Genomic DNA, 57,671 nt, shown 5'->3' on the forward strand with positions numbered 1-57,671 from the left:
GCGCGTTGCAGCTCCTGGAAGCGCGCCTTCTCCGCAGCCTTCAGCCGCGCCGCCTCGTCGGCATCGAAACCGGATGGGATGTTCACGTCCATCTCGACCTGGAACAGCATGGCTCAGGCCCTTTCCGCAACGACGTGGAGGAGCGGCGCGGTGCGGTCGCGCCGGTGGAAGGCGATGCGATCCTCGTCGAGCGCGATGCCGAGTCCGGGGCCGGTCGGCACCGCGAGGTGGAAGTCGACGTAGCGCAGCGGCTCGGCGAGGATGTCCTGCGTCAGCAGCAGCGGCCCGAACAGTTCGGTGCCCCAGGCCAGCGACGGCAGGGTCGCGCACAGATGCGCCGAGGCGACCGTGCCGACCCCGCCCTCCAGCATCGTCCCGCCATACAGGCCGACGCCCGCCGCCTGCGCGATCGTCGCCACCGCATGCGCCGGCAGCAGCCCGCCCGATTGCGCGATCTTCACCGCGAACACCCGCGCCGCGCCGCGCGCCGCGATCGCGAAGGCATCGGCGGGGCCGTGCAGCGCCTCGTCGGCCATCAGCGGGATGACGTGCTTGGCCGAGAGCCGCGCCATCGCGGCATGATCGTGGCGCGCCACCGGCTGCTCGACCAGATCGCAGCCCGCATCCTCGAGCAGCCGCATGCCGAGATCGGCCTGCGCCTCGTCCCAATTCTGGTTGACGTCGACGCGTACGCTGCCGCGGTCGCCGACCGCGCGCTTGATCGCGGCGACGTGCGCGACATCGGCGCGCACGTCGCGCTTGCCGATCTTGAGCTTGAAGATGTTGTGGCGGCGCTCGGCGAGGACGCGTTCGGCCTCCTCGATATCGCGCGCGGTATCGCCGCTCGCCAGCGTCCAGGCGACCGGCAAACGCTCGCGGACGCGGCCGCCGCCGATCAGCTCCGACACCGGCACGCCCAGCCGCTTGCCCGCCATGTCGAGCAGCGCCGTCTCGACCGCGCATTTGGCGATATGGTTGCCGGACACGTGTTTCGCGATCCTCGCCATCGCGGCACCGACGCGGCGCGCGTCGCAAGTCTTGAGGACCGGCGCGATATAGGTGTCGATCGCCAGCCTGATCCCCTCGGGGCTTTCCGCGCCATAGCTCAGGCCGCCGATCGTCGTGCCCTCGCCCACCCCCTCGACGCCGTCGGCGTCGCGCAGCCGCACGAGGACGATCGACTGATGATGCATCGTCGCCATCGCCAGCACGTGCGGGCGGATCGTCGGGATATCGACGATGAAGGTATCGATCTCGCTGATCGCAACCATGGCCTGCGGCATCCTCAATCCCGTGTTCTCTGCAAGGAACCTAGGATTTGGAGGCTGGTCTAGCAAAGACCGTTATGGTCTAAGCGCGATACTCCGGAGGTATGAATGATGGACCTGCGTCAGCTCCGCTATTTCGTCGCGGTCGCCGCCGAGCGCAATTTCAACCGTGCGGCGGAGCGGCTGCACATGGCGCAACCGCCGCTCAGCCGCTCGATCCAGCAGCTTGAGGCGGATATCGGCGCCGCCTTGATCGACCGCAGCGCGCGGCCGCTGGCGCTGACCCCGATGGGGCAGATCTTCCACGATCAGGCGCTGCAGATCCTGCGCCGCGTCGACGACATGCGCGCGATGATGACCGCCGCGATCGCCACCGAGACGCGGCGCTTCACGATCGGCTTCGTCGCCTCGACTATCTATGCCCGGCTGCCCGGCCTGATCCGCGAATTCCGCGCCGAGATGCCCGATGTCGAACTGACCTTGGTGGAAAGCACGACGCTCGACCAGATCGCCGCGCTCAAGGAGGGGCGGATCGACATCGGCTTCGGCCGCATCCGCTTCGACGATCCGGCGGTACGCCGCACCGTGCTGCGCCGCGAACCGCTGGTCGCCGCGGTGCCGCTGGCGAGCGCGCTCGGCCGCGATGGCGCGCCGGTCTCGCTTGCCGCGCTCGCGCGCGAGAAGCTGATCCTCTACCCCAGCGCCCCGCGGCCGAGCTATGCCGATCAGGTACTGTCGCTGTTCCACGACGCCGGCCTCACGCCGGATGCGGTGCTGGAGGTGCGCGAATTGCAGATCGCGATCGGCCTCGTCGCCGCCGAGGAGGGGGTCGCGGTGATCCCGGAATCGGTCCGGCGCGCGCGCACCGACGACGTCCGCTACCTCGACCTCGCCGAACCGGCGACCTCGCCGATCATCATGAGCCACCGCGTCGGCGACTTTTCGCCCGAGATCGTCGCCTTCCTGCGCCTCACCGCGCGCAAATATGCCGACTGGGGCTATCCCGTTCCCGAAGCGCTGCTCGCCGAACCGTTCCGCTAAAGCGGATCGGCGTGCACGTCCGGTGGAAGCGATGATGGTCGAGGGAGATCGAACGCGCGCCTCCGCGCGAACCCTCCTCTCCCCGCATCCAGATCGTTGCCGCCCTGATAATCGGATGCAGCCGCGGCCGGGATGATCGGGACGCCCGCCGCTATTGCCGCGCCAGCGTCTGCAGCCAGAGCATGACGATCAGTCCCGACGCCGGCACCAGCAACACCATCGGATGCCCGCGCTGCTCGCCATAGAGCAGCCACGCCAGCAGCGACGTCGCCAGCCAAGGCAGCAGGCCGACATACCAGCCCGACCCGCCATAGCAGGAGAGGCCCCACACGATCGCGACGGCGAGCGACGCGACGAGGTACAGCAACAGGGGTCGCGACATCGGCCAGGTCCTGAGTCTCGTTGCGATGCATCATGCCGCGGTGCCGGCGCGGGTGGAAGACCGATCGTGGTGCCGCGCAAGGCCTTCCTCGCCGCCACGCGCGGCGCCGCTATCGACCGGTCACCGGCATTCGACCGTCAGATGCGCCACCGCCCCGACCGGCGCGAGGCGATGGCGGATCGTCTCGCAGGTCACGCCCGGCACCGCGACGACGCTGACGATCGCCGCATGCGCATCGGGGCCGACCCGCCAGACGTGGAGGTCGGCGATCCGCGCGTCGCCGGGCACCTCGACCAGCGCGCGCACCGTACCCGCGACCGGTGCCGCGCTGCGGTCGAGCAACACCGCCGCGGTGTCGCGCAGCAGCGTCCACGACCAGCGCGCGATCACCAGCGCGCCGACGATCCCCATCGCCGGGTCCATCCAGCCCCAGCCGAGATAGCGCCCCGCCAGCAATGCCGCGATCGCCAGCACCGAGGTCAGCGCATCGGCGAGGACATGGACATAGGCGGAGCGCAGATTGTTGTCCCCGCCATGCGCGTGGGGATGCGGATGCGCGTGATCGTCATGATGATGCCCGTGCGCCTCATGGCCGTGATGATGCCCGCCGCCGAGCAGCAGGGCGCTGACGATGTTCACCACCAGCCCGAGCGTCGCGATCGCCGCCGCTTCGCCGAAGGCGACGGTGACCGGCTCGAACAATCGCAGCGCGGATCCGATGCCGATGGCGGCCGCGATCAGCCCGAGCACCATCGCCGAGGCGAAGCCGGCGAGATCGCCGACCTTGCCCGTGCCGAAACTATACGCGGGATCATGCGCATGCCGCCGCGCATAGCCATAAGCGGCGGCCGCCACCGCGAGCGCACCGGCATGCGTCGCCATATGGAAGCCGTCGGCGAGCAGCGCCATCGATCCGGTCGCATAGCCCGCGCCGACCTCCCCCACCATCATCACCGCGGTCAGCGCGACGACCCAGCGCGTTCGCCGCGCATGCGCGTCATGCGCCGTCCCGAGGAACAGATGGTCGTGCGACGGAAGCGCAGATGCGAAGGCCATGGCGATACCCCTATTTGCCGTAGCGGCGGATGACGGTGAGCAGTTCGTCCGCGCCGCGGGCACGGTCGGCATCGGACAGGCCGGGCCGCGCGACGTGCGTGGCGAGATGATCGGCGATGATCTCGTCCATCAGCCCGTTGACCGCGCCGCGCACCGCCGCGACGCGGTGCAGGACGGTGTCGCAATCGGCATCGCCGACGAGTTCGCGCTCGATCGCGGCGACTTGCCCGGCGATCTTGCGGACCCGAACGATCAGGTCCGGGGCGGCTTTGGCAGTGTGGCTCATACCCTACCCCCCTACCCTAGGGTGACTGTCGTTGCAAGTTCACCCCGTCGCCAGCTCAGGACGGGAGCCGCGGCCCGCCGTCGCCGTCGCGGCGACGTCACTCCAGCCCGACCGGGCAGGACGGGAGAATATGAAAGAGCATCATGTCAACAGGTTATGACATATTGTATCACGTTCAGCTTGTAGAAAGGTTTGCACGTGCCGAATAGGGCCGTGTCCAGCCGCGCATATCCCCATCGGTCCCGACCCGGCATGCTGCTCGCGCTGCTGATCTTGTGGTCGTTCGTCTTCGACGGGACGGTGCTCCAGGCGCACCAGCATCCGCTGGCGCGGGCTGCTGTGCCCGGCGCACCGGCCGGGCCATCCGTCATCGCCGATCTCGACGAGGACTGCCCGCTTTGCGCCGCCGCGGCGTCGATCGAACCGTTGCTGCCGACCGGCCCGGTCGATCCCATCCGCCCGCCGGGCGACGTCGCCGCGGCGGTCGCGATCGCCGGCACCTATCCTGCGCACACGTCGCGCGGCCATATCTGGCGCAGTCGCGCGCCCCCGGGAACCGTCACCGCCCCCTGACGGCGCGAAAACCGCCCGTGGTGCCCGGCATCGCGGCGGTCCGCGTCTTACGCGACATTTCCGGAGTCCAACATGCGTTTCATCCTGCTTGCCGGTGCGGCCGTCGCCGCGCTCGTTCCCGCCTGCGCGTCCGCCGCTACGGACACGCCCACGACGCCCGCCCCCGCCGCACAGACCGATACCGGGCGCGACATCATCGTCACCGCCTCCCCCATCCAACACGACCGCGACGACACGCCGGCGATCTCCGCCAAGGTCGACGCCGCCGACATCCTGCATCAGGGCGGGGCGAGCATCGCTGATGCGCTCGCCCGCATCCCCGGCATCGCCGCGACCGGCTTCGCCAGCGGCGCGAGCCGGCCGATCATCCGCGGCATGGACGCCACCCGCGTCCGCATCCTCGAAGACGGCACCAGCGCCTCCGACGTCTCCGACATCGGTCCCGACCACGGCATCCCGATCGATCCGCTCGCCGCGCGCAGCATCGAGGTGGTCCGCGGCGCCGGCACGCTGCGCTACGGCAGCCAGGCGATCGGCGGCGTCGTCAACGTGCTCAACAACCGCATCCCCACCGCATTGTCGAAGACGCCGCTGTCGGGCGAAGTGGAGGGCACGTACGGCACCGTCTCCGATCTCTACCAAGGCGCGGCGCTGGTCGATGCGACGCTCGGCAATCTCGCGCTCCACGCCGACGGCTTCGGCCGTCACACCGGCGATTACGACACGCCGCTCGGCACCCAGCAGAATTCCTTCTTCAAGGGCTATGGCGGCGCACTCGGCGGCTCGTATTTCTTCGGCGGCGATGCGGGCAGCCGGATCGGCGCGGCCGTCTCGCATTATGCTTCGCAATACGGCATCCCCAGCGACACCACCCATATCGACATGCGCCAGACCAAGGTGATGACGCGCTCGTCCTTCGCGCTGGGGTCGGGGCTGTTGCAGCGGCTCGATATCGACGGCAGCTATGCCGATTACACGCATGACGAGAAGGAGCCCGACGGCACGATCGACACGACCTTCCACAACAAGGAATATAACGGTCGCGCCGAGCTGCTGCTCGACCGGATCGGCTTCATCGACAATTCGGCGCTCGGCGTCGAATATCAGCATCGCGCCTTCTCCGCGGTGGGCGAGGACAGCAGCTATCTGTTCCCCGCGACGATGGAGAGCATCGCGGGCTATCTGTTCACCGACACGCGCATCGCCGATCGCCTGCACCTCGAAGCGAGCGGCCGCGTCGAGCACGTCCGGCTCGCCGGAACGCCGCGGTCCGACGTCTATGCCACGCCCGATTTCACGCCGATCAGCGGGGCGCTCGGCGCGCTCTATACGGTGACGCCGGCGATCAAGCTGGGTGCGACCTTCTCCAGCACCGGCCGTGCGCCGGCGCTGACCGAGCTGTTCGCCCGCGGCGGGCACGACGGCCCCAATACGTTCGAGACGGGCGACCCCCGTTTGCGCATCGAGCGCGCCAATTCGCTCGAAGGGACGTTGCGCGTCCGGTCGGGCGGGTTCCGCTTCGACGGCAGCGTCTACAGCAGCTGGTTCCGCAACTATATCTACGGCGACCTCACCGGCCGCGTCTGCGACGACGACGGCACCTGCGCGGTCGATGGCGACGGCGATCTGCGTGAGCTGAACTATCGCCAGCAGGACGCGCATTTCCGCGGCGTCGAGGGCGAGGCGAGCTACGATCTGGTGCACACTGCCAGCGGCGTCTACCGGTTCAACCTGCTCGCCGATTATACCCGCGCGACGCTCGACGACGGCAGCAACGTGCCGCGTATCCCGCCCTATCGGGTCGGCGGGGGGCTCAACTGGCGGGGCGATCGGCTCGATGCCGGGTTCAACCTGATCTACGCCGGGCGGCAGGACAAGGCCGGGGCGTTCGACACGCCGACGCCGAGCTATGTGTCGCTCGACGGGCAGCTCGCCGTCCGGCCGTTCACCGCCTATCCCCACGTCGAACTCGCGCTGGTCGGCCAGAACCTCACCAACGACGTCCAGCGGCTCGCCACCGCGCTCAACAAGGACAGCGTCGTGATGCCGGGGCGCAGGCTGATGGTGACGCTCAAGATCGCCAGTTAGACGGTCTTACGGCCCCCCGCGCGCGATGGCGGTGCGCGCGGGGCCGCCGGTTCATCGCCGCTCAGCGGCTGCGCGCTCGCCCGGTTGCGATCGCTTCGTCAGGCCGCCCCGCCGCTGGCATCGACGCGATCGACCAGATCGCGAAGCCCCGCCTCGTCGAGACCGAGCGACATCAGCGCGAGCGTCCCGCGCAGTTCCTCGGGATCGATGTTGCGGGTGATGAACACCATTCGCGTCCGCCGGTCGGCGGAGGGCCAGTGGTCGAGCTCGACCGGCGGGTGGAAGATATGCTGCACGCCATGGACGACGACCGGCGCGTCATGGCCGGCGAGATGGACGATGCCCTTGACGCGCAACAGATCGGCACCGCGGAACATGGTGAGCAGGCCGAGCCAGCGATCGAAGGCGAGCGGGTCCAGCGGCTGGTCGAACGTCAGGCAGGTGGCGCGGATACCATCGCCGTGCCGGTTCACGTCGTGATGATCGTGGCCGTGATGATGACCGCCAACATAGGCTTCGTCGGCGAGCCAGCGGCGTACATCCGCGCTCTTGCTCGCCGGGTCCCATAATCCGACGTCGAAGAGCGACGCGGGATCGACCATCCCGTCGCGCACCCCGATCACCGGCGCAGCGGGGTTGAGCGTGGCGAGCCGCGCGCGCAACGCCGCCTGCGTCGCATCCTCGGCCAGATCGGTCTTGGTGAGCAGCAACCGGTCGGCGACCGCCACCTGTTTGACCGCCTCGCCATGCGTGTCCAGAGTCGCCATCCCCGCCGCGGCATCGACCGTCGCGATCACCGCGTCGAGCCGGTACAGCGGTTCGAGCCCCGCATCGGCGACCAGCGTGTGCAGGATCGGCGCGGGGTCGGCGAGCCCGGTCGTCTCGATCACCACGCGGTCGAACCAGCATCGCCCGTCGCGCGCGAACCGCCAGGGCGCATCGCGCAACGTCCGCGCCAGATCGCCGCGGATCGTGCAGCACAGGCAACCGCCCATCAACTCGACCACCAGATCCTCGCTGGATCGCGCGACCAGCTCGTGATCCAGTCCGACCGCCCCGAATTCGTTGATGACGACCAGCGCCCGCGCCATCCCCGGTGACCGCACCAGCCGATTGAGCAGCGTCGTCTTGCCGCTGCCGAGAAAGCCGGTCAGCACCGATACCGGGATGCGGTCGGCCAGCGTGCGCGCCGCGTTCATGCCGATCCCCCCGCCGGTCTGCCCCGCCTGTCTGCGCAGTGATCGTTGGGGACTGGACATAGGACGAGGGCTCCGCATATGTTATGTTGTATCATGTCGCATGGGATGATGATCATGGCAATATCCTCCGGTTCCCCCCGCTCCGTTCCCGATCGCCGCCTGCCGGTGACGGTGCTCTCCGGCTTCCTCGGTGCTGGCAAGACGACGCTGCTCAACCATATCCTCGCCAATCGCGAGGGCCGCCGCGTCGCGGTGATCGTCAACGACATGTCGGAGGTGAACATCGACGCCGATCTCGTCCGCGGCGGCGAGGCGGCGCTGTCGCGCTCGGAAGAAGCCTTGGTCGAGATGACCAACGGCTGCATCTGCTGCACCTTGCGCGACGATCTGCTTGCCGAGGTGCGCGCGCTCGCCGAGGCAGGTCGGTTCGACTATCTGGTGATCGAGAGCACCGGCATTTCCGAGCCCCTGCCCGTCGCCACCACCTTCTCGTTCCGCGACGAGCACGGCGTCTCGCTCGGCGACGTCGCGCGGCTCGACACGATGGTGACGGTGGTCGATGCGCTCAACCTGCTCGCCGATTATTCGAGCCGGGACTTCCTCGCCGACCGCGGCGAGAGCCTTGGCGAGGACGATACGCGCAGCCTCGTCGGCCTGCTGGTCGAGCAGATCGAGTTCGCCGATGTCGTCGTCGTCAACAAGGCGTCGTCGGTCTCGCCCGAGCAGCTCGCGACGGTCGGGAAGCTGGTCGCCAGCCTCAACGCCGATGCGGTGATCGTGCGGTGCGATCATGGCCGCGTCGATCTCGATCTGGTGCTCGCCACCGGGCTGTTCGACGAGGAGAAAGCGGCACGCCATCCGCTCTGGGCGAAGGAGCTGTACGGCTATGCGCACCACCGGCCCGAGACCGAGGAATATGGCATCGAAAGCTTCGTCTATCGCGCCCGCGCGCCGTTCGATCCGGCGAAATTCCATGCCTTCCTGACGGGCGGCGGGCTCGACCATGTCGTGCGCGCCAAGGGCCATTTCTGGCTGGCAACGCGCCCCGACTGGGTCGGCGAGCTGGCGGTGGCGGGCAGCCAGACGATGACCTCGCGCATGGGCCGCTGGTGGGCGTCGATCCCCAAGCATCAATGGCCCGACGACGGCCGGTTCGAGGAGTTCGTCGCGAAACATTGGGACCCGGTCTGGGGCGACCGGCGGCAGGAACTGGTGTTCATCGGCATCGGCATGGACGAGGCGAGGATCCGCCGCGCGCTCGACGCCAGCCTCGTCGCGACGCGCGCCTTCACGCCCGGCCTGTGGCGGACCTTGCGCGATCCCTTCCCCGCCTGGGGCGAGCGGCAGCTCGAAGCCGCCGAATGAGCCTCGCCGCCATCGATCGCGAGGTGGCGGTCGGCACGACGGCGGACGGTCTCGCGGCCATCGCGCATCCTGCCACCGCGCTGGCGATCTGGCAGCGTCCGCTGCCGCCCGGCCTGCGGGCGGCGCTGGCGCGGCTCGATCTCGATACGGTCGACGATATCGCGCTGGATGCTATCGACGCGCCGCTCGACGATACCCTGCGCGCGGCGGGCTATCCCGATGCGATCGTCGCGCCGCTCGCGGCCGATATGGCCGCCTTGCTCGATCGCCACGCCGCGCTGACCGGCCGCGACCGGCCGGCGCTGCGGCTCGAAGTGGTCGATACCGACGCCTGCCGCCGCTTCCACGCCGATTACGTCACGCTCCGGCTGCTGTGCACCTATGTCGGCCCGGGCACGCAGTGGCATCGCGTCGCGACACCCGACGCGATCGAACAGGTGCCGACCGGCGCAGTCGCGCTGTTCAAGGGACGGCTGCTGCTCGATCCGCCGACGCTGCTCCACCGCTCGCCGCCGATCATGGCGGCGGGCGGCCGCCGGCTGATGCTCGTCATCGATCCGCCACGTGACGCGTCACCCGTAGGCGGCTGAACAGGACTTCGGCGCAATAGTCTTCTCTCCCGCTTTCACCAGGCAGACGAATGTACGGGAGATGAAAAGCTCATGCAGCTCCACCGCGGTCGCCTGACCGATGGTGACGTGGGTGACCCCATGCTGTGACGCGTCGCTTTCCATTGCCCACGCTGCCCCCTCGATGCGCCTCAAGACCAAGCGCGTTTTCGCGCCCTGCGCCGATCAAGCCGCCGTTGAAGCGGCTGCGACGGCATATGCGTCGCCCCACGCTTTCAGCGCCAGGATCACGGGCTCGAGCGTCCGTCCCCGCGGCGTCAGGCTGTATTCCACCTTTGGCGGCACCTGCGCATAGATGTGGCGGTCGACCAAACCATCGGCCTCCAGTTCGCGGAGCTGGTTGGTCAGCATCCGCTGCGTGCAGGTCTGCAACAGCCGCCGCAGCTGGTTGAACCGTACCGGTCCGTCGAGCAGATGGTAGAGGATCACGCCCTTCCACTTGCCGCCGATCACCTGCAACGTCCCCTCGACCGGACAGCCCGGCCCGCAGTCGAGGCTGGTATGACGGACACGGCTCATGACGGTATCCTTTCCGACACTATGGGCGGTTTATGTGCGTTCTTGCGGGCCGGCGCACAATGGCCGATCTCGCGGTCGATCGCAGGCACAGGAGATCGATCATGAAGGCCGTCGGATATCGCATAGCGGGCAGCATCGAACGCGACGACGCGCTTGTCGACATCGAACCGCCGATGCCGGTCGCGCGCGGCCATGACCTGCTCGTCGCGGTGAAGGCGGTGTCGGTCAACCCGGTCGACACCAAGATCCGCAAGGGTGTCGCGCCGGACGACGGCGAATGGAAACAGCTCGGCTGGGACGCTGCCGGCGTCGTCGCCGCGGTCGGCGACGCGGTCGACGGCTTCGCGGTCGGCGATGCGGTCTATTATGCCGGCGCCCTCGATCGGCCGGGGACCAACGCCGAATATCATCTGGTCGACGCGCGGATCGTCGCGCACAAGCCCGCCACGCTCGACTTCGCCGATGCCGCTGCCTTGCCGCTGACCGCGATCACCGCGTGGGAGGCGCTGTTCGACCGGTTGGCGGTACGGACCCCCGTCGCGGGTGCCGCACCGGCATTGCTGATCGTCGGCGGCGCGGGCGGGGTAGGATCGATCGCGATCCAGATCGCGCGTGCGGCCACCGACCTCACCGTCATCGCCACCGCCTCGCGCCCCGAAACCGCCGACTGGTGCCGGTCGCTCGGCGCGCATCATGTCGTCGATCACCGCAATCCGCTCGACGCGGAAATCGCCGCGCTGGCCCTCGACGCGCCGCCCGCCTTCGTGTTTTCGACGACGCACACGGATGCGCATCTGCCCGCGCTCGCCGAGCTGATCGCGCCACAGGGTCGCCTCGCGCTGATCGACGATCCGGCGGTGCTCGACATCACTCCGTTCAAGCGCAAGAGCGTGTCGGTCCATTGGGAATTCATGTTCACCCGCTCGCTGTTCGCGACCGCCGACATCGCGGCGCAGGGTGCGTTGCTTGCAGAGGTGGCACGGCTGGTCGATGCCGGCGCGATCCGCACGACGCGCACGCAGACGCTCGGCCCGATCGATGCCGCCACGCTCAAGCGGGCGCATGCGCTGATCGAGAGCGATGCCACGCGCGGCAAGATCGTCCTCGAAGGCTTCGGCGGCTGACATGGCCGCGTCGGCGCTGGACGTCGTGCGGGCCTGGTATCGCAGCGGCGATCCCGCGTTGCTCGCGCCGGAGATCGACTGGCGGGTGCTGGACAGCTTTCCGGCGGGGGGCAACTATCGTGGCCGGGACGCGGTCCTCGACCGCTTCTTCCCTGCGGTACTGGCCCGCTTCGCCGCCTATGAAACGATGCCCGAGAGCTTCCATGTCGCTGGCGGGACGATCGTCGCCACGGGGCGCTACCGGGTCCGCGGCCTGACGGGGGTCGCGGCGGAGGCCGACTTCGCACACATCTGGACGGTGAAAGAGGGCTCGATCGTCGCGTTCCGCCAGATTGCGGACACAGTCGCGATCGGGGCGGCGATCGGGGCCGCTATCAGCTAGGCCCGCGCGTCAGTCCGCGCCCCCCGCCGCGATCGACGCCGTCTCCGGCAGCCCGGCGGCCAGCGCGTCGATCGCGATCCGGACACGCAGCGGCAGATGCGGCGTCTGAGGCCACAGCACATGGCTCTCGAAGACATGCACCGGCAGGTGCGGCAGCACCATTGCCAGCCGCCCGGCAGCGACGTCGTCGCGGATCAGCCAGCACGGCAGCCAGGCGAGGCCGTGCCCCGCCACCGCCGCGTCGCGGATCGTGCCGAGATCGTCGAACCGCATCCGGCTCGGCGGCACGATCTCTTCCGGTGCAGCGCCGGCGCGCGGAAACAGCCACGATCGCACCCGCCCGGGCCGCCCGTACAGCACGGCGCGATGGTGCGGCAGGTCGGCGAGCGTCGCCGGCATCCCCGCCGCGGCGAGATAGGCGGGCGCCGCGCATATCCCCATCCGCTGGCGCGCGACCCGCCGCGCGGCGAGACCCGGCCAGTCCTGCAACGGCCCGTTACGCACCACCAGATCGAAGCCGTCCTCCACCACGTCGACCAGCCGGTCGTTGAAATTGAGGTCGATCGCCAGCTTCGGGTGGGTATCGAGCAATCCGATCAGGATCGGCGCGACGCGCATCCGCCCGAACAGCACCGGCACCGAAACGCGCAGATGCCCCACGACCTCGCGCCGCCCCGACTCCAGTTGCGCCGTCGCGGCATGGACCTCGTCGAGCGCGCGGCGGCAATGTTCGAAGAAGGCCTGCCCGTCGTCGGTCAGCACGAGCGTGCGCGTGGTCCGGTGGAACAGCCGCACGCCAAGCCGCCGTTCGAGCCGCGCGACCGTACGCCCCACCGCCGACCGCGTCAGGTTGAGCTTCGCCGCCGCCGCCGCAAAGCCGCCCGCCTCCACCGCCGCGACAAAGACCGGCAGATCGGCAAACATATCGCCGCGGTTCATTGTCGCCTCCTGCGCACCCATCGGGGTCCGATCTATCGCCACCGCTGCGCCTCGATCAACGGTATTCGTCGGACATCACCATTGGAAAGGAACTACGATGGCAAGGATGAAGCGCTGGACGATCGCCGGTTTCGGCCGCGACATGCTCCGGCTGGAGGATGCGCCGGTGCCCGAGCCGCGCGCCGGCCAATTGCTCGTGAAGGTCGCCGCGGTCTCGCTCAACTATCGCGACAAACTGGTGATCCAGGATGGCATGGGCGGGATGTCGCTCCCGTTCCCGTTCGTGCCTGGCTCCGATCTCGCCGGCACCGTGGTCGCGGCAGGTGACGGTGCAGGACGGTTCGCCGTCGGCGATCGCGTGATCTCGACCTTCTTTCCCGGCTGGATCGATGGCCCTCATCCGGGCGACGCATCGGCGCCTCCCTATAGCGCGTTGGGCGGCCTTCATCAGGGCGTGCTCGCCGAATATGTCGCATTGCCCGAAGACTGGCTGACGGCGGCACCGCACACGCTGGACCTCGCCGCGGCGAGCACCCTGCCCTGCGCCGGCCTCACCGCCTGGACCGCGCTGGCCGAACTGGGCAAAGTGCGCGCGGGCACGAGCGTGCTGGTACAAGGAACGGGCGGCGTCGCGCTATTCGGTCTGCAGATCGCCAAGGCGCATGGCGCCGAGGTCTTCGTCACCTCGGCCGGCGCGGCGAAACGCGAGCGGGCGATCGCGCTGGGCGCCGATCACGCGATCGATCGCGATGGCTGGGTCGAGACGGTCCAGCGCCTCACCGCGGATCGCGGTATCGATCATATTCTCGAAATCGTCGGCGGCGCGCATCTCGGCCGGTCGCTGGAGGCGGTCGCGATGCACGGGCGGGTGTCGCTGATCGGCGTGATCGACGGCTACGACCTGTCCGCCGCGGCGCACCACCTGATGCTCAAACAGGCGGTGGTGCAGGGCATCCGCGTCGGGCATCGCCGCGCGTTGGAAGATCTGGTCCGCGCGGTCGACGTCGACCGCATCGCACCGGTGATCGAACGGCGCTACGCCTTCGACGCCCTCCCCGCGGCGCTCGACCATCTCGATCGCGGGGCGTTCGGCAAGATCGTCGTCACGCTGGAGTGAGCGCCGCCAGCGCCGGCGCGGCAAGCAACAAGCTGGCGATGACCGCACCATAGCCGGCGATCGCCGCCGAACCATCGGTCGGGCCGCCGTGAGAGGTCATCCCTCGCCGACGCGGCGCCGGGATTGCGCGACGGGAGAGTCCGCGCGCACGGCCAGCATCGCCGCGCGCGCGAGCGCTGTCACCACGAGGGATTCGCCGAAGCGCAGCCCCTCGCCGCGCAGCTGCGGCAGCGAGCGGACCGGGTCGGGCACCATATCCACCGCGGCGCGGACCAGCAGCCGTTGCAGGCCACGCGCCCAGCGCGGCAGGATCGCCGCGCCGTTCATGATCGCGAGGAACTCTCCGAGGATTTCCGAGGGTTCGAGCCGCGGCGCGGTTTCCGCGAGCAAACGGTCCCATTTGGCCCGCGACCGCGGCGCGCCGGTCGCGCCATAGAGCCGCGCGGCGACCTGTCCCTCGGCGAAGGCGGCGTCCTGCTCGACCGGGGTCAGGGGCCGGGCGAAGCGGTGATAGGCCTGGGTGAAGCCGAAGGTCGCGGTCGCCTGGACCCAGTCGAGCAGGCGCGGGTCGTTGGCGCGATAGGGGGTTCCGTCGGGAGTGGTGCCGCGCACCCGGTCGTGGATCCCGACGACATGGGCGATCACTTCCGTCGCGCGCGACCGCGCACCATAAACGGTGATCATCGCGGTGAAGCCGGTGCGGCGCAGCCGCGTGCCCGGATCGGTGCGGAAGCTGCTGTGGTCCCATACCCCCGAGCGTACCGAGGGTTCCGCCATCTCGAGCAGCACCGCCGCCACCCCGCCGATGAACATCGTCACCGGATTGGCGAACACCCGCCATGTCACGCCGTCGGCCGGCACCAGCGCCGGCTCTCCCGGCGGCGTGGTGAAATCGAAGTCCAGCCCGGCGGGAGGCTTCAGCATGTCCTGCATCATGCTCATCGCCGCGCCGCCTTGCCGGCATGCGGCGAACCGCACCGCTTGCAGCGATCGGACCAAGGCTCGATAACGACACGCAACGAACCGGCAGACATGGTTCGATCTCCATATATGACTATCGACTGGTCATAAATAAGGTAAGTGATGGACGAGGCAATAGCCCCGAAACGCCGCGATGCGCGCCAGATGCGGTCTCGCGTCGCGATGCACCGTGCGCTGTTCGCGCTGCTGGCGGAGGGGCCGTTCGATCGGATCACCGGGGCGATGGTCGCCGATCGCGCGGGGATCGGCTATTCCACCTTCTTCCGCCATTATCCGGATGTCCGCGCGTTGCTGGTCGATGCCGCCCGCGCGCTGACCGACGATTTCGCGCAGGCGCTCCTGCCCGCCCTGCTGCGGCAGGATGGCCCCGGTGCGGCACGCAGCTTCATCGATGCCGTCGATGCACGGCGGGCGCAGATCGGCATGCTGATCGGGATCGGCGACGTGCTCCGACGCGAATTGCGGCGGCAGATCGTCGATCGGTTCGCCGCCTTGCCGGATACGGGAGCGACCTGGCTGCCACGCCGGCTGGCGATACGGATCGCGGTGGCATCGACCGTCGAACTGCTCGACTGGTGGCTGAACGAGGATCCGGAGCACGACGCGGCCGACATCGCCGAGCTGTTGAGCACAGCGATCCTCCACCCGCTGATGACGAAACCGTGACGCCGCGCGAAGACTTAACGATCACGCGCAAGCGCATTCGGGATGCTCGGCGTCACCTCATCAGGCGGCCCCGGTTCCGAACGTTGAGCCGGCGCGTCTGGAAGGTGGCGCCACCGACGTTGATCGCCACACGCGCCGCGCGTATCGCACGCGGATGACCCGCAATCGACCTTGGCGAAAAGCCCTGATCGCCCTGTTCGTCGCGGTCGTCGCCTTCACCGGCTATCACGCGGTTCGGACGATCAGCGACGCAATCTACTGGAATGCGCATCGCGACGAGCCGATCGAGCGGTGGATGACGATAGGCTATGTCGCGCATTCCTATCATGTGCCACCGCACGTCCTGCACCAGGCGTTGAACCTGCCGCCGATGCCGGACCATCGTCCGCTCGGCCGGATCGCGCGCGACAGCGGGCGTTCGATGGACCAGATCGAGGCGAAACTGACGTATGCGATCGTCCACGCGCGGCCGCCCTACCCGCCACCCGGACCGCCGCCGCGACCCTCCATGCCGTCCGCTTCACCGACGCCGTCGCCCGCGCGATGACCGAGCAGTTGCTTGAACTGCTGACGACCTACGGTCTGCCGGCATTGTTCGGGGTGATGATCCTCGCCGCGGCCGGCATGCCGTTTCCAAGCTCGCTGACGTTGGTCGCGATGGGGTCGTTCGTCGCACAGGGGGAGCTGGCATTCTGGCCGGTGATCGCCGCGGGCGCCGCCGGCGCGGTCGTCGGCGACCAGATCGGCTATGCCTTCGGGCGATATGGCGGCCGACCGTTGCTCGCGGCGGTCACGAAGCGGATCGGCGGGGCCGACAAGGTCGAGCAGGCCGAAGCCTATTCGCGCAAATGGGCGGGTTGGGGCATCTTCTTCAGCCGGTGGCTGATCGGGCCATTGGGACCGTGGATCAACGTCACCAGCGGACTGACCGAATACCCCTGGATCCGGTTCATCGTGCTCGACGTCGCGGGCGAGGTCCTGTGGCTTGTGATCTACGTCTCGCTGGGCCGCGCCTTCAGCGACCAGGTTCAGACGATCGCGAGCCTGCTCGGCAATCTGACCTGGGTGATCGTCGGCTTGCTGGTCGCCGGCCTGCTCGGCTGGAAATTGTTCGGCCGGCCGGCCAGCAGCCCAGACGACGCGATGTGAGAGCGAGGCGTCGCCGTGGTGATCGGCGACGCCTCGTTTCCCGTTGCGGATCGCGTCCTTAGAAGTTGAAGCTCGCACCTGCACTGAAATTCCGGCCGACGAGACCTGCGTAATGCCAGCTGCTGAGATAATTCGGATTGCTGGTATAAGCACCCGATGCAAGCGGCGCGCGGGCATCGGTCAGGTTCTGCACGTTGAAGAAGAACCGGAACTGATCGTTCACCTGCACGCCGGCGTTCAGATCGACGTAAATGAACGGACGAACGTAGCATTGATTGTTTTTGTCGCCATCCGACGGCACGGGTGCCAGCGTGTTCTTGCACGAGAGTTCGATAACGCCGCCGACGGGCGCGATCTCGTCGGCCGCGACCTGCTTGATCCGGCCCACATAATAGGTCGTCGCGGTGAGCGAGAACTTGCCCGCTTCCAGCGCGTTCTGCCAGTTGCCGCGGATGCGCGGCGTCCCGCCGCCCGACGAAAGCTCGTACGGTCCAAGCGTGCCAGCATACTTTTCCACCACACCTGCCGGAGTAACCAGATCGAGGCAAAGCACGCGGGTGACGTCGAGGCGGCTGATCAGTCGCACGCCCTCGGAAATCGGAACAGTCGCACTCGCCTGCACGTCGATGCCCGAACTCACTTCGTAATTGGCGTTGACGTACGGTACGTCGAACACCAGCAGATGGGGCAACGCATTCGGGTTGACGGGATCGGGTGCATCGATAACGTTACACTTGTAGCCTTCACCGACCGCAGCGAGCGCGGCGCATCCCGCTGTTGCGTTGGCTTGGCCGTAATAAGCCTCGACAGCCTCGCCCCGCAGCGGCCCGCTGACGATGAGGTTCGACTTCTTGATGTTATAATAATCGACGGTCAGGCTAAACCAGCGTGCAGGCTTGAGGATCGTGCCGAGCGTGATGCTGCGCGAGACTTCCGGCAATATGTCGGGGTTGCCCGCTGCGCCGCCACCGAGCTGATAGGTGCTGGTATACGCCAGATTGCCCGGATGCGCATCGACGAAGCTCTGAGGCGGCGTGAACGACGAGAAGCCGGCATAGCTGCTGGCGGGGTTGTTCTCCGCAAAGGTCGGCGCGCGGAAGCCCTGAGAATATGTGGCCCGAAGCGCGATCTGCTCGATCGGGGTGAACTTGACGCCGACCTTCGGTGAGAAATGACTGTAACCCTGCGAGTAATGATCGTAGCGCCCCGACACGTTTAGATCGAGTTCGTTCGCGAACGGCGCATCGATCTCGAAGAAGCCAGCCGTGACGGTTTGATGGCCCTGCGCCGAAGACGTGTTCAGCCCATAATAGCTCAGGTCGGCGTTCTGATTGCGGTTCATCAACGTCTCGCGACGTATCTGGAAGCCGGCGCCGATGTTGAGGTCGCCGCCGGGCAGCGCCGTCACGGCCTTGATAATGGAGCCGCCGATCGTCGCGACCGTCGAACTGGACGGCGTCGTGCGGTCGGGTGAGATCTGATTGCGTACCGCCGCGCTGTTGCGTTCAGGATTGACGAAATTATAGGCGCCCGTGTTGATCGCGTTCAACAAACCCTGGATGTTGATGGATCCGCGCTGCGTGAGACTGAAATCGTCGCGGGCATAGACGCCGTTGAGCCGGAACCGGAAGCCGGCGCCGAGATTGCCTGAAATGCCCGCAGTGGCTCGAAACACGTCGACGTAGCGGTCGGTGTTGGCAGGGATGTCGCCGAACAGATAATAGATACGTGCGGCACCTGCGCTTGGATTTCCAGCAAAAGCGGCGGCATAGGGATTGTTCGGGTTCAGCCGTTTGTCGGCCGCAGTGGCGCAGTTCACCCCCGCGGAGCAGACGTAGACCGGCAATACAATGCCCGGATTTTTTGACGAGAGCGCGGCGGACCCGCCGAACGGCTGGTTCTGGAGGATCGACGAAGGCCCACCCGTGATGCTGACGTCGGAATGGGAGTAGCTGGCGGTAGCGAACCCCTCCAGATTGTCGTTCAGCCGCGCCGTGAGGTGGGCGGTCGTCGAGTAACGCTGCTGACGGGGCTGGATTATATTATATTCGTCGGCGAGGTTATGGGCACAGCCGGTGCCCTGTTCCTTGTCCGTGTTCACCGTGAAGCTGCCATAAGGACAGGCGTTCGCGTTGAGCAATTGGTACTGGTTGGGGAAAGGTGACGCACCGATCTGCCCCGCCAGCGGGTTGTTGGTGTCGCTCTGAGTCACACGTGTGACGACCGCTTGCGTGTTCGCCGTGGTGAGCGAGTCATCGTTGCGGTTACGGTCCTTCAGCCCGCTGGGCCGAAGGTCGAGCGTGTTGAACGGATAGCCGCGCGAGTGATTGGTGATGTACCCGTCGTAGGTGTATTCGCCGTTCAGATAGACGTTGAAGCCCTGCTCCTCGTAATCGCCATAACCGGCGGTCAGCGTCGCCCGATAGTGTGAGCCGTCGGCGCGTTCGGTCGCGCCACCTTGCACCGATCCCTCGACGCCCTTGAAATGCTTCTTGCTGATCAGATTGACCACGCCGCCGATCGCGTCCGCGCCGTAGGTGGAGGATGCGCCGTCCTTCAACACCTCGATACGGTCGACGATGCTGAACGGGATCGAGTTCAGATCGACATAGGCATTGTGGCCATCGTCGTTGAGCGGGAAGTTCGCCGAACGCAGCCCGTCGATCAGCACCACGGTCGACGAGACACCGAGGCCGCGCAGCGACACGGCGGCACCGCCCGCCGAAAAGCCGTTGCGGAAGCCGGTCGAGATCGAGCCGGCGCTGTCCGCGGATACCGAGCGGATCGCGTCCTGCGCGGTCGTGATGTTCGCGCGCTCGAGCGTCTCCGAGGTCAGGACGGTCACCGGCGAGATCGACGTCGCATTCGAATCGCGGAACAGCGTGCCGGTGACGACGATCGCCGTACCCTGACCCGGATCGGACTGCGCTGCGCTCCCGGTCGCAGCGGGCTTATCCTGCGCATCCTGCGCCGCGGGCTGATCGGCGGCGGCGTCGGCAGCTTGGATCGGCGTCGCGTTTTGCGCATATGCGGGCGCGGCAATCGCCGTCAGGAGGGCCGCAGCCGATACCCCATGTCGCAGGGTAGAAATTGCAGAATTCACGGAAGTCACCAAGCCACCCCTTTAACGCAACAGCGAAGGTGCGCGCTGACGCGCGCCGCCTCCGCTTTCCCGACCTCCATTTTAGAAGCGAAAGACCGGAAGCTGGCCTGGCCCGAAAAATAGCGCGTTTCGCTTGGCCCTGCGGCGCCGCTGACGGCAGGGCGGGAGGCGGAAGAGCCGGAGTTGGCGCATAAGAGCTTCGTTAATTCGAGCGCGCGTTGCTAATCGGCAACAACGGCCTCTTCTCGACAGGTGACGCTTTGATCGCGTGGGGCCTCGCTACCGCGCCCCGCTTATCCGTCGGCCTCTCGATGGTAGCGCTGTCACAGACCGGCAGACATCGCTCCGACGCCGAGTCGATCGCTCGATGTGACGACGGCCGTCACCCGATTGCACGGATTGGCAACACACCCGCGCCTGTCTGAAAACCTTCTAGAAATCCGTTACTTGGCCTGCTTGACGGCAGGCCAAGGCCTCAGCCTTGAGGTCACCGGACAGTAACAGCCTGTCATTACTCCTACTAGATAACGCTAACATCAACTCTCACTAGAGCGTGTAAGTCGTAGCGCTTGGGCAAGGTCAGTTACGCTATTTGGGTAACTTAGCTTGCTGCCTTGCCGTCATCACACAACCCGCACTCCAGCACTTGACAGTCAACGATCATATGTAGGAGTAATTTAGAAATGGAATGGGGCGGTGACCTCGTCCGGACAGGAGAGGAAAACGATGAACACTTCTTGGCTGCACGGCTCTTCGTCGATCATCGGGCTCATGCTCGTCGTAGGCAGCCCGGCATCCGCCTTTGCGCAGGACGCCAGCGGCAACGTGCTCCCCTCGGGCGACGCCGCGGTGCGCGGCCCGGATCAAACGTCTGCGCAGAGCACCACCGCAGCCGACGCCGCCGCGACCGAGGCCGATGCGGCCCAGAACGCGGACATCGTCGTCACCGGCCTGCGCCAGAGCCTCGCCAGCGCGCAGAATCTGAAACGCAACAACGTCGCGATCGTCGATGCGCTGGTCGCCGAAGACATCGGCAAATTCCCCGACAACAATGCCGCAGAGGCACTCGCCCGCGTCACCGGCGTCCAGGTGGAGCGGTTCCGCGACGAAGCCAATGGCGTCGTCATCCGCGGCCTGCCCAACGTGCAGACGACGCTGCAAGGGCGCGAAATCTTCACCGCCGACGGACGCACCGTCTCGTTCCAGGATTTCCCCGCGCAGTCGCTCGCCAAGCTGGAGGTGTTCAAGAACACCACCGCCGACAATCTGGAGGGCGGCATCGCCGGCCTCATCAACATCGGCCTGCGCCGCCCCTTCGACTTTAAGGGCTTCCAGATCGCCGGTGCGGTGCGCGGCACCTACAACGACCAGTCGCGCAAATATGACCCGAACGGCAGCCTGCTCGTCAGCGACCGCTGGCAGACCGGCATCGGCGAGATCGGCGCGCTGATCAACGTCTCCTACACGCGCGCCAATTACCTCAACTCGGTCCGCTACCAGGGATTTCAGGACTATCTGCTGCCCAGCCAGACGGTCACCCCCGCCTCGGTCGGCCGCAGCTTCACCTATCCGCAGGATATCGGCCTTTATTATGCGCGCGGCTATCGCGAGCGGCCTTCGGTCAACGGGTCGCTGCAATGGCGCCCGGCCGACAATCTGGAGGTCTATGCCGACGGCCTGTGGCAGGCCTATCGTGGACGCAGCGGCGACGATTTCTTCGGCATCCCCGTGCAGACCCGTGCGCCCTCGCTCGACAATGTCGTGCTGATCCCCGGCGGGCAGACCCCGTCGCGCTATCAGGCGAACGTCGGGCTGACCAACGGCCCGTCCAAATGGGTGACGCAGGGCCGCACCGACACTTATCAAGGCGCCGTCGGCGCGAAATGGACCACGGGCATCGCCGAGCTCGCCACCGATCTGGCTTATACCAAATCGATCGTGACGACGCAGTATAACATGCTCGACACGGTGCTGACCTCACCGCTCGGCCTCGACGTCAGGCTGAATGTCGGCGGCAGCGTCGACTTCACCCCGAGCGGCGTCGATTTCACCAAACCGTCCGCCTACAACTTCCGCGGCCTGTACGATCAGCGCAGTCGTCAAGAGGGGTCGCAGTGGCAGTCTTTGACGACGTTGAAGCTCGACACCGGCATCGACTTTCTGCCCAAGCTCGACTTCGGCTTCCGCTATGCGAGCCGCGACGCCTCGTCGCTGTCGGGGGATCGCTACGGCTCCTTCCCGCAGCTCGCCATTCCGATCACCGCGGTGCCGGGTGCCGACACCGGCGGCATATTGCAGGCGGGCTTCCGCGGCTCCGACGTCCAGCAGTTCCGCAGCTATTGGCAACTCTCCACCGACGGCATCGTCAACAACCTGCCCGCCATCCGCCAGTTCGTGCAGCAGGGGCTGGCGGCGTCGGGCGCACCGGCGGCGCTGCGCGCGCAATGGGCGAGCGCCATCCCCGCCTATAATCCGGTTAATTCGTTCGCCGCGACCGAGCGTACCATCGCCAGCTACGCGCAGGGGCATCTGTCGTTCGACGTCGGCATTCCGATCGAGGGCGTGATCGGTGCGCGTCTCGTCGTCACCAACAACACGCTGCGCGGCACCACCTCGTCGACCACGGCGGATGGCACCACCTCGCTTTCGCCGGTCAACACCAAGCAGAGTTATGTCGACGTCCTCCCCAACGTCAATCTGCAGGCACGCCTCACCGACAAGCTGGTCGTCCGCGCGGCGTTCACCAAGTCGTTGACGCGACCGGGGTTCAACCAGATCAATCCCGCGCTGGTCATCCAGCAGGGCACGATCGGCGGCGATATCTCCTACACCGGCAATGGCGGCAACCAGAACCTCCAGCCGATCCGCTCGACCAATTACGATGCCTCCGTCGAATATTATTTCGGCCGTAGCAGCTCGGTGTCCGTTGCCGGCTTCTACCGCAAGATCAACGGCTTCATCGACGTGTTCGGCACCCGCGAGACCAATGCGACGTTCGGCCCGATCCTCGTCTACCGACCGCAGAATGCCGGCAAGGGGCAGATCAAGGGTGTCGAGGCGGCGGTTTCGACCTTCTTCGACTTCCTGCCGGGCCTGCTCAGCGGCTTCGGCGTGCAGGCGAACGGCACCTATATCGACGGTACCGAGACGCTGCCGTCGGTGCCGGGCCTGTCGACCACCGCGGGCGAGATCCCCAACGTGTCGAAGTGGAGCTACAATCTGATCGGCCTGTACGAGAAGGGTCCCGTCTCCGTCCGGCTCGCCTACAACAAGCGCACCCGCTACATCTCGTCCTACACCGCGCCCGGCGTGTTCGCGACCGTGTACAACAAGGCGATAAGCCGCCTCGACCTGTCGACCAGCCTCGACGTGTTCAGCAACGTGACGATCACCGCCGACGCGACCAACCTGCTGGGCAAGCCATGGGAAAGCTACGTCGGCGCGCCGATCTATCCGCGCGACGTGCGCTACGAAGGCCGCATCTATTCGGTGGGCGCCCGCTTCCGCTTCTGATCGGGCGGCGCGAACCAGAAATGCAGGAGAGGCAGAGATGACGGATCGTATGACGATGGCACGCCGCGAAATGCTGGCAGGACTGGGCGGCCTGATCGGCGGCACGACGCTCGCGGGGCAGGCCGTCGCGGCGGCAGCGGCGCCCCCCACCGCACGCGCGCTGATGACGGAGTGCGATTATGGCGACGTGACGCTGCTTGATGGCCCGGTGCGCGTGCAATTCGATCAGACCCTGGCGGCGCTGCTGGCTATGGATGACGACGCTTTGTTGCGCCCGTTCCGCGCCGCCGCCGGGCTGCCGGTCGGCTCGAAGCGGCTCGGCGGCTGGTATGACGCGGCGGCGGGGTTCGATCCGCCCCGCGACATGCACGGCTTCATCCCCGGTCATACGCTCGGCCAATATATCTCTGCGTTATCGCGCGGCTATGCCGTGTCGGGCGATGCGCGGGCGAAGGCCAAGGTCGATCGGCTGATCGCCGGGTTCGCGCCGACGATCACGCCCGATTTCTACAGGGATTACCCCCTTCCCGCTTATACCTACGACAAGACGCTGATGGGGCTGCTCGACGCGCACGCCTTCGCCGGCAACCAGCAGGCGCTCAAGCTGGTCGGCCCGGCGACCGACGCGGTCCTGCCCTATCTGCCGGGGCGCGCGCAGGACCGGCAGCTCGTCAAGGTCCCGGCCGGGCGCAACGCCGCATTCGGCTGGGACGAGACCTATACGCTGCCGGAGAATCTCTACATCGCGGCGGAGCGCGGCGCGGGCGATCGCTTCCACGCACTGGCCCGTGCCTATCTGCTCGACGACACCTATTTCACGCCGCTCGCCGAGGGGCGCAACGTGCTGCCGGGGCGTCATGCCTACAGCCACGTCAACGCGCTCGCCTCGGCGATGCGTGCCTATCTGGTCGACGGCAATCCGCGCCACCTCGCCGCGGCGCGCAACGGCCTGCAATTCGTGCTCGACCAGAGTTGGGCAACCGGCGGCTGGGGGCCGAACGAGACGTTCGTCGCACCCGGCTCGGGCGGGCTCGGCAACAGTCTCAACACCACGCACTACAGCTTCGAGGCGCCATGCGGCACCTACGGCCATTTCAAGGTCGCGCGCTATCTGATGCGCGCGACCGGCGAGAGCCGTTATGGTGACGGCATGGAGCGGCTGCTCTACAATGCCAGCCTTGGCGTGCTGCCGCTGCGCCCCGACGGGTCCGCTTTTTATTACGCCGATTACAGCGAGATCGGCGCCAAATCATACTTCGAATATAATTGCCCCTGCTGCTCGGGATCGATCGGCCAGCTCACCGCCGATTACGCGCTGAGCACCTATCTGCGCGACGACAAGGGCCTGTTCGTCAACCTCTACATCCCCTCGCGCGTGGTATGGCGGCGAGAGGGCGCGCCCGCGCTGACGCTGACGCAGCAAGGCAGCTATCCGCTCGGCAGCGACATTGCGATGACGATCGAGACGCCGCGCCCGACGCGGATGGCGCTGCGACTGCGCATTCCCGCCTGGGCGGGCCCCGAGACGCGGCTGCTGGTCAACGGCCGCGGGGTCGGTGGCGTCCGGCCGGGGCAGTTCGCGATGATTGCCCGCGAATGGCGCGACGGCGACCGGATCGCGCTGACGATCGACCGGCCGCTGCGTCTCGAGCCGGTTGACCCGCAACATCCCGCACGCGTCGTCGCGGTGCAGGGACCGCTCGCCCTGTTCGCGATGGGCGATCGCTTCGTGCCGCTGACGCGGACGCAACTCCTGTCGCTCAAGCAGACGGCGCCGGGCACCGCCGAATGGACGCTCGATGCCGATGTCGGCCGATTGCGCTTCTATCCATGGACCGCGGTCGGCACCGAGCCGACGCGGCTGTACCAATTCCTGATCTGACCGATGCCGAGGCCTCCGAAGTCTGAATAGGATATTGCGAGTCGTTAGCAGCTAGGCTAGGCCCTGCGCCAGCATGGCCCGGTACGCAAACACGAGACGGGTGGACGGCATCCCATGCCGCCACGCCGTCCGCGGTGCCGACGTTCGATCGTCATCGAAGGCCCGCCTCTGCCGACCGAGCCGGGCATGACCGACGCCGACGACAAGCGGCTCCAGCTCTATCTGTTCTCGCGGCGCAAGCTGCTCGGGCGCGCCGCCCGGCTGACCGGCGACGGGAGCATCGCGGAGGATCTGCTGCAGGACGCGTGGCTGCGCTTCGACGCCGCCGCGGCCGGTCAGGCGCAGCGCGAGACCCTGCCCTATCTGCGCACCGTCGTAGACAATCTGATCCGCGACTGGCGCCGCCGCCGTTCGGTCCGGTCGTCGCTCTTCGCTGAAAGCGCCGATGCGCCGTTCGCCGACGTCGCGAGTCTCGATCCGTCGCCGGAAACCCATGCCATCGCCCGTGACGAGCTGCGCGCGCTCGCCGCCCTGCTCGGGACGATGCCGGTACGGATGCGGCGGGCGGTGGAGATGCACCGGCTCGAGGGCGCGACGCTCACCCAGATCGCGGAGCGGCTCGGCGTCTCCGTGACGACGGTACATGGTCTCGTCGTCGAGGGCGTCGCGCGGTGCCGTGCCGCGCTTCGCGATCCAGGATGAGCGTCGCCGGTAAGTAGGCGGTCGACGGGCCGATCCGACTTGCGGATGCGCCGGACGCCCCGGCTTCGCGACGAGCCCGCACGCTCGCGTGGCTGGCCGCCGCGCGCGATCACCACGAATCGAGGGCCGGCCCCGATAATATTTTCCGAAAATCCCGGGCACCACCGCGTTTCCTATGATGGAGCTAATGCGACGCGTTCGCATAAATGGCCTGGATATGATTGGGGGTAAGCTAGTGCAAATGACAAGGGGACGGACCACCGGCGGGCTGCGGGGGCGGTGCGCGGCGATCGTGGTGTGGCGAGCGACATGGCTGGGCGCGACCGCGCTCGCCGGCGTGGTGGCGCCGGCGATGGCGGCAGCGCAAGAGGCACAGGCGCACGATTTCGCGATCGCCGCCGGACCGTTGGGCGACGCGCTGACCGCGTTCGCGCAGCAGTCGGGCCTGACGGTGGGTGCGACGACCGACGATATCCGCGCGGCGGCATCGCCCGGCGTCAGCGGGCGGCTGACGACGGAGGCGGCGCTCGCCCGGCTCTTCGCGGGAACCGGCTTTACGGGGCGGCTGCGCGGCGGCCGGGTGACGATCGAGCGCCTCCCCGCGCCCGCCACCGCCGACACGATCACCACCGACGCATTGCGCGTCGAGGGCCAGCAGACCGCCGACACCGGCACCGCGCGCGACGCGCGCGGCTATGACGATATCTACGACCGCGACACCACCACCACCTACCTGGGCAAGGACGAGGTCGAGCGCTACAAGGGCGTCACCTCCGCCGACGTGCTCAAGGGCATGCTCGGCGTCTATAGCGGCGACGCGCGCAACGGCGGCGGCATCGATCCGAGCATCCGCGGCATTTCCGGCCCCGGCCGCGTGCCGGTGATCATCGACGGCACCGAACAGGCGCTGACCGTCTGGCGCGGCTATAACGGCGCGAGCAACCGCGCCTATATCGATCCCAATCTGATCGCGGGCATCCAGGTCGCCAAGGGGCCGGTGTCGGAGCGCGGCGTCGACGGATCGAGCGGCGGCGCGGTCGTCGTCCACACGCTCGACGCCACCGACATCCTGCGCAAGGGGCAGACGTTCGGCATCGAAGCCAAACTGGAACGCGGCGACAATTCCACCGAACCGCGCCTCCCCCGGCTCAGCCTCGGGCAAAGCTACCGCACTATCCCCCTGTTTCCCGGCAACGGCATAACCGAGGGGCTCGTCAATTATCCGGGGGGCGACCCGGCGGTCCGGGTCAAGGCACGCGGCTCCAACGACAATCATCTTATCTCGTTCGGCGACGAGGCGGCGCGCATCGCCGTGGCGGGGCGGCTGGGCACGATCGATCTGTTCGGCGCCTATGCCTATCGCACCCGCGGCAATTACTTCGCGGGCGAGCATGACGCGGGCTATTATTCGCAGGTCGATGCCGATCCCACCAAGACCGGCACGTTCATCCAGCGCATGGCGTTCAATTATCGGCCCGGCTACGAAGTCACCAACACCTCGTCGGAAACCTCGTCCTGGCTGGCCAAGGCCGTCTGGCACATCGACGACGTGTCCTATCTGAAGGCCGGTTTCCGCGACACGCGCTCGACCTATGGCGACATCCTGCCGTCGCGCGTGGTCGGCTGGGGCAGCCCGGGCATCGGATCGATCCAGTGGACGCTCGGGCACGTCCATTCGCAGGCGTACAATGTCGACTATAAGCTGCAGCCGAACCTCTGGTGGCTCGACTTCAAGGCGAGCTTCTGGGACACGCACACGCTCAGCGATACCAACAGCAACGGCGGCTATCCGCAGGCCGCGTCCTACAGCGACCCGATCCTGCGCGACACCGCGATCCTGCATCAACGCAACGACCGCTTCGGTGCGATCGCCAGCAACCAGTTCAAATTCGGTTCGCGGTTCGACCTGCTGGTGCAGGGCAATGTGCAGCGCGAGGTGCTGCGCCCGACCGGCGAGTCCGCGGTTGCGCGCGGGGCGACATGGTGCGGCTTCTTCTGCGGCAACAACCGTTCGGGGCGGCGCGACGAATATCGCATCGACTTGAAGGCCGAATGGCGCCCGGCCAGCTTCCTCAAGCTCGATGCCGGTGTCACCTATTCGGGATTCCACGCGATCGACGACAAGCTCCGCAAGGCGATCGCCGAGGGCAACACGCCCAGCGGACGTATAGTCACCGGATACACGACTTATGTCGACTATGTCGTTACGGACGCACAAAGCTACTCAAACTATATATATAAGTGGATATATTCCCGAACTCAGGATGCCTCTTATGCCCGTGAATTCGCCAACCGCGAGTTCGCAGGATATACACCGTCTCGCAATATACGTTATCAACTCCATGACCAGGATATCTTCTATGCGGATCAGGACGGCAAGATAACAAGATCGCAAAATCCTTGTCTGAACGGGTTCTATAACAGCGACCCTCATTATGATCCGACGCATTGCGGCATCTCCACCCTGTTCCGCTCGAGGACGGCGACATGGGCAGACACGCGGCAGTCGGGTCGCGACTGGGCGCCGATGGTATCGGCAACGGCCTATCTCAGCGGTGCGGCACGCGCCTATGTCCGCTATACCGAGGCCTTCCGTTACCCCAGCCTCTTCGAAAGCACGACGGGCTTCTCCCAGTCGTTCAACCCGCTAGGATCGCTCAAGCCCGAGCATGTGCACGCGCTCGAAGCCGCCTATATTCAGGACCTGCGACCGCTGTTGCGCCTGCACGAGGGGCAGAAGGCAGACGTCAGGCTGACCTGGTATCGCAACGTGACGACCGACGTCATGGACCGCAATACCAATTTGCAATCTTCGAACCTCGACAAGCAGATCCTGTCGGGGATCGAGTTGCAGGCTCGCCTCGATCGGGGAAACCTCTTCGGCGAACTCGGCTATGCGCACGTCTTCACCAACAAGGTTTGCGACCAGAACCGGGCGATAACCACCGACACCACCAACAGCGGCCTCGATCGCATTTCCGACTGCGTCAAATACGGGTTCTATCAAGGCTACCTGCTGACGCAGGCCGCTCCGGACGATTCGCTCAACCTCACGCTCGGCGCGCGGATGTTCGATCGCCGACTGGAATTCGGCCCGCGCCTGACATGGTACAGCCAGTATAACAATCCGCTGCTCGATACGCTGCTCAACAGCAAAGATACGGTCGACGGCTATGCGCTCAACGTACCCTATTCGTGGGGCAGGAACCTGACGGTGGACGCCTATGTCCGCTTCCGGGTCGACGATCGCTTCACCGCCGAGATCAACGGCACCAATCTGACCGATCATTATTACAGCGACCCGCTCAGCCGCACGCTCAACCCCGCGCCGGGGCGGACGCTGCGCCTCAGCCTGACCGGGAGGCTGTGACATCCGAAATTCGGCAGCCGCCGCCGCGCCTGACATGCAAACCCATGGCCGGGCAGCGACTGCCGGATACCCGCACCCGGAAAGGCCGGGTGCGTTACCAAGCAGGAGACGTACCATGAAAATGACCAACCTCAAGCTGTTCGCCGCCTCCGCCGCGCTGGCGATGGCGCTCGCCGGCACTGCTCATGCGCAGACGATCACCGGCACCAGCGACAGCAATAACAACCGCGTCGGAGTGAGTTCGGCATTCGGCCCGTCGCACCCGACCGCGGGCAAGGCTGGACTGAGCGCCAAGGCGACCGGCATCAACAACCTTGTCGCCTTCCAGGACCTGAAGAATGACGGTTCGACCGACCTGAACGGCGTAACGACGATCAACAATCCGACCACCGGACCGGACGATCACCGCAACCTCGGTCTGTTCCACTTCGCGCAGGTCGGCAACAACGACGTCTGGTTCGGCGAGTGGAGCAGCAATGCCAGCTCGGGCAGCACCGATCATACGGTCTATTATGCCGGCACCACGACCGGCACGACCGTGCCGACCAGCGGCTCGGCGACCTATGCGGTCCGGGGCATCAGCGACTATGCCAACAAGGGTCTGCTGACCGGCACCTTCACGGCCAATTTCGCTTCTGGCTCGTCGGGCACGCTGACCGGCAGCATCGCCAACAGCGCGTCGGGCTATGGGGTGAACATCGGCTCTGCCAAAATCGATGGCGCAACCTTCGGTGGGAACGATGCGAGCGCGACCCAGTCAGGAACGACGGTCGCTTCCGGCGGCACGGTCGAGGGCCGCTTCTTCGGTGCGAACGCCGCGGCGCTGGCCGGTCTGGTCAACTTCGGCTCCGGTTCGGAACGTCAGTACAACGCGGCCTTCGGTGGCACGAAGAACTGATCCGATGCGTCGGGGGGCGGGGGCCGTCATGGCCTCCGTCCTTGACCCGCGGGGCGTCGGCATCGCCGGCGCCCTGTTGGCCGCCGCTTGTCCGTCGCCCGCGCTCGCCCAGCAGGCCGGCAGCGGTGACACGCGCCTGCGCCTCGACCAGACCGTCGAGCAGCGCAAGGCCGAAGCCGAAACGCGGGTGCGCGACGAGACCGATCGCCTCGATCCGACCAGCGTCGAGATCGACGGCACCATCTATGCCGTCGGCAGCAACGCCAACGACACGGGCGCGGCGCTCTACGTCTCGATCACACGGCGGCGCTGGGCCGACGTGCGTCGCTTCCTCACCCGCTATCGCACCCTCCCCGGCCGCGAGGACGGGCTGATCCTCTATGCCGAAGGCGGCCTCGCCCGCGAGGCGGGCGACATGGCCGGCGCTCGCCGCGCCTATCGCGCGCTCGTCGCGGTGCAACCCGATTTCCTGCCCGGCCGGCTCGAACTGGCGCGCGTGCTGTTCCTCGACCGCCGCGATCGCGAGGCGGCGCAGGCCTTCGCCGACGTCCGCGGCGCGCTGCTCGCGCAGGGCGACAAGGCGGCGGGCGTGGTGCGCACGGTCGACACCTTCCTCGCCGCGCTGCGGAAGCGGCGGGGCGTGCAGGGCATGGTGTCGTTCGGGCCGGAATATACGTCCAACCTCAACCAGTCCTCGGCGAGCTACACCTGCCTGATCCCCGGCGCGGCGGGCGATTGCCTGTTCGACCGCAAGGTGCCCGACCCGATCGCCGCGCGTGGGATCAATATCGAAGGCAATGCCACGCTGCGCCTGCCGCTCGCCGGGCACGACGGCATCGGCGGCCGAGCGCTGGCCTTCGGCGATCTCTTCCCCGGCAACGGCCGCTACAGCCAGACCGCGCTGTCGCTCTACGCCGGCTACGACCGCCGCACCGCCGCCACGGGGCTGGTGCTCGCCCCGTCCGTCGATCTCGGCACGCTGGGGGGCCAGAGGCTCTACGATGCGTGGGGGCTGCACGGCGAATACAGCCGCAGCGTCGGCGCCGGCACGCTCGTCCGGTTCGAGGCCAATCTGCGCGACTTCACCTACCGGCACGACGGCTATCGCGATTACGACGGCCGCCAGGCGGATGCGTGGCTCACCGGCTTCCGCACGTTCCCGCACGGCTGGACGATCTTCGGCGGCCCGGATCTCCTCGACAAGCGCGCCGCCGATCCCGTCAACGCCTATCGCCAATATGGCGCGCGGCTCGGGCTCGACCGGACGATCGGCGAGGCGGTCGACCTGCTGCTGACCGCCTCGCTCCGCCGCCGCGAATATGGCGCGTTCAGCCCGCTTCTCGATGCCAGACGCCGCGACGTCGACCAGAATTACACGATGCTCGCCCGGCTCCCCGCCGCGAGGCTCGCCGGCTTCAGCCCCAGCCTGCTCGTCCAGCACAGCCGCGTCGGCAGCAACGTCGACTGGCTCTATTCCTACCGGCGCACCAGCGTCAGCCTGAGGGTGGATCATGTCTTCTGACATAGCGTTTTCGCGGAACCGGATGACGGCCGACTGGCCCCCCGCCTCCTATGCCGCGCGTCGCCGGCGCAGCGAGCATCTGCTCGGGCTCGGCGGTACGGCGCTGCTATATGCGCTGCTGGCGGTGATCGCATTCTGGCGCTGGACGGCCCCTTCCACGGCGCCGAGCAGTCGGCCGGCCCCCGCGCTGGCCATGTTCGACGTCCCCCCCGCCTCGCCCGACACCCCCGCGACCGCGCAAGCGTCCGCGCCTGCGCCTGCGCAAGAGTTGCCACGCCGGACCGAGCCACCGCGTCCCACGCCGCCTGTGCCGATCGTCCAGTTTCCGGCCCCGCACGTGGCTCCGGCCGAACCTGCAGCAGCGGCTCCGCCGAACCCACAGGGAAGCACCGACCAGCCCGCCGACACCAAAACCGCCGCCAGCGCCGCCCCCGCCGCCGCGCTGCCGACCACGGGACGAACGGCCTCGGCGGAGCGGGCGGCGCGGGCCAATTGGCAGGGCGACATCCTCGCGCATCTCCGGCCGCTGCTGCGCTACCCCCGCATCGCCGAACGCGACGGCCAGCAGGGCGTGGCGCTCGTCGCGATCGGCGTCGATCGGCAGGGCATCGTCCGTTCGGCGCGGATCGTGCGCGGCAGTGGCTATCCTTCGCTCGATGGCGAGGCGCTGGCGACCGTGAAGCGCGGCTCCCCCCTGCCCCCGCCGACCGCCGACATTCCCGGCGATCCGGTATCGGTCGAACTGCCGATCCAGTTCAGCCTGCGGGGCTGACCCCCGCGTATCAGGCTTTTGTCCGATTTAGCGGTAAGCCGCTGCCGCTCCGGATCGATCGGCCGGCGGCCGCCCAACCGATAATCGCCCGATGCCCGAAGATCCTGCGCTCGTCGCGTTTGGCACAAAGCGCAGGCTGCACGATGCGCGTGCCGGCATCGCCCGTCCTGTCACCTCCGCCAACGCGGCCAGGTCGCGGCGGCCGCCCCCCTCGCTTTACATAAATCAGACCGATCAGGCCGCTATGCGACATTTTTACCAATGCGCTGAGATATTCGCCTGTGATTTAGCATTTGTCGTATAAATAGACTTTCCATTGGCTTAGGCGGCGCCGCGAGACGTTCGCGACGGGCCGAGCACGACGTCTGCAAGTCAGGCACGGGCGTACCGCCGCGGCCGGATCGGCTGGAGAGAGAATGATGACAGGTTCGATGGTGCTCACGCGCTTGGGTCGCAACACGGGCTTCCACGCGACGGTATCGCTGCTGGCGATCGCACTGGCCGGCTCGGCCGCGCAGGCGCAGACCGCGCCGCCGCAGGACGCACCGGCGCCCGCCCCAGCCGCCGAGGCGCAGCAGAACAGCGGCACCGCCGCACCCAGCGGCGATCAGGGACAGGCCGTCGACACCAGCCCCACCACGCCTTCGGCCGGTGATGACATCGTTGTCACGGGTGTCCGCGCCAGCCTTCAGTCGGCGCAGAACATCAAGCGCAACTCGGCGCAGATCGTCGATTCGATCGTCGCCGAAGACATCGGCAAATTGCCCGACCGCAATATCGCCGAGGCGTTGCAGCGCATCTCCGGCGTCCAGATCCAGCGCGCCTTCGGCGAGGGCAGCTCGGTCGCGATCCGCGGCCTCACGCAGGTGCGTACCGAGCTCAACGGCCGCGACATCTTCACCGCGAGCGGATCGAGCAATGCGCTGAGCCTCGAGGACGTGCCGTCCGAACTGCTCGCCGGGATCGACGTCTACAAAAATCCGTCGGCGGACCTGATCGAGGACCAGCTCAGCGGCACGATCAACTTCCGGACCCGCAAGCCGTTCGACTTCGACGGCGCCAAGGCCTCGGCGTCGGTGACCAACACCTATTACGACCTCGCGCGCAAGAGCAAGCCGGCCGCCTCGCTGCTGCTCAGCGATCGCTGGTCGACCGGCATCGGCGAGATCGGTATCCTCGCCAGCGCCTCCTACCAGAAGACCGCGTTCCGCCAGGACACGATCTCGACCGAGCCCTTCTACACGCTCGACCCGGCCAATGCCGGCGACGCCGCGACGCTGGCGACGCTCGGCCGCACCGGTCAGACCACGACGCTGCCGCACGGCACCGGCATCGGCGAAGTGCCCGGCGACCGCCGCCGCTTCGGCGTCGACGTCTCGCTGCAATGGCGCCCGACGGATACGCTGGAGTTCACCGGCGAATATTTCCGCAACGATTATAAGCTGCGGTCCTACGGCTACAGCTATTTCGCCTACACCAGCGGTGTCGCGATCACGCCGCTCGCCGGCGCGCCGTTCACTTATGCGCCCAACGGCGATTTCCAGAGCGGCACGTTCGTCAACGTGCCGATCGGCAACAACACCTCGATCGGCGCGCGCCACTCGGTGACGACCGATTATTCGCTCAACGCCAAATGGCGGCCGACCGCCAATCTGACGATCACCGCCGACGGCCAATATGTCGATTCGAAAACCAACAACCTCAATTCGATCGTCGGGCTCAGCGGCACCGCGACGACGCTGGCGCAGGACATCCGCGGCGACATTCCGTCGTTCCAGATCGCTTCGGCGGCGGGGCTCGCCAATCCGGCGACCTACAGCAACGGCTTCTATCTCGACGATCTCAACAATTCGAAGGGCACCGACACGGTCGGGCGCCTCGACGGCGAATATCGCTTCGACGGCGGCATCCTCAGTTCTATCAAGGCCGGCATCCGCTACGCCAACCGTAAGAACCGCACCAGCGACACCGGCTATCGCTATACCGGGCTGACCGGGCCGGCGAGCGATCTGCGCTATGTCGACCTCGGCGACTTCTTCCGCGGCGAAGCCAATCTGTTCGGCAACATCCAGGCCTTCTCGCTGCCGACGGTGCTGAACTACGACGCGACCCGTGCGACGCTCGGCATCGCGACGACGCCGCCCTATCTGCCCAGCGGCACCAATACGGAGACGCAGAAGACCTATACCGGCTATCTCGCCGCCTTCTTCAAGGCGGACACGCTGCCGGTGCCGATCGACGGCAACATCGGCGTCCGCGCGGTGAAGACCGAAGTCGCGGTGGCGGGCTTCTACCAGCAGGTCGACCTCATCACCGCGCCCGACGGCACGCAGTCGACCGCTGCGCCGACCTTCACCCCGAACGGCGAGAGCAACAGCTACACCTCGGTGCTGCCGAGCCTCAACCTGCGCGCGCACCTGACCGAGCGGCTGCAATTGCGCTTCGCGGCGTCGAAGAACATCTCGCGCCCGAACTTCAACCAGCTCAACCCGACGCTGACGATCACCGAGCCGGGCACCGCCCAGATCGACCAGCAGCATACGACCTCGACCGGCAATCCGTCGCTCAAGCCGATGAAGTCGACCAATTTCGACGCCTCGCTCGAATGGTATTTCGCGCGCACCGGATCGCTGAGCGTCGCCGGCTTCTACAAGAACATCTCGAACTACATCCAGACGGTGATCAACCCGCTCACCGTGCAATTCACCGACGGCGTCACCGCGACGTACGACGTGACGACCTACGACAATGCCAGCAAGGCCAAGGTGAAGGGCGCGGAGGTCGCCTATCAGCAATTCTTCGACTTCCTGCCCGGCGCGCTGAGCGGCTTCGGGGTGCAGGCGAACTTCACCTATGTCGATTCCACCGCGCCGAGCCCGGCGAGCCAGGGCCCGGTCACGCAACTCTCGCTGGAGGGGCTGTCGAAGTATAATTACAATCTGATCGGCATATACGAGCACGGCCTGATCTCGGCACGGGCCGCATACAATTGGCGCAACAAGTTCCTTGTGACGACCGCCGCCAACGGCACGGGCAACCTGCCCATCTTCCAGAAGGCGTCGGGGCAGCTCGATGCGTCGATCACCGCCAACGTGACGCCGCATCTGTCGCTGACGCTCAACGGCACCAACCTCACCAACACGGTGCGGTCGACCTATTACGGCATCCTCACCCGGCCGCGCGATGCGATCATGAGCGACCGCCAGATCAGCGGGGTCGCGCGCATCACCTTCTAACTGTGCCTGCGCCGGGCGTTCGTGCCCGGCGCATCCCGGCCGCTAGCGCACCGCCTCGACCCGCGTCATCGCCAGTGCCGCGAGCAGCAGCGCACCCGCGGCGAACGCGAGCGTCCAGATCGGCTGGGTCGGGAAGAAATGCTTGGTGATCGATCCCATCACCGTCGCCACCAGCAATTGCGGCACGACGACGAAGACGTTGAACAGGCCCATGTAGATGCCGAGCTTCCGCTGCGGCAGGCTGGAGGCGAGGATCGCATAGGGCATGGCGAGGATCGACGCCCAGGCGATGCCGATGCCGATCTCGCTCGCGAGCAGCCATTCGGGATCGGTGACGAAGAAGAAGCTCGCGAAGCCCGCCGCGCCGCACAGCAGCCCGACGATATGCGTGCGCGCCTGCCCGATCCGCTTTGCCAGCGGCGGCAGCAGCGTCAGCGCCGCCACCGCGGCGATGCCGTTATAGGTCGCGAACAGCACGTCGACCCAATTGGCCCCCTCCTGGTACAGCGGGCTGCGCGCGTCGGGCGCGCCGTAAAAGGCGCCGGCAACGATCGGCGTGGTGTTGATCCACATGATGAACAATGCCGACCAGCTGAAGAATTGCGCGACCGCCAGCCGCTTCATCAGCACCGGCATGCCGCCGAAATCGCCGACGATATGGCCGAGCATGTCGACGGGTTTGCCGCCACGCGCGCGCAGGATGGCGAGGATGCTCGCCAGCCCGTAGGCGATCAGCAGGCCGCCGAGTAGATATACTTCCTTTTCGAGGCCGAACGCCGCGACGCCGGCGACGACGATCGCCCCCGCCGCGATCCACACGCCGCTGCCGGTCAGCCGGCGCGCGGCGAGCGTGCGCGTCACCTGCGCCTGATCCTCGGCGTCGGCCTTGCCATGGAAGCTCGCCATCTCCGCGGGCGAATATTCGCGCGTGGTCAGCACCGTCCACAGCACTGCGAGGAAGAGCGCGCCGCCACCGAACCAGAAGGCGAAGCGCACTGTATCGGGGATGCCGCCCCCCGCCGCGATGTTCGACACGCCGAGCTGTTCGAGCAGCCACGGGAAGATCGAGCCGAACACCGCGCCCGCACCGATGAAGGCGGTCTGCACCGCATAGCCGGCGGCATGCTGGTCCTTGTCGAGCATGTCGCCGACGAAGGCGCGGAACGGCTCCATCGAGACGTTGAGCGACGCGTCGAGCAGCCACAGCAGCAACGCCGCCATCAGCAGCCCCGGACTTTCGGGCATCAGCAGCAGCGCGATCGCGGCAAGGATCGCACCGGCGAGGAAATAGGGCCGCCGCCGGCCGAGCCGGCCGAGCCAGGTGCGGTCGCTGAGATGGCCGATCACCGGCTGCACCAGCAGCCCGGTCAGCGGCGCCGCGACCCACAGGGCCGGCAGATCGTCGAGGCTGGTGCCGAGCGACTGGAAGATGCGGCTCATGTTCGCATTCTGGAGCGCGAAGCCGATCTGGATGCCGAAGAAACCGAACGAGATGTTCCAAAGGCCCGCCCAGCTCTGCCGCGGCCGCGTGGTCGCTGTCATGCGGCGCTCGCGCGGCGGTGGATGCCGGAACACGTCAGGCAGGACAGCGTGGATCTGGCTGATCGCGCGCGACGGATCACCGCCGCCGCGCCTTGCCGGCGGCGACGAAGCGGATCGCCTGCCCGCCGCCCGGCGCCAGCGCGAGCGACAGCGTGTCGCCCTTCTTGACGGCGCGCTTCTCGATCGCGATCGCATGGCGCGCCGACGTCCGGTAATCCGCCCCCGTGCCGTCGCGATACACTTCTGCGGTATAGCTGCGCCCGGCATCGAGGAAGTCGAGCGCGACGGTGAGCGTGCGCGGCGCCTCGTTGGTGATGCTGCCGAGATACCAATCGTCGCTGGCGCGGTCCTTGCGCGCCACCGTCACGTAGTCGCCGACCTCCCCGTTGAGCACGCGCGTTTCCGACCAATCGACCGGCACGTCGCGGATGAACTGGAAGGCGTCCATATGCTTGGCGTAATTCTCGGGCGTATCCGCCGCCATCGCCACCGGCGAATAGATCACGACGTACAGCGCGAGCTGCTTCGCCTCGGTCGACAGCAACGGGCTGCCGCCCGATCCTTCGAGGCTGAGCACGCCCGGGGTGAAGTCCATCGGGCCGCCGAGCCATTGCGTGAAGAACATATTGGCTTCGTGGTTCGGCGGGTTCTTGCCCGGCCAGGCGTTATATTCCATGCCGCGGCCACCCTCGCGGCTCAGCCAATTCGGATAGGTACGGCGCAGGCCGGTGTCCTTGATCGGCTCGTGGCTGTCGATGCCGACCTTGTATTTGGCGGCGGTCTGGACGACGCGCAGATAGTGGTTCGCCATCCACTGGCCCTCGTGCCACTCGCGCTTCCTGGTGCCGTCGGCGTCGACGCGCTCGATCTGGCCGGCATCGGTGACATAGCCGGTCTTGATCACCGGAATGCCGTGATCGCGCGCATAGGAGAAGGCGCGATCGAGCTGCGCGTCGTAATGGCTCGCCGAGCCGCCGGTCTCGTTATGGCCGATCAGATAGACGCCCTTCGCCTTGGCGTAGCGGTATAGCTCGGCCGCGTCGAAATCGGGGGTCGGCTGGTCGAACTCCATGCCGTTGCCATTGCCGAACCAGTCGCCGTTCCAGCCGACGTTCCAGCCCTCGACGAGCACGCCGGGGATGCGGTTCGCCGCAGCGAAATCGATGTATCTCTTGACGTTGGCGGTGGTCGCGCCGTGCTTCGGACCCGTTGCCCAGGTCCAGTCGCCTTTGATCATGTTCCACCACACACCGACGAACTTGCCGGGCTTGATCCAGCTGACGTCGCCGAGCTTGTTCGGCTCGTTGAGGTTCAGTTCGAGGTGGCTCATGTACAGGCCGGGCGCATCGTCCGACAGGATCACCGTCCGCCACGGCGAGGCGAAGGGCGCGGTCCGCACCACCTTGGGCGCGCCGGCGCCGGGGGTGAGCGCCGCCTTGAACGTATTGCCCTCGCTGCGCGCCAGATTCATCGCGGCGTAATCGATCAGCGCCGCCTCGTGCACCGCGGCGTGCGTGCCGTCGGCGAGCTTGACCGTCATCACCGTCTGCGCGGTGCCGACCGCGTCGAGCGGGGTCTTCTCGTAGAGATATTCCTCGCGGTTCCACTGCAATGCGGGCTTCCACCACGCGGTGCCGTTCTGTGCGAAGGCGAATTCGGTCAGCTCGTCGGCGATGTTCGCCTGATGCAGATTGGGCTGGTCGGGGAAGCTATAGCGGAAGCCGATGCCGTCGTCGAAGATGCGGAACGTCACGTCCATCTCGCGCTTCAGCCCGGTCTTCTCGCGGAAGCGGAGGCCGAGTTCGTTATGACGGTCGCGGATCGTCTTCCATTCGCCGAACGGCTGCGTCCAGCTGCTGTCCGCCGACGCGGTCGTCTTGCCGATCAGTTCGAGGTTGCGTTCGATCTTGGGCGCGTCGGTGAACATCACGCCGAGCTTGCCGGGGTTGAGCACCGGCTTGCCCTTGCGCGTCACCGCATAGGTCGGGCGGCCGTCGTTATCGAGCGCGATCGTCACCACCAGCGATCTGTCGGGCGAGGTCGCGCTCGCCGCCGGCGCGGCTGCGACGGTCGGGATCTGGGCGACGCCATTGGTGTCGGTCTGCGCGAGCGCCGTGCTCGCCAGCAGCGCGAGCGCGAGCGCACCGCCGATCGTGTAATGTTTCATCATGCCTCTCCCGTTTTGGTGGCGATCAGAGCGCCATATCCGTCGAAATGCCAGCCCTGCGTTCCGCTCTCGACCACCGGCTGCCACGTCTCGGGCTGCTCGGGCGCCCAGCGCTGGGGTTCGGGCGACAGGTTGAACACGCAGAGCATCGTCTCGTCCGCGGCGCGACGCTCGATCGCGAGCATCGCCGCGTCCGCCGCGACGACGCGGATATCGCCGGTCAACAGCGCGGGATGCCGCTTGCGCAGCGCCAGCGTCGCGCGCGTCCAGTGGAGCAGGGCGTGCGGATCGCGCTCCTGCCGATCGACCGCCAGCGCGGCATGATCGGCGCCGACCGGCAGCCACGGCCTGGCGGTCGAGAAGCCCAGATTGGCGGCATCGCTCCGCCACGCCATCGGCGTACGCGCGCCGTCGCGCGACAGCGTCTGCGGCCAATTGGCGATCGCCTCGGGGTCCTGCAGATCCGCGAACGGTACCGCGACCTGCGTCAGGCCGAGTTCCTCGCCGTAATACAGGAAGATATTGCCACGCAGGCTGGCCAGTAGCAGCATCTTCATCCGCGCGAAGGCGGCCGCGTCGCCCTGCCCCGCCCAGCGCGAGATCGCGCGCGGCGCGTCGTGATTCTCGAACGCCCAGCTCGGCCAGCCGACGCCGTCCTGCTCGGGCCATTTGTCGATCGCCGCCGCGACGATCCCCGGCGTCAGCGTCGGCGCATATAGGAAGTCGAAGCCATAGGCGCTGTGCAGGCGACGGCCCTCGGCGGTGAACAATTTCATCTCGCGATCGCTGTCGGCGCCGCCGACCTCGGCGACGGTGAAGCGCGCGTCGTAACTGTCGAACAGCGACCGCACCCGCTCGAGGAAGCCGGGGATGGCGTCGTGGCTCTGGTTGTAGGTGTGGAGCTGGAAATCGAACGGGCGGGTGCGCGGGATGCCGTCGTCGAGCGGCGCAGGCGGATTGTCGCGCAGATCGGGGTCGAACATCATGAAATTGATCGCGTCGATGCGGAAGCCGTCGACGCCGCGCTCCAGCCAGAAGCGCGCGACGTCGAGGAACGCCTGTTGCACCGCCGGATGGTGGCCGTTGACCTGCGGCTGTTCCTTCAGGAAATTGTGCATGTAATATTGGCCGCGGCGCGCGTCCCAGGTCCAGGCCGGGCCGCCGAACACCGATTGCCAATTGTTGGGCGGCGACCCCTCCGGCTGCGGATCGCGCCAGACGTACCAATCGGCCTTGGGATTGTCGCGGCTCGACCGGCTTTCGACGAACCACGGATGCCGCTCGCTGGTATGCGCCCAGACCTGATCGACGATCACCTTGAGCCCGAGATCGTGCGCGCGGACGACGAGCGCGTCGAAATCGGCAAGCGTGCCGAAGATCGGATCGACGTCGCAATAGTCCGACACGTCATACCCGAAATCGGCCATCGGCGAGCGGAAGAAGGGCGACAGCCAGATCGCCTCGACGCCGAGGCTGGCGACGTGATCGAGATGCGCGGTGATGCCCGGCAGGTCGCCGATGCCGTCGCCGTTCGAATCCGCGAAACTGCGCGGATAGATCTGGTAGATGGTCGCGCCGTGCCACCACGGGCGGTCAGTCAGGGTCATTGGGTCGCCTTCAGGGCACAGACGGCATAGCCGAGGGGAGGAAGCGTGATCGTCAGGCTGCCCGGCGCGGCGACCGCGCCGCAGCCGGTGCCGGAAAGCGTGGTCGCGCCGGTCGCGCCGACGCCGATCTCGACCTGACGGGTGAGCGGCGTCGTCGCGGTGTTGAACGCGAGCAGCACCTCCGCGCCGCTGACCGGATCGAAGCGCGAGATGGCGAGCAGGCCCTGCGTCTCCCCGCGGGCGCGTAGCTGCTGGCGACCACGGGTCAGCGCCGGCGTCGCGCGGCGCAGCTTCGCCAGCGCGGCGATCTGTCCGAACAGCGGATTGTCCTGCCCGAAATGCGCCGTCGCCGTGGTCGTGGTGGTGCCGAGCAGATGGTTGTCGTTGTAGACCGCGACCTTGCTCGCGAACATGTCCTCGCGGGCGTCCTGGTCGTTGCCGTCGCTGACGAACCCCTGTTCGTCGCCCGAATAGATCGTCGGTACGCCGCGCAGCGTCAGCAGCATCGCGTTGGACAGCATGACGCGCGCCATTACCTCGGCATCGTCGGCTTGCGGGAAAGCCTTGCGGACGAAGGTCGAGAAGCGGCCGTCGTCGTGATTGCCGGTGAAGGTCGGCAATTGCACCGCGGTGTCGAAGCCCTTGGCGTACAGCGCATCGCCGTCGAACAGCGCCTCGAACGCGTCGGTGCCGCGGGTGCCGGCGACGGTCTCGACCACCGCCTGACGGAAGGAAAAGTCGAGCACCGCGGGCAGTTTGTCGACGATCGTATGCTGCGCGAGCACGGCGGGCCGGACCTCGTGATCCGACACCTCGCCGAAGATGTGGAAATTGGGGATGCCCTTCGCTTTGGCGCGCGCCTGCATCGCGGGCACGAACCGGGTCCAGAATTCCGGATCGACATGGCGGGCGGTATCGATGCGGAAGCCGTCGATGCCGAACCGGTCGATCCAGCCGCCGAAGATGTCGATCATCCCCGCGACGACCTTCGGATTCTCGGTCATCAGATCGTCGAGGCCGACGAAATCGCCCATCGTCGAACTCTCGTTGCGATAGGTCGTGTCGCCGCGATTGTGGTAGAGCGTGACGTCGTTGAGCCACGCCGGCACCTTCACCGCCTTTTCGGCGGCGGGGACGAAGGGCGTATAGGCATAGGCCGGGTCGGTGAGGCGCGCGAAATTTTCGCGCGTGTGGACGTCATCGCCGGCGAACCCGGGGTTGATCGGCTTGCCGCCGACGCCGAGCCGGCGCTGATAGGGGTAATCGGCGCGGCTGCGATACGGGCATTCGCGCTTGGCCGCGCATTCGCGATACTGGATCACATCGGCGGTGTGGTTGATGATGATGTCCATATAGACCTTCATCCCGCGCGCATGCGCCGCCGCGACCAGCGCGGCGAAATCGGCATTGGTGCCGAGATGCGGATCGACCTGCGTGAAGTCGGTGATCCAATAGCCGTGATAGCCCGCCGATTGCTGCCCGGGGGCGCCCTGCACCGGCTTGTTCTTGAAGATCGGCCCGACCCACAGCGCGGTCGCGCCGAGCGACTGGATATAATCGAGCCGTCGGGTCAGCCCCTTGAGGTCGCCGCCGTGATAGAAACCCTTGGCGGCGGGATCGAAGCCGGTGACCGAAGGCGCGCCCGTCAGGCCGCCACGATCATTGGCCGTGTCGCCGTTCTCGAACCTGTCGGGAAGCAGGAAATAGATCACCTCGTCCTGCGGCAGCCGCGCGCGATAGTCGGCGGTCTGCGCAGCCACGGCGGGTGCAGCGACCAGCAGCGCGAGCGCGGTCGCGGTTCGTGTGGCGAGCTTCAGCATGCATCCCCCGACATGGCCGTGCACCCGATCCTTCGCCGGCCGCATCCGCCGTCGTTGTGCGGATGCCGGCGCGCCAAGCCAAGCATAGAGCATACGTATTCAGAGGCGCTATCCCCACCCCTTCGCCTGATGTAGATTGCGGCGATGGCCGTGAAGAGCAGAGGACGGGGACCGGGCGGAGCGAGCGACAAGCCGACCTCCTTCGACATCGCCGCGCGCGCCGGCGTGTCGCAGCCGACCGTAAGCCGCGCGCTGCGCGGCGACCGGACGGTGAGCGCGGCGACGCGGATGCGGATCGAGGCGATCGCCCGCCAGCTCAACTACAAGGTCGACAAGAACGCCTCGTCGTTGCGGCGCGGGCAGAGCATGACGCTGGCGCTGCTGTTCTTCGAGGACCCGCTCGACGACGGCAGCTTCATCAACCCCTTCTTCCTGTCGATGCTAGGATCGATCCTGCGCACCTGCGCCGCGCGCGGCTACGATCTGCTCAGTTCCTTCCAGCAACTCTCCGCCGACTGGCACACCGATTACGAGGACAGCCGCAAGGCGGACGGGATCATCCTGCTCGGCTATGGCGATTACGAACTGTACAAGGCGCGGCTGGAGGCGCTGGTCGCGCAGGGCACGCATTTCGTGCGCTGGGGCTCGGTCGACAGCCATACGACGGATGCGACGATCGGTTGCGACAATATCGCCGGCGGGCGGATGGCAGGCGAGCATCTGATCGCGCGCGGCCGGCGGCGGATCGGCTTCATCGGCGATGCCGACGACCATTATCCGGAGTTTCGCGACCGCTACCGCGGCCTGTCGGCGGCGCTGCGTGCGGCGGGCCTGCCGGTCGATCCGGGCCTCCACGTTGACGCGCTGTCGGTCGAGCATTCGGGCTATGAGGCGACGCGGCGGTTGCTGGCGCGCGACGTGCCGTTCGATGCGCTGTTCGCCGCGTCCGACATCATCGCGCTCGGCGTGGTGCGCGCGCTCGCCGAGGCGGGGCGGCGGGTGCCGGAGGATGTCGCGATCATCGGCTTCGACGACATCCCCGTCGCGGCGACGACGCAGCCGCCGCTCACCACGATCGCGCAGGACTATCGCAAGGCGGGCGAGGTGCTGGTCGACACGCTGCTGCGCCGCATCGCCGACGAGCCGACCGATACCGCGCTGTTGCAGCCGCGGCTGATCGTGCGCGGGTCGACGTAACCGGCCTGCCTCCGCGGGTATTGATCGCCATTCGCCGCTCACGGCAAGCCGAAAAGAAGAGAGTGCGTTCGCGCAGAGGCGCGGAGGACGCAGAGGTGTTGCGCTCGCCGCCTCGGTGGCCCGTCCTATCCACCGATCGCGATGACCGGATTGCGTGCGCACTTCGAGGGTCTTCTCCGCGCTCTCCGCGCCTCTGCGCGCACCGATCCTTCTCGCCCGTTCACCGCACCTTGCAATGCCGGTCGATGAACGCCGCATGCGTCGGCATCGCGGCCGCCTCGCGGCGGTAGAGCAGCTCCAACGTTTCCATATATTCGCCAAGGTCGCCGGGCTCGATCTGGTCGGCGAGCGGGTGGTGCGCCCGCGCCTCCACCCCCTGCCCCGCAAGCACCTGCAGCCAGCCGTCTTCGGTGAACAAATCCTCCTGTTCGCGGACGATCGTGCCCGCCTCCTGCCAGAGCGCGATCTTGGCGCGGAGGGTGTCGGGCAGCGCCATGTCGCGACAGGCCCGCCAGAAGGGTTCGTCGCGGCCGTTCGCCCAATAATGGAGGATCAGGAAGTCGCGGATGCGTTCGATCTCGGTTCCGGTCTCGCGGTTATATGCGTCGCGGAGCGCGGCGGCGATCGGCAGCGCGGGGAGCAGCTTGATCAGCCGCGCGATGGCGGACTGGATGAGATGGATGCTGGTCGATTCCAGCGGTTCGAGGAAGCCGCTCGCCAGCCCCATCGCGACGACATTGTGGCTCCACGCGCGCTTGCGGCGGCCGGTGACGAAGCGGAGCTGGCGCGGATCGCCCTGCGCCTCGCCCTCGATATCGGCGAGCAAGGTGTCGGCGGCGGCATCGTCGCTGGTGAAGGCGCTGCAATAGACGTGGCCGTTACCGGTGCGATGCTGGAGCGGGATGCGCCATTGCCAGCCCGCGGCGCGCGCGATCGCGCGGGTATAGGGCGGCGGCGGGCCGACATTGGCGCTTGGCACGGCGATCGCGCGGTCGCAGGGCAGCCAGCGGCTCCATTCCTCATAGCCGGTGGCGAGCGCACCCTCGATCAGCAGACCGCCGAAGCCGGTACAGTCGAGGAACAGGTCGCCCGCGATCCGCTCGCCGGAATCGAGCAGCAGCGCGGCGACGTCGCCGCTCTCGCCGTCGCGCTCGACATGGGCGATCCGGCCTTCGGTGCGCTCGACGCCGCGGTTGACCGCGAAGCGGCGGAGATAGGCGGCATAGAGGCCCGCATCGAAGTGGAAGGCATAAGGCAGCGCCGGGATGGTCGGCGCGGTGAGCGGGCCGCCGCGGTGCATGCGGCCGGCGCGCGCGGCGATGTCGTTCAGGCAATAGGCGTCGAGCGGCCTGGCCAGCCCCAGCCGGCGCGCGCGCAGCCAATAATGCTGGAAGGCGATCAGCCCGACGTCGCGGCCGACGTCCCCGAACGCGTGCATGTAGCTGTGGCCGGGCGCGCGCCAGCCGTCGAAGGCGATGCCGAGCTTGAAGGTGCCGCCGGTGGCGCGGAGGAAGGCATCCTCGTCGAGGCCGAGCGCCTGGTTGAACAGGCGGATCTGCGGGATCGTCGCCTCGCCGACCCCGACGGTGCCGATCGCGTCGGATTCGATCAGGCGGATGCGATAGCCGCTCTCGAGGAAGCCGCCCAGCGCTGCCGCCGCCATCCAGCCGGCGGTGCCGCCGCCGGCGATCACGATCGTGGTGACGGATGCTGTCATGCCCTTGGCCTATCGACAAAAAGGGCTGCCGTCACAGGACGACAGCCCAGCTTCGGGGGAGGAATGGAGATCGGCGTCAGAATTTGTAGGTGATGCCGATATAATAATCGCGGCCGTAGCGCTGATAGTCGATCACCTGCCGCGGATCGTCGTTCTGATAGGTGATGAACGGACGGTCGGTCAGGTTCTTGGCTTGCGCGAGGATCGAGAAGCCCTGGAGGAAGCCCTCCTGGAATTCATAGCCGATCTGCGCATCGAGGATGCCTTCCGACTTGGCGGTGCGATAGGTCGGCGACGCCGAGAGGCCGGCGACCTCGGCGAGGAAATCCGAGCGGTAGCGATAGTTGGCGCGCGCCTGGAAGCCCCATTTCTCGAAATAGATCGTGCCGCTGCCGGTCCATTTCGACAGGCCGGGCAAGGTGATCGCCTGCGTCGGGTTGCTGGCGAACTTGATCGTCGACTGGGTGTAGTTGCCGCTCGCGAAGATGCCGAAGCCGTCGAGCGCGCTGGTGATCGCCTTGAACGGCAGCGAGATCGTCGCCTCGACGCCCAGCACCTCGCCGCGACCGGTGTTCGCCGGCGCGCTGACGTTGCCGATCGTCTGCGCGGCGGCGACGACCTGCGCCTGCTGTGCCGCGGTCAGCGCCGGCAGCAATGCGGAGAAGTCGTAGGCATAGCTGTTGTTGGGATCGACGAAGTCGGTGAGGTGCTTGAAATAGCCCGACAGCGCGACATAGCCGCCGGCGTCGAAATATTTCTCGAACGACATGTCGATGTTGGTCGACTGATACGGCCGCAGCGCGACGTTGCCGCCGGTCGAGCTGAACACCGGGAACAGGCCCGCGGGGGTCCGGCCGATGTTGGTCAGGTTGATCGCCACGTCCTGCGTCACCCGCTCCTGGTCGAGCCGCGGGCGCACCATCGTCTGCGAGGCGCCGAGCTTGACATAGCCGTTGTCGATCAGCTCGACCGACAGCGTCGCCGACGGCAGCACGTTGGTATAATTCACCTTCTGGTCGGCCGGTGCGACGGTGACGTTGCCCGTGACGACGCTGGCGATCTGGCCCACCGAACGCTGTTCGGAGTGGACCACCTGCACGCCGAGGGCGCCCTTCACCGTCTTGCCGCCGAGCTCGCCGTCGATGGTGAGCTTGGCATAGCCGGTGTAGACGTCCTCGATCACGCGATTGTCGCGGACCAGCGAAGACGGCCGATTGTCATAAGCCGCGTTCAGCGCGTTGTTGTAGACGTAGAGCGGGTCGTAGGTCAGCATCGCGGGGACGCCGAGATAGTCGAGCGGGATGTTGGTGCCGAGCAACGCCTCGCTCGGCACCGCGGCGCTGGTCGGCGTGCCGCTGGCGACGGTGCAGCCGGTCCCCGCCCCCTTCGGACACAGGAAATAGGAGGTGTAGGCGCTGGTCTTCTCGCGCCGGCTGTAATTGCCGCCGACCTCCCAGCCGCGCACCAGGCTGCCGTCGAATTCGCCGTTGAGGCTGGCGCGCAGCGACTTGAGATCGTCCTTGAACTTGGGCTGGTTGAGGAAGCCCGACTGGACCACCGCCTGCGTGCCGTTGTTGCCCCAGCCCTGCGGATCGGTGAGGCGCAGGACGTTCGTGTTGGTGTAATCGAGCGTCGGTACGATCCGGTAGGTGCCGTTGGCGTTCTGCGTCACGCTCACCGTGTCGGCGACGCCGCTCTTGGCGAAGCCGGTGCCGGTGTTGGTTTCGAGCAGGAAGTCGGTACGCGTCGCGCGGCTCCAGCTCGCATCGACGTTGAAGTGGAGGCGCTCGCCAAGCTTGATGTCGTTGTTCCAGCCGAGCGACAGGTTCTTGGCCTTGCGCTGGTTATAGTCGTTGCGCTGCACCGCGAAGACGTTGGTGAACGTCGTCGTCGTCGCGAAGCCGTTGTCGACGGTGATGCCGCTGCGCGTCGGATCGGAGAAGCCGAGCGGGAATTCGATACCGCGCAGCCGCTGCGTTTCGGTGAAATCGGAATAGAGCGCGTCGAAGGTCGAGTGGAACACCTCCGACGGCTGCCATTCCACCGTGCCGACCGCGCCGTAGCGTTTCAGCTCGTTAGACTGGACATAGGGTTTGGCACCGCCGAGGATGAAGGGATCGGCGGCGGTGCCGGTGCCGGGATAGCCCCAGGCGTTGTAGCGCTCGTCCTGCGACGGCGTCTGCGTGCCCGACACGCCGATCGCGATGCCGAGCGTGTCGTTGGCGAATTTGTCGATATAGGTCGCCGAGGCGCGATAGCCGTAGCGCGACGAATCCGGATTGAGATTGTCGATGCCGTTCATCTGGCCGCGCGCGTTGATCGCGAAGACGCGGTCGCGCTGGTCGAGCGGGCGGAGCATGCGCAGGTCGACGGTGCCCGAGATGCCCGCCGCGATCAGCGACGCGTCGGCGGACTTGTAGACGTTGACGTTGCGAAAGAATTCCGACGGATATTGATCGTATTCGACGCCGCGGTTGTCGCCTACGGTCACCTGCTCGCGGCCGTTGAGCAGCGTGGTCGAGAAATCGGGGCCGAGGCCGCGGATCGACAGGCGCTGGTCGCGGCCCTCGAGCCGCTGCGCGGTGACGCCGGGCAGACGCGCGAGCGAATCGGCGATCGACACGTCGGGCAGCTTGCCGACATCCTCGGCCGAGACGCTGTCGACGATCAGCGTCGAATCGCGCTTGATCTTGGCGGAATTGGCGAGGCTGGCGCGGATGCCGGTGACGACAATCTCGCCGCTGTCGGTGGCGTTGTCGGCGGTCTGCGCCTGCGCCGCATCCTGATTGGGGGTCGGCTCGGCGGCCGGGGCCGGCGCCTGCGCGGTCGCCGCGGCGGAGGGATTGGCGGTCGGTGCCTGCGGATCGGGCGCTTCCTGCGCGAAGGCGGCACCGCCGGTGACCAGCAGCACGCTGGCGATCGTCACGGTGCTCGAACGCAGCGCGATACGGGCGCGACGCGTGAATACGGAATCGGTCTGGGACACGAAGAAATCCTCCCCCTGGTGGCGTCATGCCCCCACCCGCTCCATCGCGGATGATCAGCTGACTGGTTGCCCGGCTTGTGAACGCGGGGGGATTAGGAGCCAAGTCGGCCACATACGTATTCACGACAGTCGCCGGCGGGCGACGCCGCCGTCGTGCTTTTCGTGCAACGTTCGTCGCTTAGTCGGTCGCGTCGAGGAAGGTGTTGACGGTCAGCCGCCCGGTCGCCGGATCGGGGTCGAGCGCGAGGTCCGCGGGCAGGTCGGCGCAATGCAGCGTGTTCGAGCGATAGAGGATCGCGCGATTGAAGCGGCCTTCGTGCACCGCGAGCCGTTCGAACAGCGGCGTGTCGCCGGCGATATAGCCCGCCCCGGGCAGGCCGTGGCGGAGGAGGTCGGCGTCGAGCGCGGCGCGATACGGGGCGAGCCGCGTCGCATCGATCGATTCGAACCCGGTGGTGCGGTGGCGGTAGAAAGCGGTGCCGCTACGCTCGTCGGGCGAGAGATAGTGCAGCAGCGCCAGCCGCCGCGGCGACAGTTCGTCGAAATGCGGCAGGCGCTGGATCGGGGTCAGCGCTGCCGGCGGCGTGGTGACGATCGAATAAAAGGCATCGGCGATCGCCAGCCCACCGACCCCGAACACCGCCCGCGCGACGGGATCGAGCCGGACGAGCAGATCGTGCAGCATCCGCGGCGCGACGGGCGCGCGGATACCGGGATAATGCGCCCCGATCGGCGCGAACGACAGGAAGGCGGCATCGTCGCGGAAGCGTGCGGCGTCGGCAAAGCCGTCGATGACCACGACCGGCTGCGCCTCGGCGCCGTGGCGGGTGATGGCGATCGTCCACTCCATCGCCGGGCGTGTCGGACATCGCGACGGAGAATGCAATCGGCGCAGATGGATAGCGGTCGTATCACCGAGCCTCGACCGGCGGCTCGCGGAGCAGATTGGCGGCCATGAACGCGACGAAGGCAGCGACCTTCGGCGAGGGACGGCGGCTGGCGGGCCACCACCCTGTCAGACCCCGCGGATCTGGTAAAATCTGGTTGCAGGCTAGACCATGGCGTTCACCGGCGGGAGCGGCGACGGCGCCTGCCCCCACCCGTCAGGAGCGCAGGCCCTCGACCAGCGTCAGGTCGATATCGGGGATCATCCCCTCCAGCACCGCCCAATAGCCCGACACCGCATCCTGCCCGGCGGTCTGATAGGCCTGCGACATCTTGATCCGCACCGCCTCGAACAGCTCGTTCTCCATCCGCGCACCCTCTTCGGTCAGGCGCAGCAGGCGCTGGCGGCGGTCGCGTTCGCCCGGTCGGGTCTCGACCAACTTGCGGTCGGTTAGTTCGTTGAGTACGCGACCCAAGGACTGTTTGGTGATCGCGAGCAATCCCAGCAACTCGCTGACCGTCAGGTCGGGTTTGCGCGCGATGAAATACAGTGCACGATGATGCGCGCGGCCCAATCCCTGTGCTGCGAGCCCCTGATCGACGGAGCGGGTGAGATGGCTATGGCCAAAATACAGCAATTCCATGCCGCGACGCAATTCGGGCTCGCGGAGAAACTGGGCGGAAGCGGAGGGAGCTGTGGCAGCCATGTTGACCAGTTTAGCCCCCGCTCGTACGCCACCGCAACCCCTGATGCCTGAGAGAAATCGATGACCCGTGTTTCGCCGGCCGCCACGCCGACCTTCCGTTTCGATCGCAGCGCCACCCCGGTCGAGGCCAACGAGCGCGCCGCGCGGCTGGTCGACCCGGGTTTCGGCCGCGTCTTCACCGATCATATGGCGGTGATCCGCTACAACGAGGCCGAAGGCTGGCACGACGCCGCGATCACCGCGCGCGCGCCGATCACGATCGATCCGTCGACCGCGGTGCTGCATTATGCGCAGGAGATTTTCGAGGGGCTCAAGGCCTATCGGCTCGACGACGGCGGCACCGCATTGTTCCGCCCCGACGCCAATGCGCGCCGCTTCAACAACAGCGCGCGCCGGCTGGCGATGCCCGAGCTGCCCGAAGAGCTGTTCCTCGCCTCGTGCCGTCAGCTCGTCGCCACCGAGCGCGACTGGTTCCCGCAGATCGATGGCGGCGCGCTCTACCTGCGTCCGTTCATGTTCGCGAGCGAGGCGTTCCTCGGCGTCAAGCCGTCGTCCGACTATCTCTACATGGTGATCGCCTCCTCGGTCGGCGCCTATTGGAAGGGCGGCGCGCGCGCCGTGTCGATCTGGGTCAGCCAGAACTATACCCGCGCCGCCCCCGGCGGCACCGGCGAGGCGAAATGCGGCGGCAATTACGCCGCCAGCCTGCTCGCCCAATCGGAGGCGATCCGCCAGGGCTGCGATCAGGTCGTCTTCCTCGATGCGGTCGAGCGGCGCTGGGTCGAGGAATTGGGCGGGATGAACGTCTTCTTCGTGTTCGACGACGGTTCGATGGTGACGCCGCCGCTGACCGGCACGATCCTGCCCGGCATCACCCGCGATTCGATCATCCGCATCGCGCGCGACCAGGGCATCGCGGTCCGCGAGGAATTGTACGGCATCGACCAATGGCGTGCCGACGCGGCGAGCGGCCGCCTGACCGAGGCATTCGCATGCGGCACCGCGGCGGTGGTGACGCCGATCGGCGAGGTCGCAGGCGTCGACGGCCGCTTCACGATCGGCAGCGGCGGCACCGGGCAGCTGACCCAGCGCATGCTCGATGCGCTGTCGGCGATCCAGCGCGGCCGCGCCGCCGACCCGCACGGCTGGCTGCAGCGGCTCGACTGACTTTTCGCGGGGCGGTCGTGAAAACTGGTGCCGGCGGGGCTTTCCAACCCCGCCGACCCGGCTATAAGGCCGCCTCCTCGTTGGGGCGTCGCCAAGTGGTAAGGCAGCGGCTTTTGGTGCCGCCATCCGCAGGTTCGAATCCTGCCGCCCCAGCCAGTTTATATCCAGGCGATTGATCGAATTGGCTGACGCCGGTCCGCGCACCTCAGTGTACCGTCGACCGTGGCAATGGTGTGCGCGGGGAGATCGTCGTCCTTGGCCTCGCTCCGGCATCTCTATCGCCGCGATCACCGACGCGAGGGTAAGCGCCTTAGTCGTTCTGGATGTCTCGCGTCGCGTCATCGTGGATGAAGCCGCGGTCATTTGCTTGAAAAAGCCCGCCGTCAAACTTGGCTCGATCTATCGTCTCGACCCGCCAGATCGGGTGACCCGGCCCGCTTGCGATCAGCAGCGGCACGGCGTTCGCGCTATCCCAGCAGATCGACGTGGTGCGGTTCGCGTCCTTGAGATCGTACCAGCGGCAGGCTGCGGGCGTTTTCGGCATCGGCGACAGCGGGGCGCGTGCGACCAACCGATAGCTGCCCTTGGGGTGGCGAAGGCCGTGCGCCAGATCGAACCAATCGGTGAAATTGCCGATCCGATACAGACTGGCGCGATCGACGCGCGTGCTGGTGTGCTTGCGCGGATCGATCACCTGCATGGTGAAATCGGCGGTGCGCGGATCGTGATGGATCAGCGTGGTCACGACCCCGTCGGTCACCCGCTTGAGGCGGACCGCGCCGTCGCGCCAGATCTCCACGCGATGGATGCCGTCGCTGGTGCGGTACATCACCTTATAGTGAAGCCGGCGCGGTTCCTTGGTGGTCGCGAAGACGGTGGCGAAGTCGAGCGAGGGCGGCGCCGCGCACAGCGCCGGCGCCGACACGGTGGAGGTGGCCAGCGCCACCCCCACACCGATGATCCGCTTACTGGCGCTGCGCACGGGCGAAGTCGAAGTAGCGGTACGTCTTGCCGTCGACGGTCAGGTCCTTGACCTGCAGCAGCACCGTATAGGTCCCGCGCGGGAACACCGGGTCCGGCGTGCCGCCGGTCGGATCGGTCGGCACTTCGAAGCGAAGCCCGGTCGCGCTGCTGGTGGGCGCGACCGACGCGGCCGCCACCGTGGGCGTGCCCTTGCTGGCCGGCGTGGCCAGTGCCTCGTTGATCACGCGCCCATCGGCCTGCGGCATCGACAGGCCGAGCAGATAGGCGACGGTCGGCGCGACGTCCACGTTCCCGGTCGGCGTGGTCAGCACCGCCGCCTTGCGGAACGACGGCCCCGCAGCGATCAGCGTATTGTGCACGTCGGTGCTGCCGAAGCTGCCGTGCATGCCACGCTGCCCGCCGACGCTCTCGAATTCGATGCCGGACTTGCCCTGTACGGTGACCGTTTCGTCGGAGGAGAAGCTCACCACCACGTCGGGCTGGCCGTTGCCCTTTCGCGCGGTGTTTTCGAGGTTGACCTGGCTCATCTGCAGCGTGCCCGGGATCTGGCCGTAGCGGCTATCGACGAAGATCGCGCCATATTCCTCGCGCTGCTGGAGGAAGCGGACCAGATTGGCGATCGTGGTGGCGTCATGGCTCGGCACGTAGAAGTAGTCCGAGCCACCATTGGCGGCAACGACGATGCCATTGGCCGGCAGACTGCCCGGCGCCGGCACGCGGAAGCTGGCCACCGGGCTCGCCAGCGTCGACGAGATCGCCTGATAGTTGGTGTTGGCGGCGCCGCACAGCGTGCCGGTGGTGTCGCGGCGTAGCGGGATCGTCGGCGTGCCGTTGGCCTTCAGCCCGTACATCGCGCTGGTCGAGCAGCCGGCGCCGTCATAGGCCTTGAAGCCGCGATAGGTGAGCAGGTCGGCGGAGCGGACGTCGCCCGAGAAGCTGAAGCCGTTGGCGCTCACCGCGCCGAGCGTGGCGGCACTGGTTCCGCTGGTCGAACCGTTGACGGGCGCGCCATTGGGTGCGGTCGCGGACGGCGTGATCGCGCGCAGCGGGTAGAGCGAGAGCGGTCCCGACACGGTCGAATGGGCATGATCGGAGACGACGACGATATTCGTCGATCCATCGATGCCCTGCGCACGGAGCGCGGCCATCAGTTCGCCGAGGCGGGCATCCTGCGACCGCAGGCCGGCGCGGACGTTGGATGTGCCCGGCCCGTAGCCGTGCTCGACGTTGTCGGGGGTGCGGAACCAGATGAGCGAGAGCATCGGGTTCTTCTTGGGCAGGATGTAGTTGGTGAAGGTCGCCATCATATATTTGTTGGCGGCGTCCTCGGGCGCTCCCTGCGTGGTGTCGGAGGAATCGCGTGCCGCCACGGTCAGCGCACCGGCGGAATCGTAAGCGGTCGTGTTGAAGGTGACGTAACCGGCCCGCGCCGTCGGGCTGCCGTTGTTGGCCGAGAGCGTCACCGCGTCCGTGCCGGCATAGCCGTTCACCGTATTGGCAGGCAGCGGAATGCCGGCGGTTTGCAGCTCCGTCGCCAGGGTGCGCGGCTGAACCGTATTCTCGTCGAGGAACAGGCCGCCCTTCCCGAGATCCTGGATATAGGCCGCACCGCTCTTGCCGATGGTCGCCGTGGTCATGCCGGCAGCCTGCGCGGTCGCGAACAGGCTCTTCACCAGCAGCAACTGGCCCCCGTAATAAGTGTTGAGCGTGTTCAGCACCTGATAGTCTTCGGTGAACACGGGATCGACATAGTCCTGCGCCGTGCCGCCGGCGCTATTGCCGGCGGGAATGGTGTTCCCGCTGCCCTGCGGCGGCGTCCAGAAGGTGTTGCCGTAGAAGCCGGACGTCTTGGGGAACGAGCCGGTGGCGAACGACGAGCCGTTCATCATTGTGAACGTCGGATAGGTCGAATGATTGTCGGGGAAACTGACGCCCGCCTGCTGGAGCGCGTACAGGTTCGGCGTGTCCGCCTGCGTGACGTCGTCGGGACGCAGGCCGTCCCATACGAAGATGATCGTCCGGGTCGCTGCCTGCGCCGTGGGGGTCGGCGTCGCCGTCGGGCTGGGTGCGGGCGTCGGTGCGGCGCCATTGTCGTCGTTGCAGCCCGCGAGCAGAGCCGCGGACGCGCACAGGGCAAACATCGTATGACGTATCTTCATCGGCCGGGGCTCCACCCTGTCGTCGGCGGCTCGCCAGCAACATTTCGTAACAGCAACTAGGCGCGGTGCGTGACGCATCTGTGACTAAGCCGTTAAGGATATGTTGCGTCGGACGATCTGACGAACACCGATCGACGCGCTTGGTGAACGCGCATCGCGTTTGCCGTCCTGACCGTCACCGGATTGTCACCGATCCGGCCTAGCCAACCATCTGAAAACTGCAGCGGATCGACCCAAGCCGCGCGGATGAGGGGCAGATCATGATGAACACCGCGCGCACTCGGACCCGCTTGCTCACCGCTTCGGCGATGGGTCTGGCATCGGCAAGCCTGCTCCCCGCCGCGCCGGCATTGGCGCGATGCGTCACCACGGCCGCCAACACCGCGGTATGCGACGCAACCACGCCAAATCCGGACACCGCGCAGCAGAATGCGGGGACCATCACCGTCAATCCCGGCGCGGCGATCGCCAGTGCGAGCAACCCGGCGGTGACCGAGACGGGGACGGTGATCGCCATCACCAATTCGGGCACGATCAGCTCCACCGCCGCCGGCGGCCGTGCGATCAACGTGTCCGGGGCGAACAATGCGCGCACGATCACCTTGGTGAACAATGCCGGGGCGACGATCACCAGCCAGGACGATGCGTTCCGCGTCAACATCAACCCGACCGGCGGCAGTATCCGCGTCGACAATTTCGGCACGATCCAGACCACCGCCGGTGGGCAGGCGCTCGACTTCGACTCGGCCGGATCGGGTGCCGCGTCGATCGTCATCAACAATTATGCCGGCGCGTCGCTGCGATCGTTCGGACAGGACGGCATTCGTCCCGGGCAAGGCGCCGTCGTCACCAATGCCGGCACCATCTATGCCGACGGGGCGGCCAACAACAATTACGACGGGATCGACTTTCAGGCGAACGGCGGCACCGTCAACAACCAGGCGGGCGGGCTGATCTCCGGCCTGCGCCACGGCATCACCAGCGATGCCGGCGTGACGGTGACGAACGGCGGCACGATCCAGGGCCGCAACGGCTCCGGCGTCGGCTCGGATGGCACCGGCACGGTGACCAACACCGGCACGATCACCGGCGCATGGGATGGCGTCGCCACCAACGGCGACGGCGATGGCGTCGACATCGATCTGGTCGCGACCATCGTCAACTCGGGCACGATCCAGGGCCTCAGCGCCAGGGGCGTCGATTCGGGCGGGCGGCCGAACTCGGCGGAGGGCATCGCGATCGGCGGCGGCTCCGTCACCAACAGCGGCACCGTGTTCGGCGCCGGCAACGCCATTCTCGTCAACCTCGATACCAATCCGGGTGGCGCGGCGGTTGCCGCGACGACGATCACGAACACCGGCCTCATCCGCGGCGGTACGGGCTATGCCGTTCAGCTGGTTGGCGGGTTCGATGACGGCATCACCAACAGCGGCACGATCACCGGCGGAACGCTCGGCGCGATCGACATGGGCGGCGGCAACGACACGCTGGTCAATACCGGATCGATCACCGGCGCGGTGAACATGGGCGATGGGAACGACGCGCTCACCAACGCGGGCACGATCACCGGCAATGTCAGCCTCGGCGCCGGCGACGATACGCTCACCTTGCTGCCCGGATCGGTCATCGCGGGCACGCTCGACGGCGGCGCCGGGACCGACGTCGTGACGCTTGGCGGTACCGGCGCGGGCAATTTCGCCGGCGGGTTCAATTTCGAGCGGCTCGATGTCGCCGGTGGCACGTGGACGCTGGGCGGCAACGCGACGGTCCCTGCCCTCACCACGGTCGCCCCGACGGCGACGCTGGTCGGCACCACCGCCAATCTGACCGGTGCCCTCGTCGATCGCGGCACGGTGCGGATCGATCAGAGTTTCGATGGCACCTTCACCGCCAATCTCACCAGCACCGGTGCGCTGATCAAGGCCGGCACGGGCAGCGTGACGATCGGCTCGCTGCCCGGATTCTCCGGCGCGACCAATCTCCTGGCCGGCCAGCTCGTCGTCTTGGGCAGCGTCGGCTCGCCCGTGACGGTGAGCGGCGGCACGCTGGCCGGCACCGGATCGGTGGGCAGCGTGTCGCTCCTCTCGGGTGCCACGATCTCGCCGGGCGTCAACGGCGTCGGCACGCTGACGATCGCAGGCAATCTCGTCCAGGCAGGGGGCTCCAGCTACGCTGCCACGATCAACGGTGCGACCAGCGATCTGCTGCGCGTCGCCGGTTCCGCGACGATCGGAACCGGCGCCCAGCTTGTCGTCACCGGCAGCACCGGCACGGCCCCGATCGGCACGCGCTACACGCTGATCACCGCCGCTGGTGGCATCACCGGCAGCTACACGCTGGTCCAGCCCACCGCGGGCGCGACGGAACTGCGCGCCGGGCAGAACGCCGGCGCGTATTACGTCGATCTGGTACGCAGCGCCTCCGGCCTCACCTCTTTCGCCGTCACCGGCAACCAGACGGCCGTCGTCGGCGCCTTCAGCCGCCTCGGGGCAGCCAATGCGGCCTATGCGGCCCTTACCGCCACCGCCGCCGATGCCGCCGTGGCGCCGGCGCTTGACCTGCTGTCGGGCGAGATCCACGCATCGCTGCGAACCGCCGCCGTCCGCGATGTCGAACTGGTCCAGCAAGCGGTGCTGAGCCGCGCCCGCGAGCATACCACCGGCATCGGCCTCTGGGGACAATTCGTCGCCAATTCGGGCCAGGACGATGGCGCCCGCGCGCTCGGCATCGCCAAGCAGCAACGCGACACGCTCGGCGGTGCAGGAGGCATCGACGCGGCCGTGGGCGGCGCGGAGACGATCGGCCATATCGGCCTCGCCGGCGGCTATACCCATGACGACGTCGACCTCGACGCGCGGGCGAGCAGCGCGCGACTGGAGGGCAAGCACGTGCTCGCTTATGCCGGCGGCGCATTCCGGGGTGCGCTGGTCAGCGCCGCGGTGGGCTATACGTGGCTCGACAGCAAGACCCG

General features: G+C 67.2%; 43 protein-coding genes and 1 tRNA gene (2 of these 44 only partly in view). 23 read left to right on the forward strand and 21 right to left on the reverse strand.

The window, feature by feature from the left end:
• A protein-coding gene (catC, locus tag ACLBWH_RS01035) for a muconolactone Delta-isomerase (RefSeq protein WP_447796135.1) crosses the window boundary here: on the reverse strand, nt 1-110 show its beginning. It extends 181 nt beyond the left edge of the window; the window shows 110 of its 291 coding nt (coding positions 1-110); its start codon is at nt 108-110; its stop codon lies off the left edge, out of view.
• A gap of 3 nt (nt 111-113) precedes the next feature.
• Entirely contained in the window at nt 114-1,271 is a 1,158-nt protein-coding gene (locus ACLBWH_RS01040) for a muconate/chloromuconate family cycloisomerase (protein ID WP_447796137.1), read from the reverse strand.
• 108 nt (nt 1,272-1,379) lie between these two features.
• Here ACLBWH_RS01040 and ACLBWH_RS01045 point away from each other — a divergent pair, with 108 nt between their 5' ends.
• Nucleotides 1,380-2,309 carry a LysR family transcriptional regulator gene (locus ACLBWH_RS01045; protein ID WP_447796687.1) on the forward strand — a complete coding sequence of 310 codons (930 nt, stop codon included), beginning with the start codon at nt 1,380-1,382 and terminating at the stop codon, nt 2,307-2,309.
• A gap of 151 nt (nt 2,310-2,460) precedes the next feature.
• On the opposite strand, the gene ACLBWH_RS01050 is transcribed toward ACLBWH_RS01045, so the two are convergent.
• From ACLBWH_RS01050 to ACLBWH_RS01060, 3 genes are all read right to left on the reverse strand, one after another.
• Nucleotides 2,461-2,691, reverse strand: coding sequence for a hypothetical protein (locus tag ACLBWH_RS01050; RefSeq protein WP_447796139.1), 231 nt, complete (start codon nt 2,689-2,691; stop codon nt 2,461-2,463).
• 120 nt (nt 2,692-2,811) lie between these two features.
• On the reverse strand, nt 2,812-3,747 hold the full coding sequence (dmeF, locus tag ACLBWH_RS01055) for a CDF family Co(II)/Ni(II) efflux transporter DmeF (RefSeq protein WP_447796140.1): 936 nt from the start codon (nt 3,745-3,747) through the stop codon (nt 2,812-2,814).
• Nucleotides 3,748-3,757: 10 nt separating this feature from the next.
• Nucleotides 3,758-4,033, reverse strand: a complete 276-nt coding sequence (locus ACLBWH_RS01060; RefSeq protein ID WP_447796142.1) for a metal/formaldehyde-sensitive transcriptional repressor — start codon at nt 4,031-4,033, stop codon at nt 3,758-3,760.
• A gap of 252 nt (nt 4,034-4,285) precedes the next feature.
• Here ACLBWH_RS01060 and ACLBWH_RS01065 point away from each other — a divergent pair, with 252 nt between their 5' ends.
• Both ACLBWH_RS01065 and ACLBWH_RS01070 read left to right on the forward strand, forming a co-directional pair.
• Nucleotides 4,286-4,606, forward strand: coding sequence for a DUF2946 family protein (locus ACLBWH_RS01065; RefSeq protein ID WP_447796143.1), 321 nt, complete (start codon nt 4,286-4,288; stop codon nt 4,604-4,606).
• Nucleotides 4,607-4,678: 72 nt separating this feature from the next.
• Nucleotides 4,679-6,694: a TonB-dependent receptor gene (locus ACLBWH_RS01070; RefSeq protein WP_447796145.1), complete on the forward strand. Its 2,016-nt coding sequence runs from the start codon at nt 4,679-4,681 to the stop codon at nt 6,692-6,694.
• 98 nt (nt 6,695-6,792) lie between these two features.
• On the opposite strand, the gene ACLBWH_RS01075 is transcribed toward ACLBWH_RS01070, so the two are convergent.
• The gene (locus tag ACLBWH_RS01075) at nt 6,793-7,893 is read right to left on the reverse strand and encodes a CobW family GTP-binding protein (protein ID WP_447796147.1); all 1,101 of its coding nucleotides are present in this window, start codon (nt 7,891-7,893) and stop codon (nt 6,793-6,795) included.
• 114 nt (nt 7,894-8,007) lie between these two features.
• On the opposite strand from ACLBWH_RS01075, the gene ACLBWH_RS01080 reads away from it, so the two are divergent.
• On the forward strand, nt 8,008-9,258 hold the full coding sequence (locus ACLBWH_RS01080; RefSeq protein ID WP_447796149.1) for a GTP-binding protein: 1,251 nt from the start codon (nt 8,008-8,010) through the stop codon (nt 9,256-9,258).
• Complete coding sequence (locus ACLBWH_RS01085) at nt 9,255-9,848, forward strand: DUF1826 domain-containing protein (RefSeq protein WP_447796150.1); 594 nt, start codon at nt 9,255-9,257, stop codon at nt 9,846-9,848. The genes ACLBWH_RS01080 and ACLBWH_RS01085 overlap by 4 nt, the downstream gene beginning before the upstream one ends.
• Nucleotides 9,849-10,052: 204 nt before the next feature.
• Here the strand turns inward: ACLBWH_RS01085 and ACLBWH_RS01090 are convergent, their stop codons facing one another.
• Nucleotides 10,053-10,406 (reverse strand): winged helix-turn-helix transcriptional regulator, encoded by a 354-nt coding sequence (locus ACLBWH_RS01090; RefSeq protein ID WP_322849193.1) that lies wholly within the window; start codon nt 10,404-10,406, stop codon nt 10,053-10,055.
• A gap of 101 nt (nt 10,407-10,507) precedes the next feature.
• On the opposite strand from ACLBWH_RS01090, the gene ACLBWH_RS01095 reads away from it, so the two are divergent.
• Nucleotides 10,508-11,530, forward strand: a complete 1,023-nt coding sequence (locus tag ACLBWH_RS01095) for a zinc-binding alcohol dehydrogenase family protein (RefSeq protein WP_447796152.1) — start codon at nt 10,508-10,510, stop codon at nt 11,528-11,530.
• A 1-nt stretch (nt 11,531) separates the two neighbouring features.
• On the forward strand, nt 11,532-11,912 hold the full coding sequence (locus ACLBWH_RS01100; RefSeq protein ID WP_447796153.1) for a nuclear transport factor 2 family protein: 381 nt from the start codon (nt 11,532-11,534) through the stop codon (nt 11,910-11,912).
• A 9-nt stretch (nt 11,913-11,921) separates the two neighbouring features.
• Here the strand turns inward: ACLBWH_RS01100 and ACLBWH_RS01105 are convergent, their stop codons facing one another.
• A complete protein-coding gene (locus ACLBWH_RS01105; RefSeq protein WP_447796155.1) occupies nt 11,922-12,851 on the reverse strand; it encodes a LysR family transcriptional regulator in 930 nt (309 codons plus the stop codon).
• A 97-nt stretch (nt 12,852-12,948) separates the two neighbouring features.
• Between ACLBWH_RS01105 and ACLBWH_RS01110 the strand changes: the two genes are divergently transcribed.
• Nucleotides 12,949-13,968: a zinc-dependent alcohol dehydrogenase family protein gene (locus ACLBWH_RS01110; protein ID WP_447796157.1), complete on the forward strand. Its 1,020-nt coding sequence runs from the start codon at nt 12,949-12,951 to the stop codon at nt 13,966-13,968.
• Between the two features lie 96 nt (nt 13,969-14,064).
• On the opposite strand, the gene ACLBWH_RS01115 is transcribed toward ACLBWH_RS01110, so the two are convergent.
• Nucleotides 14,065-14,910: an oxygenase MpaB family protein gene (locus ACLBWH_RS01115; protein ID WP_447796159.1), complete on the reverse strand. Its 846-nt coding sequence runs from the start codon at nt 14,908-14,910 to the stop codon at nt 14,065-14,067.
• Between the two features lie 183 nt (nt 14,911-15,093).
• On the opposite strand from ACLBWH_RS01115, the gene ACLBWH_RS01120 reads away from it, so the two are divergent.
• The 3 genes from ACLBWH_RS01120 (at nt 15,094) to ACLBWH_RS01130 (ending at nt 16,764) form a co-directional block, all read left to right on the forward strand.
• On the forward strand, nt 15,094-15,615 hold the full coding sequence (locus tag ACLBWH_RS01120; protein WP_447796161.1) for a TetR/AcrR family transcriptional regulator: 522 nt from the start codon (nt 15,094-15,096) through the stop codon (nt 15,613-15,615).
• A gap of 154 nt (nt 15,616-15,769) precedes the next feature.
• Nucleotides 15,770-16,162 (forward strand): hypothetical protein, encoded by a 393-nt coding sequence (locus ACLBWH_RS01125; RefSeq protein WP_447796163.1) that lies wholly within the window; start codon nt 15,770-15,772, stop codon nt 16,160-16,162.
• Nucleotides 16,159-16,764 (forward strand): DedA family protein, encoded by a 606-nt coding sequence (locus ACLBWH_RS01130; RefSeq protein WP_447796164.1) that lies wholly within the window; start codon nt 16,159-16,161, stop codon nt 16,762-16,764. Before ACLBWH_RS01125 ends, ACLBWH_RS01130 begins: the two co-directional genes overlap by 4 nt.
• Before the next feature lie 58 nt (nt 16,765-16,822).
• Here the strand turns inward: ACLBWH_RS01130 and ACLBWH_RS01135 are convergent, their stop codons facing one another.
• Nucleotides 16,823-19,879 carry a TonB-dependent receptor domain-containing protein gene (locus ACLBWH_RS01135; protein WP_447796166.1) on the reverse strand — a complete coding sequence of 1,019 codons (3,057 nt, stop codon included), beginning with the start codon at nt 19,877-19,879 and terminating at the stop codon, nt 16,823-16,825.
• Nucleotides 19,880-20,593: 714 nt separating this feature from the next.
• Between ACLBWH_RS01135 and ACLBWH_RS01140 the strand changes: the two genes are divergently transcribed.
• From ACLBWH_RS01140 to ACLBWH_RS01175, 8 genes are all read left to right on the forward strand, one after another.
• The gene (locus ACLBWH_RS01140; RefSeq protein WP_447796167.1) at nt 20,594-23,380 is read left to right on the forward strand and encodes a TonB-dependent receptor; all 2,787 of its coding nucleotides are present in this window, start codon (nt 20,594-20,596) and stop codon (nt 23,378-23,380) included.
• 37 nt (nt 23,381-23,417) lie between these two features.
• On the forward strand, nt 23,418-25,262 hold the full coding sequence (locus ACLBWH_RS01145; RefSeq protein ID WP_447796169.1) for a beta-L-arabinofuranosidase domain-containing protein: 1,845 nt from the start codon (nt 23,418-23,420) through the stop codon (nt 25,260-25,262).
• 186 nt (nt 25,263-25,448) lie between these two features.
• Complete coding sequence (locus tag ACLBWH_RS01150; protein ID WP_447796171.1) at nt 25,449-25,964, forward strand: sigma-70 family RNA polymerase sigma factor; 516 nt, start codon at nt 25,449-25,451, stop codon at nt 25,962-25,964.
• A gap of 241 nt (nt 25,965-26,205) precedes the next feature.
• Nucleotides 26,206-29,334, forward strand: a complete 3,129-nt coding sequence (locus ACLBWH_RS01155; RefSeq protein WP_447796172.1) for a TonB-dependent receptor — start codon at nt 26,206-26,208, stop codon at nt 29,332-29,334.
• 115 nt (nt 29,335-29,449) lie between these two features.
• Nucleotides 29,450-30,232, forward strand: a complete 783-nt coding sequence (locus ACLBWH_RS01160) for a Slam-dependent surface lipoprotein (protein WP_447796173.1) — start codon at nt 29,450-29,452, stop codon at nt 30,230-30,232.
• Between the two features lie 28 nt (nt 30,233-30,260).
• Nucleotides 30,261-31,754, forward strand: a complete 1,494-nt coding sequence (locus ACLBWH_RS01165; RefSeq protein WP_447796175.1) for a surface lipoprotein assembly modifier — start codon at nt 30,261-30,263, stop codon at nt 31,752-31,754.
• Nucleotides 31,744-32,526 (forward strand): energy transducer TonB, encoded by a 783-nt coding sequence (locus tag ACLBWH_RS01170; protein WP_447796177.1) that lies wholly within the window; start codon nt 31,744-31,746, stop codon nt 32,524-32,526. The genes ACLBWH_RS01165 and ACLBWH_RS01170 overlap by 11 nt, the downstream gene beginning before the upstream one ends.
• Nucleotides 32,527-32,942: 416 nt before the next feature.
• Nucleotides 32,943-35,762, forward strand: a complete 2,820-nt coding sequence (locus ACLBWH_RS01175) for a TonB-dependent receptor (RefSeq protein WP_447796179.1) — start codon at nt 32,943-32,945, stop codon at nt 35,760-35,762.
• Nucleotides 35,763-35,804: 42 nt separating this feature from the next.
• Here ACLBWH_RS01175 and ACLBWH_RS01180 read toward each other — a convergent pair whose 3' ends face one another.
• The 4 genes from ACLBWH_RS01180 to ACLBWH_RS01195 all read right to left on the reverse strand — a co-directional run bounded on the left by ACLBWH_RS01180 (nt 35,805) and on the right by ACLBWH_RS01195 (nt 42,898).
• Nucleotides 35,805-37,304 (reverse strand): MFS transporter, encoded by a 1,500-nt coding sequence (locus ACLBWH_RS01180; protein ID WP_447796181.1) that lies wholly within the window; start codon nt 37,302-37,304, stop codon nt 35,805-35,807.
• Nucleotides 37,305-37,380: 76 nt separating this feature from the next.
• On the reverse strand, nt 37,381-39,474 hold the full coding sequence (locus ACLBWH_RS01185) for a glycoside hydrolase family 97 protein (protein ID WP_447796183.1): 2,094 nt from the start codon (nt 39,472-39,474) through the stop codon (nt 37,381-37,383).
• Nucleotides 39,471-41,078: an alpha-glucosidase gene (locus tag ACLBWH_RS01190; protein WP_447796185.1), complete on the reverse strand. Its 1,608-nt coding sequence runs from the start codon at nt 41,076-41,078 to the stop codon at nt 39,471-39,473. Before ACLBWH_RS01190 ends, ACLBWH_RS01185 begins: the two co-directional genes overlap by 4 nt.
• On the reverse strand, nt 41,075-42,898 hold the full coding sequence (locus tag ACLBWH_RS01195) for an alpha-amylase family glycosyl hydrolase (protein ID WP_447796187.1): 1,824 nt from the start codon (nt 42,896-42,898) through the stop codon (nt 41,075-41,077). Before ACLBWH_RS01195 ends, ACLBWH_RS01190 begins: the two co-directional genes overlap by 4 nt.
• Before the next feature lie 144 nt (nt 42,899-43,042).
• Between ACLBWH_RS01195 and ACLBWH_RS01200 the strand changes: the two genes are divergently transcribed.
• The gene (locus ACLBWH_RS01200) at nt 43,043-44,095 is read left to right on the forward strand and encodes a LacI family DNA-binding transcriptional regulator (protein ID WP_322849175.1); all 1,053 of its coding nucleotides are present in this window, start codon (nt 43,043-43,045) and stop codon (nt 44,093-44,095) included.
• Nucleotides 44,096-44,315: 220 nt separating this feature from the next.
• Here the strand turns inward: ACLBWH_RS01200 and ACLBWH_RS01205 are convergent, their stop codons facing one another.
• From ACLBWH_RS01205 to ACLBWH_RS01220, 4 genes are all read right to left on the reverse strand, one after another.
• The gene (locus ACLBWH_RS01205) at nt 44,316-45,812 is read right to left on the reverse strand and encodes a tryptophan halogenase family protein (RefSeq protein WP_447796189.1); all 1,497 of its coding nucleotides are present in this window, start codon (nt 45,810-45,812) and stop codon (nt 44,316-44,318) included.
• Between the two features lie 76 nt (nt 45,813-45,888).
• Nucleotides 45,889-48,798, reverse strand: a complete 2,910-nt coding sequence (locus tag ACLBWH_RS01210) for a TonB-dependent receptor (RefSeq protein WP_447796191.1) — start codon at nt 48,796-48,798, stop codon at nt 45,889-45,891.
• A 178-nt stretch (nt 48,799-48,976) separates the two neighbouring features.
• Nucleotides 48,977-49,648, reverse strand: coding sequence for a DUF6445 family protein (locus tag ACLBWH_RS01215; RefSeq protein WP_447796193.1), 672 nt, complete (start codon nt 49,646-49,648; stop codon nt 48,977-48,979).
• Nucleotides 49,649-49,901: 253 nt separating this feature from the next.
• On the reverse strand, nt 49,902-50,390 hold the full coding sequence (locus ACLBWH_RS01220; RefSeq protein WP_322849171.1) for a MarR family transcriptional regulator: 489 nt from the start codon (nt 50,388-50,390) through the stop codon (nt 49,902-49,904).
• Nucleotides 50,391-50,450: 60 nt separating this feature from the next.
• On the opposite strand from ACLBWH_RS01220, the gene ACLBWH_RS01225 reads away from it, so the two are divergent.
• Together ACLBWH_RS01225 and ACLBWH_RS01230 are read left to right on the forward strand one after the other, a co-directional pair.
• The gene (locus ACLBWH_RS01225) at nt 50,451-51,557 is read left to right on the forward strand and encodes a branched-chain amino acid aminotransferase (RefSeq protein ID WP_322849170.1); all 1,107 of its coding nucleotides are present in this window, start codon (nt 50,451-50,453) and stop codon (nt 51,555-51,557) included.
• An 81-nt stretch (nt 51,558-51,638) separates the two neighbouring features.
• Nucleotides 51,639-51,713, forward strand: a tRNA-Gln gene (locus ACLBWH_RS01230).
• A gap of 154 nt (nt 51,714-51,867) precedes the next feature.
• On the opposite strand, the gene ACLBWH_RS01235 is transcribed toward ACLBWH_RS01230, so the two are convergent.
• The 3 genes from ACLBWH_RS01235 to ACLBWH_RS01245 all read right to left on the reverse strand — a co-directional run bounded on the left by ACLBWH_RS01235 (nt 51,868) and on the right by ACLBWH_RS01245 (nt 55,232).
• Nucleotides 51,868-52,539: a hypothetical protein gene (locus ACLBWH_RS01235; protein ID WP_447796195.1), complete on the reverse strand. Its 672-nt coding sequence runs from the start codon at nt 52,537-52,539 to the stop codon at nt 51,868-51,870.
• Entirely contained in the window at nt 52,523-54,700 is a 2,178-nt protein-coding gene (locus tag ACLBWH_RS01240; protein ID WP_447796196.1) for an alkaline phosphatase family protein, read from the reverse strand. Before ACLBWH_RS01240 ends, ACLBWH_RS01235 begins: the two co-directional genes overlap by 17 nt.
• Nucleotides 54,701-54,899: 199 nt before the next feature.
• The gene (locus ACLBWH_RS01245) at nt 54,900-55,232 is read right to left on the reverse strand and encodes a hypothetical protein (RefSeq protein WP_447796198.1); all 333 of its coding nucleotides are present in this window, start codon (nt 55,230-55,232) and stop codon (nt 54,900-54,902) included.
• Between ACLBWH_RS01245 and ACLBWH_RS01250 the strand changes: the two genes are divergently transcribed.
• A protein-coding gene (locus tag ACLBWH_RS01250; RefSeq protein WP_447796200.1) for an autotransporter outer membrane beta-barrel domain-containing protein crosses the window boundary here: on the forward strand, nt 55,207-57,671 show its 5' portion. 523 nt of this gene lie beyond the right edge of the window; the window shows 2,465 of its 2,988 coding nt (coding positions 1-2,465); its start codon is at nt 55,207-55,209; its stop codon lies off the right edge, out of view. The two genes, ACLBWH_RS01245 and ACLBWH_RS01250, sit on opposite strands and share 26 nt — an antisense overlap.

The organism is Sphingomonas sp. M6A6_1c, from assembly GCF_053345135.1.

Excerpts from the sequence above, each read along its gene's own strand:
- ACLBWH_RS01040 (WP_447796137.1), bottom strand. The coding sequence starts at position 1,271 with ATGGTTGCGATCAGCGAGATCGATACCTTCATCGTCGATATCCCGACG.
- ACLBWH_RS01045 (WP_447796687.1), top strand. The coding sequence starts at position 1,380 with ATGGACCTGCGTCAGCTCCGCTATTTCGTCGCGGTCGCCGCCGAGCGC.
- ACLBWH_RS01050 (WP_447796139.1), bottom strand. The coding sequence starts at position 2,691 with ATGTCGCGACCCCTGTTGCTGTACCTCGTCGCGTCGCTCGCCGTCGCG.
- dmeF (WP_447796140.1), bottom strand. The coding sequence starts at position 3,747 with ATGGCCTTCGCATCTGCGCTTCCGTCGCACGACCATCTGTTCCTCGGG.
- ACLBWH_RS01060 (WP_447796142.1), bottom strand. The coding sequence starts at position 4,033 with ATGAGCCACACTGCCAAAGCCGCCCCGGACCTGATCGTTCGGGTCCGC.
- ACLBWH_RS01065 (WP_447796143.1), top strand. The coding sequence starts at position 4,286 with ATGCTGCTCGCGCTGCTGATCTTGTGGTCGTTCGTCTTCGACGGGACG.
- ACLBWH_RS01070 (WP_447796145.1), top strand. The coding sequence starts at position 4,679 with ATGCGTTTCATCCTGCTTGCCGGTGCGGCCGTCGCCGCGCTCGTTCCC.
- ACLBWH_RS01075 (WP_447796147.1), bottom strand. The coding sequence starts at position 7,893 with ATGAACGCGGCGCGCACGCTGGCCGACCGCATCCCGGTATCGGTGCTG.
- ACLBWH_RS01080 (WP_447796149.1), top strand. The coding sequence starts at position 8,008 with ATGGCAATATCCTCCGGTTCCCCCCGCTCCGTTCCCGATCGCCGCCTG.
- ACLBWH_RS01085 (WP_447796150.1), top strand. The coding sequence starts at position 9,255 with ATGAGCCTCGCCGCCATCGATCGCGAGGTGGCGGTCGGCACGACGGCG.
- ACLBWH_RS01090 (WP_322849193.1), bottom strand. The coding sequence starts at position 10,406 with ATGAGCCGTGTCCGTCATACCAGCCTCGACTGCGGGCCGGGCTGTCCG.
- ACLBWH_RS01095 (WP_447796152.1), top strand. The coding sequence starts at position 10,508 with ATGAAGGCCGTCGGATATCGCATAGCGGGCAGCATCGAACGCGACGAC.
- ACLBWH_RS01100 (WP_447796153.1), top strand. The coding sequence starts at position 11,532 with ATGGCCGCGTCGGCGCTGGACGTCGTGCGGGCCTGGTATCGCAGCGGC.
- ACLBWH_RS01105 (WP_447796155.1), bottom strand. The coding sequence starts at position 12,851 with ATGAACCGCGGCGATATGTTTGCCGATCTGCCGGTCTTTGTCGCGGCG.
- ACLBWH_RS01110 (WP_447796157.1), top strand. The coding sequence starts at position 12,949 with ATGGCAAGGATGAAGCGCTGGACGATCGCCGGTTTCGGCCGCGACATG.
- ACLBWH_RS01115 (WP_447796159.1), bottom strand. The coding sequence starts at position 14,910 with ATGAGCATGATGCAGGACATGCTGAAGCCTCCCGCCGGGCTGGACTTC.
- ACLBWH_RS01120 (WP_447796161.1), top strand. The coding sequence starts at position 15,094 with ATGCGGTCTCGCGTCGCGATGCACCGTGCGCTGTTCGCGCTGCTGGCG.
- ACLBWH_RS01125 (WP_447796163.1), top strand. The coding sequence starts at position 15,770 with ATGACCCGCAATCGACCTTGGCGAAAAGCCCTGATCGCCCTGTTCGTC.
- ACLBWH_RS01130 (WP_447796164.1), top strand. The coding sequence starts at position 16,159 with ATGACCGAGCAGTTGCTTGAACTGCTGACGACCTACGGTCTGCCGGCA.
- ACLBWH_RS01140 (WP_447796167.1), top strand. The coding sequence starts at position 20,594 with ATGAACACTTCTTGGCTGCACGGCTCTTCGTCGATCATCGGGCTCATG.
- ACLBWH_RS01145 (WP_447796169.1), top strand. The coding sequence starts at position 23,418 with ATGACGGATCGTATGACGATGGCACGCCGCGAAATGCTGGCAGGACTG.
- ACLBWH_RS01150 (WP_447796171.1), top strand. The coding sequence starts at position 25,449 with ATGACCGACGCCGACGACAAGCGGCTCCAGCTCTATCTGTTCTCGCGG.
- ACLBWH_RS01155 (WP_447796172.1), top strand. The coding sequence starts at position 26,206 with ATGACAAGGGGACGGACCACCGGCGGGCTGCGGGGGCGGTGCGCGGCG.
- ACLBWH_RS01160 (WP_447796173.1), top strand. The coding sequence starts at position 29,450 with ATGAAAATGACCAACCTCAAGCTGTTCGCCGCCTCCGCCGCGCTGGCG.
- ACLBWH_RS01165 (WP_447796175.1), top strand. The coding sequence starts at position 30,261 with ATGGCCTCCGTCCTTGACCCGCGGGGCGTCGGCATCGCCGGCGCCCTG.
- ACLBWH_RS01170 (WP_447796177.1), top strand. The coding sequence starts at position 31,744 with ATGTCTTCTGACATAGCGTTTTCGCGGAACCGGATGACGGCCGACTGG.
- ACLBWH_RS01175 (WP_447796179.1), top strand. The coding sequence starts at position 32,943 with ATGATGACAGGTTCGATGGTGCTCACGCGCTTGGGTCGCAACACGGGC.
- ACLBWH_RS01180 (WP_447796181.1), bottom strand. The coding sequence starts at position 37,304 with ATGACAGCGACCACGCGGCCGCGGCAGAGCTGGGCGGGCCTTTGGAAC.
- ACLBWH_RS01185 (WP_447796183.1), bottom strand. The coding sequence starts at position 39,474 with ATGATGAAACATTACACGATCGGCGGTGCGCTCGCGCTCGCGCTGCTG.
- ACLBWH_RS01190 (WP_447796185.1), bottom strand. The coding sequence starts at position 41,078 with ATGACCCTGACTGACCGCCCGTGGTGGCACGGCGCGACCATCTACCAG.
- ACLBWH_RS01195 (WP_447796187.1), bottom strand. The coding sequence starts at position 42,898 with ATGCTGAAGCTCGCCACACGAACCGCGACCGCGCTCGCGCTGCTGGTC.
- ACLBWH_RS01200 (WP_322849175.1), top strand. The coding sequence starts at position 43,043 with ATGGCCGTGAAGAGCAGAGGACGGGGACCGGGCGGAGCGAGCGACAAG.
- ACLBWH_RS01205 (WP_447796189.1), bottom strand. The coding sequence starts at position 45,812 with ATGACAGCATCCGTCACCACGATCGTGATCGCCGGCGGCGGCACCGCC.
- ACLBWH_RS01215 (WP_447796193.1), bottom strand. The coding sequence starts at position 49,648 with ATGGAGTGGACGATCGCCATCACCCGCCACGGCGCCGAGGCGCAGCCG.
- ACLBWH_RS01220 (WP_322849171.1), bottom strand. The coding sequence starts at position 50,390 with ATGGCTGCCACAGCTCCCTCCGCTTCCGCCCAGTTTCTCCGCGAGCCC.
- ACLBWH_RS01225 (WP_322849170.1), top strand. The coding sequence starts at position 50,451 with ATGACCCGTGTTTCGCCGGCCGCCACGCCGACCTTCCGTTTCGATCGC.
- ACLBWH_RS01240 (WP_447796196.1), bottom strand. The coding sequence starts at position 54,700 with ATGAAGATACGTCATACGATGTTTGCCCTGTGCGCGTCCGCGGCTCTG.